62 protein-coding genes are annotated in these 55,924 nt (G+C 50.1%); 34 read left to right on the top strand and 28 right to left on the bottom strand.

The window, feature by feature from the left end:
* Positions 1 to 3 precede the first annotated feature (3 nt).
* Both BLV87_RS13160 and BLV87_RS13155 read right to left on the bottom strand, forming a co-directional pair.
* Entirely contained in the window at positions 4 to 1,929 is a 1,926-nt protein-coding gene (locus tag BLV87_RS13160; protein WP_093069390.1) for a sodium:solute symporter family protein, read from the bottom strand.
* 12 nt (positions 1,930 to 1,941) lie between these two features.
* Entirely contained in the window at positions 1,942 to 2,196 is a 255-nt protein-coding gene (locus BLV87_RS13155) for a DUF4212 domain-containing protein (protein WP_093069389.1), read from the bottom strand.
* A gap of 43 nt (positions 2,197 to 2,239) precedes the next feature.
* Here BLV87_RS13155 and BLV87_RS19105 point away from each other — a divergent pair, with 43 nt between their 5' ends.
* The 3 genes from BLV87_RS19105 to ntrC all read left to right on the top strand — a co-directional run bounded on the left by BLV87_RS19105 (position 2,240) and on the right by ntrC (position 5,058).
* Positions 2,240 to 2,440, top strand: a complete 201-nt coding sequence (locus BLV87_RS19105; protein WP_139282184.1) for a hypothetical protein — start codon at positions 2,240 to 2,242, stop codon at positions 2,438 to 2,440.
* A gap of 142 nt (positions 2,441 to 2,582) precedes the next feature.
* Complete coding sequence (glnL, locus tag BLV87_RS13150; protein ID WP_093069387.1) at positions 2,583 to 3,653, top strand: nitrogen regulation protein NR(II); 1,071 nt, start codon at positions 2,583 to 2,585, stop codon at positions 3,651 to 3,653.
* On the top strand, positions 3,640 to 5,058 hold the full coding sequence (gene ntrC, locus BLV87_RS13145) for a nitrogen regulation protein NR(I) (RefSeq protein WP_093069385.1): 1,419 nt from the start codon (positions 3,640 to 3,642) through the stop codon (positions 5,056 to 5,058). Before glnL ends, ntrC begins: the two co-directional genes overlap by 14 nt.
* Positions 5,059 to 5,066: 8 nt before the next feature.
* Here ntrC and BLV87_RS13140 read toward each other — a convergent pair whose 3' ends face one another.
* From BLV87_RS13140 to BLV87_RS13105, 8 genes are all read right to left on the bottom strand, one after another.
* On the bottom strand, positions 5,067 to 5,846 hold the full coding sequence (locus BLV87_RS13140; protein ID WP_093069384.1) for a WecB/TagA/CpsF family glycosyltransferase: 780 nt from the start codon (positions 5,844 to 5,846) through the stop codon (positions 5,067 to 5,069).
* Between the two features lie 301 nt (positions 5,847 to 6,147).
* Positions 6,148 to 7,557, bottom strand: coding sequence for a glutamate--ammonia ligase (gene glnA, locus BLV87_RS13135; RefSeq protein ID WP_093069382.1), 1,410 nt, complete (start codon positions 7,555 to 7,557; stop codon positions 6,148 to 6,150).
* A gap of 129 nt (positions 7,558 to 7,686) precedes the next feature.
* On the bottom strand, positions 7,687 to 9,861 hold the full coding sequence (locus BLV87_RS13130; RefSeq protein WP_093069380.1) for a glutamine synthetase III family protein: 2,175 nt from the start codon (positions 9,859 to 9,861) through the stop codon (positions 7,687 to 7,689).
* Positions 9,862 to 10,001: 140 nt separating this feature from the next.
* A complete protein-coding gene (locus tag BLV87_RS13125; protein WP_093069379.1) occupies positions 10,002 to 11,165 on the bottom strand; it encodes a cation diffusion facilitator family transporter in 1,164 nt (387 codons plus the stop codon).
* The gene (locus tag BLV87_RS13120; RefSeq protein ID WP_175517940.1) at positions 11,162 to 12,313 is read right to left on the bottom strand and encodes a homoserine kinase; all 1,152 of its coding nucleotides are present in this window, start codon (positions 12,311 to 12,313) and stop codon (positions 11,162 to 11,164) included. The genes BLV87_RS13125 and BLV87_RS13120 overlap by 4 nt, the downstream gene beginning before the upstream one ends.
* Positions 12,314 to 12,317: 4 nt before the next feature.
* Complete coding sequence (locus BLV87_RS13115) at positions 12,318 to 12,626, bottom strand: hypothetical protein (protein ID WP_093069377.1); 309 nt, start codon at positions 12,624 to 12,626, stop codon at positions 12,318 to 12,320.
* Positions 12,627 to 12,631: 5 nt separating this feature from the next.
* On the bottom strand, positions 12,632 to 13,357 hold the full coding sequence (locus BLV87_RS13110) for an LOG family protein (RefSeq protein WP_093069375.1): 726 nt from the start codon (positions 13,355 to 13,357) through the stop codon (positions 12,632 to 12,634).
* Entirely contained in the window at positions 13,357 to 13,593 is a 237-nt protein-coding gene (locus BLV87_RS13105; RefSeq protein ID WP_093069373.1) for a BolA family protein, read from the bottom strand. The genes BLV87_RS13110 and BLV87_RS13105 overlap by 1 nt, the downstream gene beginning before the upstream one ends.
* Positions 13,594 to 13,702: 109 nt before the next feature.
* Between BLV87_RS13105 and BLV87_RS13100 the strand changes: the two genes are divergently transcribed.
* The 3 genes from BLV87_RS13100 to sctL all read left to right on the top strand — a co-directional run bounded on the left by BLV87_RS13100 (position 13,703) and on the right by sctL (position 15,580).
* On the top strand, positions 13,703 to 14,197 hold the full coding sequence (locus tag BLV87_RS13100; protein ID WP_093069371.1) for a Crp/Fnr family transcriptional regulator: 495 nt from the start codon (positions 13,703 to 13,705) through the stop codon (positions 14,195 to 14,197).
* 92 nt (positions 14,198 to 14,289) lie between these two features.
* Entirely contained in the window at positions 14,290 to 14,985 is a 696-nt protein-coding gene (locus BLV87_RS13095; protein WP_093069370.1) for a SctK family type III secretion system sorting platform protein, read from the top strand.
* Complete coding sequence (gene sctL / locus BLV87_RS13090; protein ID WP_093069368.1) at positions 14,963 to 15,580, top strand: type III secretion system stator protein SctL; 618 nt, start codon at positions 14,963 to 14,965, stop codon at positions 15,578 to 15,580. Before BLV87_RS13095 ends, sctL begins: the two co-directional genes overlap by 23 nt.
* On the opposite strand, the gene sctO is transcribed toward sctL, so the two are convergent.
* The 10 genes from sctO to BLV87_RS13040 all read right to left on the bottom strand — a co-directional run bounded on the left by sctO (position 15,534) and on the right by BLV87_RS13040 (position 25,178).
* A complete protein-coding gene (gene sctO, locus BLV87_RS13085) occupies positions 15,534 to 15,956 on the bottom strand; it encodes a type III secretion system stalk subunit SctO (protein WP_093069366.1) in 423 nt (140 codons plus the stop codon). The genes sctL and sctO overlap by 47 nt on opposite strands.
* 5 nt (positions 15,957 to 15,961) lie before the next feature.
* Positions 15,962 to 17,296, bottom strand: a complete 1,335-nt coding sequence (sctN, locus tag BLV87_RS13080; protein WP_093069365.1) for a type III secretion system ATPase SctN — start codon at positions 17,294 to 17,296, stop codon at positions 15,962 to 15,964.
* Entirely contained in the window at positions 17,293 to 19,341 is a 2,049-nt protein-coding gene (locus BLV87_RS13075; RefSeq protein ID WP_093069363.1) for an FHIPEP family type III secretion protein, read from the bottom strand. Before BLV87_RS13075 ends, sctN begins: the two co-directional genes overlap by 4 nt.
* A 30-nt stretch (positions 19,342 to 19,371) precedes the next feature.
* Entirely contained in the window at positions 19,372 to 19,899 is a 528-nt protein-coding gene (locus BLV87_RS13070; RefSeq protein WP_093069361.1) for an NfeD family protein, read from the bottom strand.
* A gap of 91 nt (positions 19,900 to 19,990) precedes the next feature.
* A complete protein-coding gene (locus BLV87_RS13065) occupies positions 19,991 to 21,049 on the bottom strand; it encodes an EscU/YscU/HrcU family type III secretion system export apparatus switch protein (protein ID WP_093069360.1) in 1,059 nt (352 codons plus the stop codon).
* Entirely contained in the window at positions 21,046 to 21,828 is a 783-nt protein-coding gene (gene sctT, locus BLV87_RS13060; protein WP_093069358.1) for a type III secretion system export apparatus subunit SctT, read from the bottom strand. Before sctT ends, BLV87_RS13065 begins: the two co-directional genes overlap by 4 nt.
* Entirely contained in the window at positions 21,828 to 22,100 is a 273-nt protein-coding gene (gene sctS, locus BLV87_RS13055) for a type III secretion system export apparatus subunit SctS (RefSeq protein ID WP_093069356.1), read from the bottom strand. The genes sctT and sctS overlap by 1 nt, the downstream gene beginning before the upstream one ends.
* A gap of 4 nt (positions 22,101 to 22,104) precedes the next feature.
* Positions 22,105 to 22,758, bottom strand: a complete 654-nt coding sequence (gene sctR, locus BLV87_RS13050; protein ID WP_093069355.1) for a type III secretion system export apparatus subunit SctR — start codon at positions 22,756 to 22,758, stop codon at positions 22,105 to 22,107.
* 2 nt (positions 22,759 to 22,760) lie between these two features.
* Positions 22,761 to 23,819, bottom strand: a complete 1,059-nt coding sequence (gene sctQ / locus BLV87_RS13045) for a type III secretion system cytoplasmic ring protein SctQ (protein ID WP_093069353.1) — start codon at positions 23,817 to 23,819, stop codon at positions 22,761 to 22,763.
* Between the two features lie 132 nt (positions 23,820 to 23,951).
* Positions 23,952 to 25,178: a hypothetical protein gene (locus BLV87_RS13040; RefSeq protein ID WP_245707030.1), complete on the bottom strand. Its 1,227-nt coding sequence runs from the start codon at positions 25,176 to 25,178 to the stop codon at positions 23,952 to 23,954.
* Between the two features lie 296 nt (positions 25,179 to 25,474).
* Between BLV87_RS13040 and BLV87_RS13035 the strand changes: the two genes are divergently transcribed.
* From BLV87_RS13035 to sctJ, 7 genes are all read left to right on the top strand, one after another.
* A complete protein-coding gene (locus BLV87_RS13035; RefSeq protein WP_245707036.1) occupies positions 25,475 to 26,107 on the top strand; it encodes a hypothetical protein in 633 nt (210 codons plus the stop codon).
* Positions 26,108 to 27,484, top strand: coding sequence for a type III secretion system inner membrane ring subunit SctD (gene sctD, locus BLV87_RS13030; protein ID WP_093069349.1), 1,377 nt, complete (start codon positions 26,108 to 26,110; stop codon positions 27,482 to 27,484).
* Positions 27,450 to 27,665: an EscE/YscE/SsaE family type III secretion system needle protein co-chaperone gene (locus tag BLV87_RS13025; protein WP_175517939.1), complete on the top strand. Its 216-nt coding sequence runs from the start codon at positions 27,450 to 27,452 to the stop codon at positions 27,663 to 27,665. The genes sctD and BLV87_RS13025 overlap by 35 nt, the downstream gene beginning before the upstream one ends.
* Before the next feature lie 121 nt (positions 27,666 to 27,786).
* Positions 27,787 to 27,993: a hypothetical protein gene (locus BLV87_RS13020; protein ID WP_093069347.1), complete on the top strand. Its 207-nt coding sequence runs from the start codon at positions 27,787 to 27,789 to the stop codon at positions 27,991 to 27,993.
* A gap of 116 nt (positions 27,994 to 28,109) precedes the next feature.
* The gene (locus BLV87_RS13015; protein ID WP_093069346.1) at positions 28,110 to 28,475 is read left to right on the top strand and encodes a tetratricopeptide repeat protein; all 366 of its coding nucleotides are present in this window, start codon (positions 28,110 to 28,112) and stop codon (positions 28,473 to 28,475) included.
* Between the two features lie 12 nt (positions 28,476 to 28,487).
* Positions 28,488 to 29,039 carry a hypothetical protein gene (locus BLV87_RS13010; RefSeq protein ID WP_093069344.1) on the top strand — a complete coding sequence of 184 codons (552 nt, stop codon included), beginning with the start codon at positions 28,488 to 28,490 and terminating at the stop codon, positions 29,037 to 29,039.
* Positions 29,040 to 29,081: 42 nt separating this feature from the next.
* The gene (sctJ, locus tag BLV87_RS13005; RefSeq protein WP_093069342.1) at positions 29,082 to 29,678 is read left to right on the top strand and encodes a type III secretion system inner membrane ring lipoprotein SctJ; all 597 of its coding nucleotides are present in this window, start codon (positions 29,082 to 29,084) and stop codon (positions 29,676 to 29,678) included.
* Here the strand turns inward: sctJ and BLV87_RS13000 are convergent.
* From BLV87_RS13000 to BLV87_RS12985, 4 genes are read right to left on the bottom strand one after another with little or no spacing between them, the layout of a single operon-like run.
* Positions 29,675 to 30,586, bottom strand: a complete 912-nt coding sequence (locus tag BLV87_RS13000; protein ID WP_093069341.1) for an LpxL/LpxP family acyltransferase — start codon at positions 30,584 to 30,586, stop codon at positions 29,675 to 29,677. The two genes, sctJ and BLV87_RS13000, sit on opposite strands and share 4 nt — an antisense overlap.
* Positions 30,583 to 31,323 carry a competence/damage-inducible protein A gene (locus BLV87_RS12995; protein ID WP_093069339.1) on the bottom strand — a complete coding sequence of 247 codons (741 nt, stop codon included), beginning with the start codon at positions 31,321 to 31,323 and terminating at the stop codon, positions 30,583 to 30,585. Before BLV87_RS12995 ends, BLV87_RS13000 begins: the two co-directional genes overlap by 4 nt.
* Entirely contained in the window at positions 31,320 to 32,432 is a 1,113-nt protein-coding gene (hemH, locus tag BLV87_RS12990; RefSeq protein ID WP_093069337.1) for a ferrochelatase, read from the bottom strand. Before hemH ends, BLV87_RS12995 begins: the two co-directional genes overlap by 4 nt.
* Positions 32,429 to 32,842, bottom strand: a complete 414-nt coding sequence (locus tag BLV87_RS12985) for a phosphate-starvation-inducible protein PsiE (RefSeq protein ID WP_093069336.1) — start codon at positions 32,840 to 32,842, stop codon at positions 32,429 to 32,431. The genes hemH and BLV87_RS12985 overlap by 4 nt, the downstream gene beginning before the upstream one ends.
* A 50-nt stretch (positions 32,843 to 32,892) precedes the next feature.
* Here BLV87_RS12985 and BLV87_RS12980 point away from each other — a divergent pair, with 50 nt between their 5' ends.
* Both BLV87_RS12980 and murI read left to right on the top strand, forming a co-directional pair.
* The gene (locus BLV87_RS12980; protein WP_245707029.1) at positions 32,893 to 33,687 is read left to right on the top strand and encodes an inositol monophosphatase family protein; all 795 of its coding nucleotides are present in this window, start codon (positions 32,893 to 32,895) and stop codon (positions 33,685 to 33,687) included.
* Positions 33,684 to 34,496: a glutamate racemase gene (gene murI, locus BLV87_RS12975; RefSeq protein ID WP_245707028.1), complete on the top strand. Its 813-nt coding sequence runs from the start codon at positions 33,684 to 33,686 to the stop codon at positions 34,494 to 34,496. Before BLV87_RS12980 ends, murI begins: the two co-directional genes overlap by 4 nt.
* 6 nt (positions 34,497 to 34,502) lie before the next feature.
* On the opposite strand, the gene BLV87_RS12970 is transcribed toward murI, so the two are convergent.
* Together BLV87_RS12970 and lpxL are read right to left on the bottom strand one after the other, a co-directional pair.
* On the bottom strand, positions 34,503 to 34,994 hold the full coding sequence (locus BLV87_RS12970) for an FKBP-type peptidyl-prolyl cis-trans isomerase (protein ID WP_093069334.1): 492 nt from the start codon (positions 34,992 to 34,994) through the stop codon (positions 34,503 to 34,505).
* Complete coding sequence (lpxL, locus tag BLV87_RS12965; protein ID WP_093069332.1) at positions 34,961 to 35,914, bottom strand: LpxL/LpxP family Kdo(2)-lipid IV(A) lauroyl/palmitoleoyl acyltransferase; 954 nt, start codon at positions 35,912 to 35,914, stop codon at positions 34,961 to 34,963. The genes BLV87_RS12970 and lpxL overlap by 34 nt, the downstream gene beginning before the upstream one ends.
* 78 nt (positions 35,915 to 35,992) lie before the next feature.
* Between lpxL and hldE the strand changes: the two genes are divergently transcribed.
* From hldE to BLV87_RS12935, 6 genes are all read left to right on the top strand, one after another.
* The gene (gene hldE, locus BLV87_RS12960) at positions 35,993 to 37,429 is read left to right on the top strand and encodes a bifunctional D-glycero-beta-D-manno-heptose-7-phosphate kinase/D-glycero-beta-D-manno-heptose 1-phosphate adenylyltransferase HldE (protein WP_093069330.1); all 1,437 of its coding nucleotides are present in this window, start codon (positions 35,993 to 35,995) and stop codon (positions 37,427 to 37,429) included.
* Positions 37,429 to 38,613: an FAD-dependent oxidoreductase gene (locus tag BLV87_RS12955; protein WP_093069329.1), complete on the top strand. Its 1,185-nt coding sequence runs from the start codon at positions 37,429 to 37,431 to the stop codon at positions 38,611 to 38,613. The genes hldE and BLV87_RS12955 overlap by 1 nt, the downstream gene beginning before the upstream one ends.
* Before the next feature lie 22 nt (positions 38,614 to 38,635).
* Positions 38,636 to 39,550: a CPBP family intramembrane glutamic endopeptidase gene (locus tag BLV87_RS12950; protein WP_093069327.1), complete on the top strand. Its 915-nt coding sequence runs from the start codon at positions 38,636 to 38,638 to the stop codon at positions 39,548 to 39,550.
* Between the two features lie 149 nt (positions 39,551 to 39,699).
* Complete coding sequence (locus BLV87_RS12945; protein WP_093069326.1) at positions 39,700 to 40,338, top strand: hypothetical protein; 639 nt, start codon at positions 39,700 to 39,702, stop codon at positions 40,336 to 40,338.
* Positions 40,335 to 42,008: a vWA domain-containing protein gene (locus tag BLV87_RS12940; RefSeq protein WP_093069324.1), complete on the top strand. Its 1,674-nt coding sequence runs from the start codon at positions 40,335 to 40,337 to the stop codon at positions 42,006 to 42,008. The genes BLV87_RS12945 and BLV87_RS12940 overlap by 4 nt, the downstream gene beginning before the upstream one ends.
* 18 nt (positions 42,009 to 42,026) lie before the next feature.
* Complete coding sequence (locus tag BLV87_RS12935) at positions 42,027 to 42,416, top strand: hypothetical protein (RefSeq protein ID WP_093069323.1); 390 nt, start codon at positions 42,027 to 42,029, stop codon at positions 42,414 to 42,416.
* Here the strand turns inward: BLV87_RS12935 and BLV87_RS12930 are convergent.
* Positions 42,379 to 43,296 (bottom strand): DMT family transporter, encoded by a 918-nt coding sequence (locus BLV87_RS12930; RefSeq protein WP_217629990.1) that lies wholly within the window; start codon positions 43,294 to 43,296, stop codon positions 42,379 to 42,381. The two genes, BLV87_RS12935 and BLV87_RS12930, sit on opposite strands and share 38 nt — an antisense overlap.
* Positions 43,293 to 44,126 (bottom strand): CvfB family protein, encoded by an 834-nt coding sequence (locus tag BLV87_RS12925; protein ID WP_093069321.1) that lies wholly within the window; start codon positions 44,124 to 44,126, stop codon positions 43,293 to 43,295. The genes BLV87_RS12930 and BLV87_RS12925 overlap by 4 nt, the downstream gene beginning before the upstream one ends.
* A 94-nt stretch (positions 44,127 to 44,220) precedes the next feature.
* Here BLV87_RS12925 and BLV87_RS12920 point away from each other — a divergent pair, with 94 nt between their 5' ends.
* The 13 genes from BLV87_RS12920 (at position 44,221) to BLV87_RS19415 (ending at position 55,845) form a co-directional block, all read left to right on the top strand.
* The gene (locus tag BLV87_RS12920; RefSeq protein WP_093069319.1) at positions 44,221 to 44,910 is read left to right on the top strand and encodes a BPSS1780 family membrane protein; all 690 of its coding nucleotides are present in this window, start codon (positions 44,221 to 44,223) and stop codon (positions 44,908 to 44,910) included.
* The gene (locus tag BLV87_RS12915; protein WP_245707027.1) at positions 44,907 to 45,701 is read left to right on the top strand and encodes an aldo/keto reductase; all 795 of its coding nucleotides are present in this window, start codon (positions 44,907 to 44,909) and stop codon (positions 45,699 to 45,701) included. The genes BLV87_RS12920 and BLV87_RS12915 overlap by 4 nt, the downstream gene beginning before the upstream one ends.
* Complete coding sequence (waaA, locus tag BLV87_RS12910) at positions 45,698 to 46,984, top strand: lipid IV(A) 3-deoxy-D-manno-octulosonic acid transferase (protein WP_175517938.1); 1,287 nt, start codon at positions 45,698 to 45,700, stop codon at positions 46,982 to 46,984. Before BLV87_RS12915 ends, waaA begins: the two co-directional genes overlap by 4 nt.
* Positions 46,981 to 47,361, top strand: a complete 381-nt coding sequence (locus BLV87_RS12905; RefSeq protein WP_093069316.1) for a hypothetical protein — start codon at positions 46,981 to 46,983, stop codon at positions 47,359 to 47,361. Before waaA ends, BLV87_RS12905 begins: the two co-directional genes overlap by 4 nt.
* Positions 47,362 to 47,367: 6 nt before the next feature.
* Complete coding sequence (locus BLV87_RS12900; protein ID WP_093069314.1) at positions 47,368 to 47,655, top strand: 2Fe-2S iron-sulfur cluster-binding protein; 288 nt, start codon at positions 47,368 to 47,370, stop codon at positions 47,653 to 47,655.
* A gap of 4 nt (positions 47,656 to 47,659) precedes the next feature.
* Positions 47,660 to 48,787 (top strand): CRISPR-associated ring nuclease Csm6, encoded by a 1,128-nt coding sequence (gene csm6, locus BLV87_RS12895; protein WP_093069312.1) that lies wholly within the window; start codon positions 47,660 to 47,662, stop codon positions 48,785 to 48,787.
* Positions 48,788 to 48,891: 104 nt separating this feature from the next.
* Positions 48,892 to 49,221, top strand: a complete 330-nt coding sequence (locus BLV87_RS12890; RefSeq protein WP_093069310.1) for a hypothetical protein — start codon at positions 48,892 to 48,894, stop codon at positions 49,219 to 49,221.
* 104 nt (positions 49,222 to 49,325) lie between these two features.
* Positions 49,326 to 50,387 (top strand): RAMP superfamily CRISPR-associated protein, encoded by a 1,062-nt coding sequence (locus BLV87_RS12885; RefSeq protein ID WP_093069308.1) that lies wholly within the window; start codon positions 49,326 to 49,328, stop codon positions 50,385 to 50,387.
* Between the two features lie 11 nt (positions 50,388 to 50,398).
* A complete protein-coding gene (gene cas10, locus BLV87_RS12880) occupies positions 50,399 to 53,272 on the top strand; it encodes a type III-B CRISPR-associated protein Cas10/Cmr2 (RefSeq protein ID WP_093069307.1) in 2,874 nt (957 codons plus the stop codon).
* Complete coding sequence (locus BLV87_RS12875; protein ID WP_093069305.1) at positions 53,269 to 54,399, top strand: type III-B CRISPR module-associated Cmr3 family protein; 1,131 nt, start codon at positions 53,269 to 53,271, stop codon at positions 54,397 to 54,399. The genes cas10 and BLV87_RS12875 overlap by 4 nt, the downstream gene beginning before the upstream one ends.
* A 19-nt stretch (positions 54,400 to 54,418) precedes the next feature.
* Positions 54,419 to 55,333: a type III-B CRISPR module RAMP protein Cmr4 gene (cmr4, locus tag BLV87_RS12870; protein ID WP_093069303.1), complete on the top strand. Its 915-nt coding sequence runs from the start codon at positions 54,419 to 54,421 to the stop codon at positions 55,331 to 55,333.
* A complete protein-coding gene (gene cmr5, locus BLV87_RS12865) occupies positions 55,330 to 55,611 on the top strand; it encodes a type III-B CRISPR module-associated protein Cmr5 (protein WP_093069301.1) in 282 nt (93 codons plus the stop codon). The genes cmr4 and cmr5 overlap by 4 nt, the downstream gene beginning before the upstream one ends.
* 75 nt (positions 55,612 to 55,686) lie before the next feature.
* Positions 55,687 to 55,845: a hypothetical protein gene (locus BLV87_RS19415; RefSeq protein ID WP_175517813.1), complete on the top strand. Its 159-nt coding sequence runs from the start codon at positions 55,687 to 55,689 to the stop codon at positions 55,843 to 55,845.
* Positions 55,846 to 55,924 lie beyond the last annotated feature (79 nt).

Here is a 55,924-nt window from a genome sequence, read left to right as displayed (position 1 = left end):
GGTTTAGTGAGTAGCAGCACCCGCACCACGTGGTACGCGAACGTCTTCAACCAAGTGTTGAATATGCTCTGGTGGCGCTGGCGTGAAGCGAGAAACAACAAACGCAACCACGAAGTTCGCAATCGCACCGACTGTACCAAACGCTTCAGGGGAGATACCCAAGAACCAGTTAGCTGCAACGTTAGGTGCCATTTCTGTACCTTTGATGAAGAACCAGCCTTTGAACCAGAAGATGTACAACAGGGTCAAGCCGATACCCGCCAACATCCCGGAGATAGCACCTGCGGTGTTCATGCGCTTAGAGAAGATACCCATCATCAACACAGGGAAGATGGAGGATGCCGCCAAACCAAACGCCAAAGCCACCACCTCTGCCGCAAAGCCCGGTGGATTCATCCCCATGTAGCCCGCCAAGATGATAGCGACAGTGATCGCAACCCGTGATGCCATCAATTCGGTCTTTTCAGAGATGTTAGGCATGAAAATACCTTTCATCAAGTCATGAGAAACGGAAGATGCGATAGCCAACAACAAGCCTGCTGCTGTAGACAGTGCCGCTGCGATACCACCGGCTGCTACCAGAGCGATAACCCAGTTAGGCAGGTTAGCAATTTCTGGGTTAGCCAGTACCATGATGTCATTGTCGACCTTAGTGACTTCGTTACCTTTCCAACCGAGATCAGCAAACTTTTTGGTTTTCTCGTCCGTCATGTACTTGGTCATGGCTTCGTCAGCGGCAGTCTTAGCAGCGTCAACCTTAGCTTGAGCGGCTGCGGTATCACCGGCTTTGTCCTGTGCTTCTTTCAACGCTTTCTCAGCAGCGCCCAAGTCAGCTTGTGCTTTGCTTAATGCGCCATCGTTGTAGTACTGGATTTTGCCGTCGCCGTTCTTGTCTTGGAATGAGATTAAGCCGGTTTTTTCCCAGTTTGCCATCCATTGTGGACGTGCATCCATTGCCAAGTTGCTATCAGCCGCACCGATTTCACCGGTTTGGATGGTGTTCACCAAGTTCAAACGTGCCATTGCACCGACTGCCGGAGCCGTGGTGTACAACAACGCGATGAAGATCAATGCCCAACCCGCAGAAGAACGTGCATCCTTAACAGTGGCTACCGTGAAGAAACGGATAATAACGTGTGGCAGACCCGCAGTACCGATCATTAGCGTCATGGTTAACATGAAGACGTTGATGGTAGTGTCGTTTTGGGTGGTATATGCCTTAAAGCCTAGGTCAGTGACGACTTGATCCAGTTTATCCAACATGAAAATGCCACTGCCATCCGCCATTGTCGAGCCTAAGCCCAGTTGTGGGATGGGGTTGCCAGTCAGGTTAAGGGAGATGAAGATGGCAGGAATGGTGTAAGCCAAGATCAAAACAACGTATTGCGCAATTTGGGTGTAGGTAATGCCTTTCATACCGCCGAAAGCAGCATAGAAGAACACGATAATCATACCGACAACCAGACCCATTTCCATGGAAACACCCAGGAAGCGAGAGAAAGTAACGCCTACGCCTTTCATCTGACCGATTACATACGTCAGGGAGATAACGATCAAGCAGATAACCGCCACGATACGCGCCGTCTTGGAGTAGTAACGGTCGCCAACGAACTCAGGTACGGTAAATTTACCGAATTTACGCAGATACGGTGCTAACAGCATCGCCATCAGTACGTAACCACCCGTCCAACCCATCAGGTAAGCCGAAGCGTCATAGCCTTTGAAAGCAATGATACCCGCCATCGAGATGAAGGAAGCCGCTGACATCCAGTCCGCTGCTGTCGCCATACCGTTTTGGATAGGGCCGATACCACCACCCGCTACGTAGAAGTCACTGGTAGAGCCAGCACGCGCCCACCATGCAATACCGAAGTACAGGGCAAAGCTCAAGCCGACGAGGGCATAAGTCCAGATTTGAAGTTCAGTCATGTATTTCTCCCCTTATTCGTGAACATCAAATTTGCGGTCGATCTGCCCCATGCGCCATGCATAGAAGAAAATCAAAGCCACGAATACGTAAATTGAACCTTGCTGGGCGAACCAGAAGCCAAGTTTATAACCGCCAAGTTGGATGGTATTGAGTTGATCAAGCAACAAAATACCAAAGCCAAACGACACCACGAACCAAATAACAAGGCAAATAGAAAGCAAGCGAACGTTCGCTGCCCAATATGCCTTTGCAGATCTATCCAACATATATAAGACTCCTCCGTTGTTGTACAAACGCGAAGAGTTTAGCGTGAATGCAAATCATCAAGCAATCACAAAACAAAGATTTTTGGTGATTGCACAACATTTTGTAGATTCTTGTGCGGTGTTTTGGGGGGTGAGCGGCATATTTTGCGGTGCTTTACTTTGTTATTGTCGACAATCTGAAGATTTGCGTGATGTGCAAGTGTTGGGTCAGGTTGTTGCATTTATACCTACAAAGCAGCTATGACGTGCACTTAACGGTTAAAACTGAATGCATTATTTTGGTGCATTATCGTTGTTGGTGTATGTGTGGTGAACCCTATGTCATATATAATTAATTGAAATAAATAGATAAATTTACATGGCATTGAATTTGCATTGGTTTCATTATGGATAATACAAGTCTGAAGAAAAGTGATCTGCTGGATACCCTGACATGCTCCATTGTGGTGCTTGATGCAGGGCTTGCTGTTGTGTACATGAATCAGTCGGCTGAAATATTATTTGGGCAAAGCCAACAGCGTGCAGTGGGGGAGCCGGTAGCATTATTGTTGCGCAGCAAAGAAGTCTTAGAGCACTTAGAGCTGGCCTTGAGTTTAAGTGACCCACAATCCATTCGTGAATGCATCATTGAGCTGGCAACAGGTGAAGCAATCACTATTGACTGTGTGATCACCCCCATTACGTTACGTGACTGGAAAAATCACCTGCTATTGGAAGTGCATCGTATTGATCGCAAACTGCGCATTGTGCGTGAAGAGCAAGTGATCCACCAACAAAAAGCGGTGCATGAGTTGGTACGCGGTATCGCGCATGAAATTAAAAACCCACTGGGTGGCTTGCGTGGGGCGGCGCAACTGTTGGAAAGTGAGCTGGATAACCCAGAACTGAAAGAATACACCCAGATTATTATTTCCGAAGCGGATCGTTTGAAACATTTGGTGGATGGCATGTTAGGGCCAAGTCGCTTGCCTCACCCGGAAAGCGTTAATATTCATGAGGTGTTAGAGCATGTACGCCATTTGGTGAGTGCAGAAGTACCTGCTGATGTGCAGTTTATACGTGACTACGATCCTAGTCTGCCTGAGTTTCAGGGCGACCGTAACCAGCTCGTACAAGTGGTATTGAATATTGTCAATAATGCAACTCGCGTGTTAGCAGGCAGTGGTCTGATCATGTTGCGTACTCGCATTCTGCGACAATTTACGATCCAGCAAACACGTTATCGCCATGTACTGAAAGTCGAAATTTGTGATAACGGTCCAGGGGTGCCGGAACATTTGCAGGATAAGTTATTCTTGCCAATGGTAAGTGGGCATCCTGAAGGTAGTGGTTTGGGGTTGGCGATTGCCCAAACACTGATGCGCCGTCATAACGGTTTGATTCATTGTGAGTCCGTTCCGGGACATACCTGTTTTTCTATTCTGATCCCGTTGGAGGAAGACCATGCCGCACACTGAAAATGTCTGGGTTGCTGATGACGACCGTTCGATCCGTTGGGTGTTGGAACGGACATTACAAAAAGCAGGCATTGCAGCACGCAGTTTTGAAACAGCGGATCAGGTCATTGCTGCCCTGCGTAGTGAGCAACCGGATGCTTTGATGACCGACATTAGAATGCCAGGCACAGATGGCTTAATTTTGTTGGAACGGATGCAGCGTGAATACCCATCGATCCCGGTCATTATTATGACAGCACACTCCGATTTGGAAAGTGCGGTATCCGCGTATCAGGGGGGGGCGTTTGAATACTTGCCCAAACCGTTCGATGTCAATGAAGCCTTGGAGCTGGTACGCCGTGCTTGCAAAATGCGCCGTGAACGTGAGGGTGAAAAAGCGCCTGATCAGGTCTTAGAATTGCTCGGTGGGCGCGATATTATTGGTCATGCACCCGCAATGCAGGAGGTGTTTAGGGCGATTGGCCGACTGTCCAAATCCAGTATCACAGCACTCATTACGGGCGAGTCGGGTACAGGGAAGGAATTGGTTGCTAAAGCCTTGCATACACATAGCCCGCGTTCGAGTAAGCCATTTATTGCACTCAATACCGCCGCGATTCCGCGTGAATTATTGGAGTCAGAATTATTCGGGCACGAAAAAGGTGCATTTACGGGGGCATACGCACAACGCAAGGGACGTTTCGAGCAAGCTGACGGTGGCGCACTGTTTTTGGATGAAATCGGTGATATGCCTGCCGAATTGCAAACGCGCTTATTGCGGGTGTTAGCGGAAGGTACGTTCTACCGTGTGGGTGGGCATACCCCGGTGAAGGTGGATGTGCGCATCATTGCAGCGACGCACCAAAATTTAGAGGAGTTGGTGCACAAAGGGCAGTTCCGTGAAGACTTGTTCCATCGTCTGAACGTGATCCGTATCCACAATCCACCGTTGCGGGAGCGGCGTGAAGATATTCCGTTGCTGCTCAATCATTTCTTACACCGTGCGGCGGAAGAGTTACAAGTGGAATCGAAAACACTGTCAAGCCGGGTGACGGAGCACTTGCAAACCTTACCCTGGCCTGGAAACGTGCGCCAGTTGGAAAATACCTGCCGTTGGCTCACTGTCATGGCTTCCGGGCGTGAAATCGTGATGGATGATTTGCCTGCTGAGTTACTGGATAGTGACCCCGGCAAAACCGAAATCCCGGATAACTGGGAAAAAGCGTTAGCACAGTTTGCCGATTACAAACTCAATAAAGGCGACATGAACTTGCTAACAGAGCTAAACCCCATTTTTGAGCGCATTTTGCTGCAAGCAGCCTTGAAAAAAACCGGTGGTCGTAAGATTGAGGCGGCTGATTTATTGGGGTGGGGGCGTAATACCCTCACCCGTAAGCTCAAGGAACTCGAAGTGGAAGATGTGTAACGCTATTTTTAGAAGCGATTTTTGCGGATGAGTCCGTTGTGACGTCCGCCTAGTGCAAGATGGTGGTTATACAGTACACCAAAGAATCGGGTACTTTCTAAGAGTCGTCGAAACCGCAGCCGAAATAGACGTGGTTCTGCTAATAGACGCCAGACACCTTCAAATCCAGCTTTTTGCATGAAACGCGGTGCACGTTTGACTTGGCCTGAAACAAAGTCAAAGGTACCGCCGCAACCAACCACCAAACGTACTTTATGTTGTTTGAGAAAATCGAGATGGTCATGGATCCAATATTCTTGTTTGATAGCACCGAAGGCAACAAATAAAAAATCAGGTTTGAATTCGGTAATTTTATTAAGAATCTCTTGGCTGTTTTTTGCGCTAAATGGGTAGTTTTCGTAGGGAGGGGAATATCCATCTACCCGTAAGCCATAGGTTGCCCTAATTTTTTCTACTGATAGCTTATTCGCTTTGGTTTCGCCGCCTAGTAAAAAAATGCTTTTGTTATTTTTTTGCGCGTTTGCGCAGGCATCATAAATAAGATCAGAACCACTGATCTTGTCAAAATGCTGCTGTGAGTTCAGCAAGCGTGCAAAAAAATACGGAATCTGACCATCAAACGTGGCGTAGTTATCATTGATAATGTTTAGAAAAGTAGGGTTGTGATTCGCCTTCACAATAAACTCAGCATTTACTGTGACAACAAAACGTGTCTCGTCATCTTCCCTGAATAGTTGCTCTTGTTCTAAACAACTAAAATTGATGCCGCAAAAATTAACAGCCTCCATCTACTATTCCTCACCTTGAACTAAAAACAATAACCCTTAACAGCCGCGCATCCTGCGTCATTATATGTTTTAAGCCACTAGTTGCTATTTTACACTTAACTTCTCTTTGAGAGGGTGTAGTGAGCAATAACAATTCGATGATTAAGTCTACAGTAATTTATGCTCAGAATTGTGTGATCCTCATCAATAAATTATTCATTATTTTGATTTAAGTATTTTCAATAAATGATTATTATTGGTAGTTGACACAGAAAAGAATGCCCCTTAACGGGGCATTCTTTTCACGAGCCTAAAAGAACACTTACAGTGAGTAGTACATATCAAACTCAACCGGATGCGTGGTCATGCGGAAGCGCGTGACTTCTTCCATTTTCAGGTCGATGTAAGCGTCGATCATGTCGTTGCTGAAGACACCACCTGCGGTCAGGAATTCACGGTCTTTGTCGAGTGCATCCAGCGCCATATCCAAAGAGTGGCAAACCCGTGGGATGAGTTTGTCTTCTTCTGGCGGCAGGTCATACAGGTCTTTATCCATCGCTTCGCCGGGGTGAATCTTATTCTTGATACCATCCAAGCCTGCCATCATCAGGGCAGCGAATGCCAGGTAGGGGTTAGCAGACGGGTCAGGGAAGCGCACTTCGATACGGCGGCCTTTAGGGCTTGCCACGAACGGGATACGGATAGACGCAGAGCGGTTACGTGCAGAGTATGCCAACATAACGGGTGCTTCAAAGCCTGGAACCAAACGCTTGTAAGAGTTGGTGCCAGGGTTGGTAATCGCATTCAGTGCTTTGGCGTGCTTGATGACACCGCCGATATAGTAAAGCGCCGTTTCAGACAGACCCGCATAGCCGTCACCTGCGAAGGTGTTCACCCCGTCTTTTGCCAACGACATGTGGACGTGCATCCCGGAACCGTTGTCGCCCACGATAGGCTTAGGCATGAAGGTAACAGTTTTGCCGTATTGGTGCGCAACATTGTGGATGACGTATTTTTGACGTTGCACCCAATCTGCACGGGTAGTCAGGGTTGCAAAACGTGTGCCGATTTCGCACTGACCAGCGGTAGCCACTTCGTGGTGGTGTACTTCAACCGGAACGCCAACTTCTTCCAGAATGTTACACATAGTGGAGCGAATGTCTTGGAAAGAGTCTACTGGTGGAACCGGGAAGTAGCCGCCTTTGGTGGTCGGGCGATGCCCCATGTTGCCGTCAGCGTAGACTTTCTCAGAGTTCCAGCCTGCTTCTTGGGAGTCGATTTTGACGAAAGAGCCGCTCATGTCAGAACCCCAGCGCACATCATCAAAGATGAAGAATTCAGGCTCTGGACCAAAGAATGCGGTATCGGCAATGCCTGTGGACTTCAGGTAAGCTTCAGCCCGCATCGCGATAGAGCGTGGGTCACGCTCGTAGCCTTCCATCGTGGTAGGGTCGACGATGCCGCAAGAAATGTTCACGGTAACGTCTTGGAAAAACGGATCAACGAACGCAGTCGCTGGGTCTGGCATCAGGATCATGTCGGATTCGTTGATGCCTTTCCAGCCTGCGATGGAAGAGCCATCGAACATTTTACCTTCAGTAAAAGTGTCTTCTTCTACGGTGTAGGCTGGAACAGTGACGTGGTGTTCTTTACCACGAGTGTCGGTGAAGCGGAAATCGACGTATTTGGCGTCGTTGTCTTTGATCATGTTGAGAACGTCTTGTGCAGACATTACTGGCCTCCTGATGATTGTAAGGACTAAAAATAGGCGTTTTAGGGTCGATGCAGCATGGTACGCAGAGTCACATAATCTGTAAATGGTCATGTAGGGGCGAACTATTTTTCGCCCCTACAATCGGCATTACTTAATGAACAACATTTCGCTGTATTTAGGTAATGGCCAAATCTCGTCAGCAATCAGCGTTTCGAGTGTGTCGGCATGAGCACGAACTTCTGTCATTAAGCCACGCACAGTGCCAGCTAGGAACGTCATGTGGTCTTGTATGCTGTCGAAGTCGTGTTTCGCACGGGCTTCACTCAGTTTACCAACGGCAACCATCAGTGCATTGGCTTCAGTGGCAACGCTTGTTGCAACACTGTTATCCAGCGTGATGCCCAGTTCTTGCAAGTTGCCAGCAGTAGCCGCTAGCTCTGATAGGTAAGTGACTGCCGCAGGGTAGATCATGGTGGTCGCCATATTGACCATCAGCTTGGCTTCTACATCAATGCTGTTGATGTATTGTTCAGCATACACCTCAAAGCGGCTGTGCAGTTCGGTGGGCGTCAATACACCCGTGCGCTCAAACAAGCCGGAAACTTCTTGGCTTAACAGCTCAGGCAGTGCATCCGCAGAGGTGGGCAGGTTTTTCAGGCCGCGTTCTGCAACGGCTGCTTTGTGCCATTCTGGGGAGTAGCCGTTGCCGCCGAAGACCACATTACCGTGTTGTTCCATCACGACTTTCAGTACCGTCAGTGTCGCTGAGGTAACATCTTTGCCGCTGCTGAGTTCGGTTTCCAGCTTGTCGGCTATCCAGTTTAGGGAGTCAGCCAGCATGGTGTTCATGGCAACCAAAGGACCGGAGACAGATTGGGAAGATCCGACAGCACGGAATTCAAAGCGATTGCCAGTGAAAGCGAATGGGGAGGTACGGTTACGGTCGCCAGGATCACGCTCGAAGTGCAGAATCTGGGACAGACCCAAATCCATGTTGCCGCCTTTTTCGGTTTTGAGGATTTTTCCAGCTTTGATGTCGTTGAAAACTTGTTCCAGTTGGTCGCCGAGATAAACCGATAAAATTGCCGGAGGTGCTTCGTTTGCACCTAAACGGTGGTCATTAGAAGCCGAGGCAATAACTGCCCGCAGCAATGGGCCATATAAATGCACGCCTCGGATAACCGCGCCGCAGAATGCTAAAAAGTGCAGATTTTCTTCAGGGGTATGCCCTGGATCAAGCAGATTGCCTTGAGTGCTGTTACCGACAGACCAGTTGACGTGCTTGCCTGAACCATTCACTCCAGCGAACGGCTTTTCGTGTAGCAGGCACATGAAACCGTGGTTTTTGGCAGTCATTTTCATGACAGTCATCAGCAATTGCTGGTGATCGGCTGCCACGTTTGCGGCTTCAAAGTATGGGGCAATTTCAAACTGACCCGGTGCTACTTCATTGTGGTGTGTTTTGGCAGGGATACCGAGGCGGTAGAGTTTGTCTTCGATGTCCTGCATAAATACTTGCACGCGTTCTGGGATTGCACCGAAGTAATGGTCATCGAATTGCTGACCTTTTGCGGGTGCAGCGCCGAACAGTGTGCGGCCTGATAGCATGATGTCAGGGCGGGCAACTGCGTAGGCTTCGTCGATAAGGAAGTATTCTTGTTCTGCACCACAGCTTGAGTTCAGGGTGGCAATGTCGGTTTCACCCATTAGTTTCAGCACGCGTTGTGCAGCGGAGTTCATCGCTGTATTAGAACGCAGCAAGGGAATTTTTTTATCGAGTGATTCACCAGTCCACGACAGAAACACGCACGGAATCATCAGGGTCGCGCCGTTTGGTGTGTGCATGATGTACGCGGGGCTAGTCGGATCCCATGCCGTATAACCGCGTGCGGAGTTAGTGGCACGGATGCTACCGTTTGGGAAGGAGGAGCCGTCCGGCTCACCTTTGATCAGCAAACTGCCGCTGAAATCGGTGATGGCATTGCCTTCTGGGCTGGTGATAATGAAGCCGTCATGTTTTTCAGCGGTGGCATTGGTCATCGGGTAGAAAATGTGCGAGAAAAATTTTGCGCCTTTAGACATCGCCCATTCTTTCATCGCAGCAGCAACAACATCCGCCGTCGCAGGGTCAAGTGGTGCGCCGGTTTGGAAGGTTTTTTTCATGGCCTTAAATGCATTTTTGGAGAGTGATTCTTCCATGCGTGCCAGATTGAAAACGTCACATGCCCAAATCTTGCTTAATGGTTCAGTCTTACCCAGATCCATCGGGGCGCGTTGACTGATGGTTTGAAGTGCTTGGGTACGTGCTAAGTTGCTGCTCATCTATTAACCTCGTTCAATGCGATAAATCAGAAATAATAGGCTTCAAATGCAATTTTTGTGCCATGAAAAAAATCCTTACAACGCCATCCTTTGTAAAAAGAGAGCAGAACTTATGCGACAATTTGGTGCTTTCAGTGATATTAATGCACTAATTTAGTGAAAAATTGAATTTCTTCAATCGTCGGGATGCTGGTGCTGGCTTGTTTAAAGGCGTTAAGTGCATCAACACTGGGGGTTTCCGTTAACACGATTTCCAGTTGCAGTTTTCCGCCGTTGTAGTGCAAGGTGAGGGCGTCAATGCTGGGGAGTAATGCCGTAGCCGCTGGCAGTGCTTGCAATTGCACCAGTAAGTCCGCCCGTGAAGGTAGGTTTTTGCAAGGGTGTGCGGTCTCGTCATCTTCAGGGTCAATATGAATAATGACATCACTGATAATTGGAAACTGGCGGCGTAGACGGTACATCACCGTTTCACCGATATGATGCCCTTCAGATACGCTGATGCGCCCATCGACTTGCAAATGCACATCGGCTAATACGCGCCCACCCATGCGGCGGGTACGTAATAGGTGAACATTTTCCACACCGTTGATGGTATAGATGAAGTCACGGATCTCTTGTACTTCTTGTGTGTCGAGTCCGGTATCTACCAATTCGCTGGTACTTTCCAGAATCAGTTGGATTGCCATGTAAAAAATCATCGCCGCAACCACTATAGCTGCCGCTGAATCCAACCAAGGGTAGCCTAGTTGTGCTCCACCAATTGCCAATAGTACTAAGACAGATGAAATCGCATCCGAGCGGTGATGCCAGGCACTGGCTTTGAGCATTGGCGAGCTGATGCGCTTAGCAATATGCACGGTGTAATGGTATAAGCCTTCCTTGCCGATAATAGCGAGTGCCGCGATAGCCATCGCCCATGGCTCAGGTGTGATTAACGGTGAATGACCTGTTAAACGATCCCATGCTTGCAGGAAAATGACCGCAGCGACACCACCCAGCAATAAACCGAGAATAACCGTTGCCAGCGTTTCGATGCGCCCATGCCCGTAAGGGTGATTGGCATCGGCGGCTTTGCCTGCATGGTGGGCGGCAACTAGCACAACCACATCGCCGATCAAATCGGAAAGCGTGTGCATAGCATCGGCAACCAATGCTTGGGAGTGGGTGAGGATACCGCCAATGATTTGCGTAATTACCAGAAACAGATTCACGCCCATGCCGACGAATGCGACGCGCTGGGTGACGGCTTTGCGGCTGTTGTCCTCGGTGGGCGTATCGGCCAAGGTGTGATGGTGTCCGCTCATATTGCCTGCCCCGTTTGTAGCACGATAGTGTATTCACGCCCTTCACTGCGGGTGTCAAGTACCGTATGCCCGTGAATACGCGCCCATGCAGGAATATCATGCAAAGCACCAGGATCGGTGCAAATGGCGGTAATGCTGACACCCGCAGGCAGATTTTCACAGGCTTCCTGTACGCGAATAACCGGCAATGGGCAAAGTAGTCGTCGTGCATCAACGCTTACTGAGGCAGCAGCAATACGGTGCAGCAGTTTGTTGCGAAATTCCGCAGGGTCTTTCTGCAAAATCATATCACCTGTCCGTGGGTTTAAGGTTGCATCCAAGCGTGAGAGCCAGAAACGCAAAGTAGCAGCACGTAATAAGCCAAGCCAGTAACGTTGCTCAAGGGGTTCCCAAGGGCGCACGCTTTGATAAGCGCTAATACAAGCGAGTGCCCGTGCGTTATCCAATGAGCCATCGGCATGGCAACACCAGTCATTCATCACGATGGCTAAGTCATATAACCAGCTATCGTAGCAAGCAAAGTACACATCCAGAATCCCACTCACCTGTCCGTCATGGAACAATACATTGTCGCGGAATAGATCGGCGTGCACGGTTCCGCTGGGTAGTTGTGCAAACGGGATGGTTTGTTGAAAAGTGATTTCCGCTTGTAGCAGGGTTGCATTTTCGGTATCCAAGCGTGGTAATAAGCGGGAGGCTGTTTGTACTCGCCATTCATGCCCTCGGTCTGGGGAGCGTTGTTGTAGGAACGTTTGCCCGGCGATATGCATGTGAGCCAGCCATGTACCGAGTTCGGCACATTGCGCAGGCGTTGGCTCGTCAATGTGTTGACCATTTAAGCGTACTACCAGCGCGGCAGGTTTGCCCTTTAGTTGGCTGAGTAATTGTCCGCTATGGTTAGGTATAGGGCGGGCAACAGGAATGCCCGCATCTGCCCAGTGCCGCATCAATGCCAGAAAGTAACCAAGTTCTGTCGGTGTATGATGCTCAAACAGGGTAAGCACAAACTCTCCCAGCGTCGTGGTGACGAAGAAGTTGGTATTTTCGACACCAGCACTGATACCCGCATAATCCGTCAATGCTCCGACAGGGTATTCATTCAGAAAGGTTTCCAACTCAGAGCGGCTGACGGGGGTATAAACTGACATGCATTTACCAAGAGAATAGGTTCCAACTTGGAATCATCATATCCCGATTTTGGTGCGCATTCTGGCTTTTGCCTTGAGAGCTAACGGAATCGACTAGGTTATAACCACCTTCACCATCAGTTGGCACATAGCGGATTTCAGTACGCATGGCTTGCACGCGCTCTTCTTCAATCGTGCCGAAATTATCGGTGACACGGATCGTTTCCATCTTTAATTTGTTGGCAACGTCAGCATCAGTGGTGGCTTCATCTGCATGAGCTGTCGCCGTCAATAACGCGATGAGTGGCAGTGTTAGCCAGTATTTTGTTGTCATTGTTTTTATAACTCCATGAATTTAGCGCGTTCTTCTGCGGATGGCCCCGATATCGCGCGTTCGTAATAACCGAAAATATGATCGACGATAGCATCTGCGTCATCCAGCAGGACAAACAGATCCAAATCTTCCGCTGAAATTGTACCTTGTTTTACCAAGGTGTGCTTGAACCATCCGACCAAGCCTTCCCAAAAGGACGTATGTACCAGCACGATGGGTATTTTACGGGTTTTAGCGGTTTGTACCAAGGTCAGGATTTCCGCCAATTCATCCAGCGTCCCAAAACCACCGGGCATCACCACATAGGCAGAGGCATGTTTTACGAACATCACTTTGCGTGAAAAGAAATGCCGGAAATACAAGGAAATATCCTGATAAGGATTGGAGTGTTGTTCGTGCGGAAGCTGAATATTCAAACCAATGCTAGGGGATTTACCTTGCTGCGCACCTTTATTGGCTGCTTCCATCAAACCGGGGCCACCACCACTGACGACGGCAAACCCTGCATCTGATAGTTTGTGAGCAATGGTTTCGGTTAAGTGATACAGCGGGTCAGCCGGTGGAGTACGTGCCGAGCCGAAGATGCTGACCGAAGGGCGTAAGTGGGCAAGGCGTTCAAACCCGTCCACAAATTCCCCCATGATCTGGAAAATTTTCCAGCTCTCGCGTGCCAGCTCCTTGTCACTGATGGGTTGCAGTACCGGGTGTTGGGTACGGGTTTTCGCATCCATTAGGCGACTTCCGCCGGTGTTTTCGCACGAATGGTGAGCGCATGGAGCTGGCCTGCGGTAATCGCATCATTAACCGCCGCGTAAACCAGTTGATGACGTTTGAGGGTATTCAAGCCTGCAAAAACGTCACTGATAACATCGGCTTCATACTTGTAGCCGTCACCCTGAATAGTGACTTGTGCATCGGGGATATGTGCTTGAATTAAGGCGGCAACTGCGTCATTAGTAATGCTCATAGAAGAGGCTCCTGTTAAGGGTAAATTGCGTGATTATACGCTGTACCTGCCGACAACGCTTATTTCTGCGCGTATAATACAGGCATTTAGTTTAAGCGGATCAATCCCCATGAATAATGCTAGTTCTCCCCTGCTGGAGCAGGTTAAAGATACCTGTCCTGAGTTTTGCGCTGCACTAACGGATGATGAGGTGCTCAAATTTATTCGTTACACCCGGCTGCGTGAGCTGGGGTCGCAAGAGATTGTCGCGGATATTGGCGAAATCAGTGACCGTTTTTATCTGGTGATCGGTGGCGCTGTTAAGTTGTTGCAAGTCGATGGTGAACGCGAGTTTGAAGTGGGTCAGTTAAATCCTGGCAGTTTGGTGGGAGAAATGTCTTTTTTCGATCGCCAGCCACGTACCGTGCGCCTGAAAGCTCGACGCAGTGGGGTGCGTTTGCTGGAAATTAACCGCCAGATGTATAACCGCATTCGTATCGAAGAACCTTACATTGCGACCAATTTATTAGAATTTGTGGTACGTAGCCTAGATTTCTTGGTGCGCCATTTGAGTGATGAAAATGCGAAGTTGCACAAGCAAGTAACGGGATTGGGCTACCGCTGATTCAGGCAAGTGAGTGGTTTTGTCAGGAAATGCCTGTTTAGTTGTATATGGGCAGGCAATAATGTCAGTATAGTTAAAAAAATGTTGGCATCATGAGTATTTCCAATCATTTCGATATTACTGACGAATTTTCACAGGCAGTGTGGCGGTTTAATTTTCGCCCTGATTCCTATATTCATCCGAGTTGGCTGGCGACCATGCCAGACGGCAAAGTCATGCAAGCACTCTTTGGTCAAGTTCGTGGAGAAAGTCGTTTATTGCGGCATATGATGCAGCGTCTTGGTTTGCATGACAGTGTGTTTTTTGATTTCAGTAAGCCCATCACACGCTTAGCTTTATGGCGCGGACAAGAGTTAGGGCAATTAATTTTGTATCTTGGTGCAGTCTTTCATTTTCAATTATTGCGTAGGATTGTCACTCGTGAAGATATTATCAAAACCCAACGTTTGCTTGGGGATGACCTTTACCGTTTTTTACAACAACGCGCCCCCCTGTTAACGCATAACATCAGCACATCTATTACGTTTCCTCAGCATATGGGCTTGAAAAAGCGTTTTGTATTGGCGGGCATGTTGTGTTTGCGTGCTGCCTTTGCGGGTTATCCTCCTGCTTTTTGGAAACGTTTGGTCTATAAGTTGGAGCGCGAATATTATGTGTTGTGGAAACGTTACGCGAAATGTGGTCAGGTATTAGAAACACAAGCTGCTGAATGTGCCGTTTTGGTACAAAAAGTGGCAATAGAAATCAAAATGGGGGTCAGCCGCGATGGCAAAATTCTTTTCAATTAAGCCAGTAGAGGCGCAACTGCGTGCCGGTCAGAAAGTACTAAAAGCTGAAGATTACGAAGAGTTGGTTGCGTATGAACGCTTGGCTTTTGATCTGGAGCACCGCCACCGTCAGCGTGAAGAAATCATGTCGGTAGCGTTGGGGCGTTCCATCAAGCGAGGATTAGAACAGGGGCGGGAGCGTGCCAACCAAGAAGCTGCCGAGAAAATGGTGTTATTTACTGGGCGGGTCAATGACACTCTGATGGCGCTGGAAGGCGAATTGGTGGAATTAGTAACAGGTGCTGTGCGTAAAGTGATTGCCGGTTTTGATCAGGAAGAGCGGGTTCGGCAAGCGGTATTGGGCGGTTTGGAGTTAGTACGGGGCAGTCATAAGCTGTTGGTTAGGGTTCACCCACAAATGCAGACAACAATTTCGGAGCAATTGGATGCGATTCCGCATCGCTTTACCAGTCTGGAAGTGGTCGGTGATGACCAAGTGGCGGTGGATGGCTGTATTCTGGAATCGGATCTGGGGATTGTGAATGCGAGTCTGGAACAGCAAATGCAGATTATTGAGCAGGCTCTTCGCGGGACTTTTTATCGTCCTGCATTTTAATGATTTCTTTAAGCTTTTCCAGTTTCAGGTTAGCCTCGCTGGACTGCTGCTGTGCCGTTTGGACCTGAGCGGCAGCCGTTTGCAAGCCTTGTTGGGCATCCGCAAGTTCAGCGCGTAGGCGTTCTTCTTCTTGACGTAAATCGTCCAGATTTTTCTGGTATTCAAACAGCATTTGGGGAGCAAATGGCTGATTTTTTAGGTTAGTAAACAAGGCTTCCTGATGTTCCAGCCGCCATTGTCCAAAGTTGACCAGTTGCTGCTCTTTTTCATGCAGTTGTTGTTCATGCGTTTGAAAAATACGGCGTTGTTCCTGTAATTCGATGAAACGTTGTTCCATACGGCGGGCACGAATGGTTTTTAACTGTTCTAAGCTCATGACGATTATCCTGCCAATTGTATTAGCCAGTTGATTGTTTCATCAAAACTGGAATATTCGTGGGAAGGTTGTTTGAGGAAGCGCAGAATTTCATCCATTTTGCGGATCGCTTCGTCTGCCAATGGGTCGGAACCGTGTTTGTATTCACCGACCCGCAACAAAAATTCGATTTCTTTGTATTTTGCCAGCAAAGTACGCAAATGTGCGGCAGCAGCGCGATGCTGGGGGCTAACCAGTTGCGGCATAATACGGCTCAGACTGGCGAGGATGTCGACTGCCGGGTAATGATTGCCAGCCGCTAGGTCGCGTGACAGCATAATGTGCCCATCCAGCAAGGAGCGTACCTCATCCGCAATCGGGTCGCTCATATCGTCGCCTTCCACCAACACGGTGTAAAAGGCAGTGATTGAGCCTTTGTCTGAGTTGCCTGCGCGTTCAACCAGTTTGGGCAGTTCGGAAAACACCGATGGTGGGAAACCGCGCCGGGCGGGTGCTTCCCCCGCAGCTAAGCCAATTTCGCGTTGCGCCCGTGCAAAACGGGTGAGCGAGTCCATTAGCAATAAGACGTTATTACCTTTGTCGCGGAAGTATTCAGCAACCGCAGTGGCAACATAGGCGGCTTTGAGGCGCTCAATCGCTGGGCGGTCAGAGGTGGCAACAATGAGGATGGTTTTTTGCATCCCCGCTTCGCCGAGGGCTTCTTCCATGAATTCACGGACTTCGCGCCCACGTTCGCCAATCAGTGCCACCACGTAAACATCGACATCGGCGTGTTGCACCAACATACTGAGTAAAGAGCTTTTGCCGACACCTGCACCGGCAAACACGCCAATACGTTGCCCGATACCACAGGTGATCAATGCATCCATCGAGCGAATCCCTAATGAAAGTGGCTCACTCACCCGGTCGCGAGAGAGTGGATCGGGGGGGGTGGCGTAAATGGGGTAATATTCGGTAAATGTGGGCATGGTGCGGTTTGGGTTTTCCTGAACGCGCCCAATACCATCCAGAACACAGCCTCTGAGGTGTTCGCCGACACCAACTTCCAGCATTTTGCCAGTGGTGATCACTTGTGTGTGTGCTGAAACGCCTTGCATATCACCAATCGGGGCAAGTAGCGCGATGTTTTGCTCAAAACCGATCACTTCCGCCGGAATCTCACGCGGATCACCGCTATTTTTTAACATACACAATTCACCGAGTTTGACACGCGGCACAATGGCACGGACTACCGTGCCGGTAACTTGCACAATGCGCCCGTGTAATACCAGTGGCGTACACTTTTCGAGATTATTGCGCAGGCGCTCGGTGACATGGCTGAGTGGGGTACGGGGTCTCATGTTAACCTGATCTCACCAATAGGGTTTAAGGAAATACTCGTGGTGAGTTCCTGCACAGAGATCACCGGCAATTCAGGGAAGCTGGTTTCAATATGGCGACGAATATGGCGGCGTAATTCCAAACTGGTAAGAATGACTGGGCGTACTTTGTCTTTTGCGTGTTCGGTTTCGAGTTCATGCAATACGTTGGTGAATTGTGAGGTGGCTTCTGGTGCAAGGGCGAAAAAGACGCCATTCGGGGTTTGTCGCAGGCTATTTTGCAGCAGCTTTTCGGTTTCGGGGGCGAACATGTAAACAGGTAAGACGCCTGTGCCATTGGTAAAGGTATAAGAAAGCTGGCGTTTGAGGCTGATACGTACCCGTTCTGCCAACATGCTGGTGTCTTTTTCCATTTCACCAAACTCAACCAATGTGCCCAAGATTTGGCGCAGGTCGCGGATGGAAATACCTTCGTTGAGTAGACGGCGGAACACATCGACCGTTTTCGGGGTATTCACTGCGCGTTGGACTTCCCGCACCAGTTCGGTGTAGCTGGATTGCTCCAGTTTGTTATAGAGGGTGTGCATTTCCTGAATACCAATGAATTCAGAAGCATGTTTGCGCAACACATACGCCAAATGGAAGCTGATTGCCTGGATGTTGTCGGGAGTTGGTCGGGCGTTATTAGTTACCAAATCAGCACTGGTTTTATCAGCAGGTGGTGTGGGTAAGGCAGTTACGGTGGGGCTTGCTGGTTTGAGATTGCCTTGCGCAACCGGCACACCTCGGATGGAAATCTGATACGTGTCACTGTTCAATTGAGCTGAAAGTCGCAGGCTAATTCCCGGTAGGGGTACACCCATGTCCTGATAGAAGTCACGACGGATACGCATGAAGTCTTGATTCAAGGTTTCCAGTGAAAAGAGATTTTTGGCTTGTGCAGGTAATTCCACCAAGGCAGGTGAGAGTGGTTGCATCTCTTCCAATGCTAATTTGGTATCACTGCCGCCGCCTGCCAGTTGAGCGGCTTTTCCTGCGTCTTGTTGACCGATAACAGTGGTGATTTCAGCATCAGCAAACTCCATTTGGGTTTGTACTTTGCGTAGTGCCATGCCGGTGAAGCCTAATAACACCGCGAGAAACAGGAAAACGACCGTGGGGAAGCCCGGAACAAGCCCCATTGCTCCCACAATACCTGCCGCTGCGAGTAAGGCGCTGGGCTGTGCGAGTATTTGTCCGCCAATATCAGAACCAAGGTTGGTGTCATCTTCGCCACGTACACGGGTGACAATAATGCCAGAGGTAATGGAAATGAACAGTGCTGGAATTTGTGATACCAGACCATCCCCAATGGTGAGGATTGAATACAACTCCAGTGCTTCACCCATTGGCATTCCGCGCTGCATGGTGCCGATAGCGATTCCCCCCAGAATATTGACTAAGATGATGATCAGACCAGCAATGGCATCGCCTTTGACGAATTTCATTGCACCGTCTAATGCGCCGTATAACTGACTTTCTTTTTCAAGGTTGGAGCGCCGATGACGAGCATCTGCCAAGGTAATCAGACCTGCACGCATGTCGCTGTCGATGCTCATTTGCTTACCGGGCATGGCATCTAATGAAAAGCGGGCGCTAACTTCTGCGATACGTTCGGAACCTTTGGTAATGACGATAAACTGGACAATCGTAATAATCAGGAACACGACCAAACCCACGATCAAGTTACCACCGACCACGAATTCGCCAAAGGTTTGAATGATGTGTCCGGCATCCGCTTCCAGCAAGATCAACCGAGTCGTGGCAATGCTGAGGGAAAGCCGAAATAGTGTTGTTAACAATAGAATGGAGGGGAACGATGAAATAGCCAACGGATGTGGAATATAAATTCCTAACATCATTAATAGGATGGCAATGCTCATATTTAAGGCGATCAGCATATCCATGACCAAGGTAGGCATGGGGAGGATCATCATGGCAATAATAGCGACCAGCAACAGTGCCAGCGCTACGTCACTGCGACGGGTCAGTGACGTAAGGAAATCTTGTGAGGCGCTGGATTGCATGGAAACGGTGCTCCTGATCCTTATAATGAGTTATGACGTTTGGTTTAGGGGAGTTATGTATAGCGTTCGGTCATTGATGGCAATAATTCTGGCTTGAGTACCGGCAAGGCAATCAACGCCTGCCAATTGCCACTCCAGATTATCTAAGCGAATAGTGCCAGTGCCTTCCACGATGGGTTGCTCTAGCGTGATCACTTGCCCGATAAGCTGTTTACCCGGATATTCGGTAAAGACTTTTTTTAGTGAATGAAAAAGGTTGGCTAACAACGGTGCTAATAAAACGCTAATTAATACCAGTACAAACTGCCAGCGCCACAAGCTGTCTGGGTTGAGCAACATTAGTAAACCGGTAATGCCAGCACCAACACCTAGCCATTTCTCCCACCCTGCTATAAAACGTTGTTGGTATTGTTTAACCAATCCGTTCTTATTTTTTATGTGTTGGGTGGTGCGAAAAACGGCATAGTGCGCTTGAGCTCGCAAGTTGGTTTGTCTTAGGTCGGCCCAGCTTTTCTGTAAACGTTGAGCCAATGTCATTTGCTGTTTTTCTTGTTCCATAATACGTCCATTGTACGAGGAAGCGGGCTAAATGTGGGTTATGTCCATCGTGAATTCGCACGCGCCTGTCTTAATTGTGCGAGGCGACTGGTCATTGTTTGACTTTTCCTTGGGTCTGACGCAATAAATTAGCGACCCTATCAATAGTTTTTTCGGGTATGTATTGGTCTAATTTGCCCTCGCTAAGCAAATCCTGCACTAACCCTGGGTCACTGACTAACGGTACATTTTCAATGGTGGCAATTTCCGCCATTTTGCGCGACATATTATTTTTACCGATAGCTACTATAATGGGCAGAGGCGTAGTACCTGCTTCGTATTGCAACGCAATGGCAATCCCCATGTCGAGAATCACCAGCCGAGCGGTACTAATACGCTTCTTGATGTCTTGCTCAGAGAGTTCGCGCCGAATTCCCTGACGCGCCGAACGCACATGCGGATCGCCAAAGATGTCTTTCATTTCTTTTTTGACTTCTTCTTTGGTCATGCGCTGATCTTTAATGAATTGTTGGCTTTGAAACAAAAAGTCGAGTATGGCGATAAAAATGAGTATGGGCAAAATGTACAGCATGAGTTGACGGGTTAGGTCTTCGACGACGGTTTGCTGGCATTCAACGTTGCATTGTTTGATGGCGTGCAACAACTCGCCAAGCCCGATACGCAATACAATCAGTAGGATTGCCCCGATAATGATGGTTTTCAACAGCGATAGTAATGTGGTAACGAATTGCTTGGCAGAAAAAATCCGCTTAAAACCACTGGATAAGCTAACTTTTTCCGGTTTCGGAATGATCGGGTCGAAGGAAAACACAAAACCAAACTGAACAATGTTGCCTAAAATACCTGCAACCACAGTGATCATTGCAAAAGGGAGTGCGATGCCGTACAAGGCACTTTCCAGCATGGTTTTAAAACCAATTTCCACAGCTTGGGGAAATGGCATGGTGTATAAACGGGGTACAATACTAAACATTTCCTTGAACTGATCCAAGATCCAGTTCCATGCCAGCATAAAATACAGCACGGTAAACAGCATGATTAATGCTGAAGCAACGTCATTACTGCGAGCTACTTGGCCTTGTTCACGGGCTTTTTGCAGTTTACGTGAACTGGGTTGCTCGGTTTTTTCTTGGCTGCTATCACCGCTCATCGCAATAATGCATCCAATATTGTGAGATTATTGCCCATGCGGAAAAAGCCGTCTTTGAGGTATTCCGCTAAAAAGCCAATGTATAATGCCAGCATGAAGAAGACTAAACCACTTTTGACCGGCATCGCTGCCAGGAAGACGTTAAGTTGCGGTAGGAAGCGCCCTACCATGCCCAAGCCAAAATCGACAAGAAACATCATCCCAATAAAGGGTCCGGCAATCAGTACGCTGGTATACAACAGCAGGTCCAGTTGTTGCAGGAAGAATGAGGCAACTTCCAGCGTAAACTGCGGGAAAAACTGATCTATCGGCCAAGTTTGGTAGCTGAAATAGAGTGTTTGTAACAAGATTAAAAAGCCGCCCGATACCAATAATAAGGTAGTAAGCAATAGGTTAAATAATCCACCCAGCGGTGACACCATATTCGCAGTGACAGGTGAGAAAAATAAGGCACTCATGACCCCGCGCTGCATGTCGATCAAAAAGCCAGCCGCTTTCACTGCCCAGAATGGCACACTCAGGGTGTAACCCAATAAAAGCCCTAACAACGCTTCTTTCACTAGAATGCCAAGCATCGTTAGCATGTTTAGCTCAATATTGAGAAACTGCTCGTGGGTGAGTGGCAAAATAAACAGGCTCATGGTCATAATGACCCCATTGCGCAAAGTGCGGGGGACAATGGGTTCAGTCATTATCGGCAATAATGCAAACGCAACCAAAACCCTGGGCGCGGTAAATGCCCAAGCCAATAGCCATGATTGCAGTGCATCGGTTTCCATCAGCGATGCCGTATCAGCGCAATTTGATCAAAGGCATTTTCGGTAAAGGTGAGCAGATCAGGTCCTAGCCAGCGCACGGTTGCTACGAGCGCCAGCATGGTTACGACTAGCTTAAAACCATGCGGAAGTGTTTGTTCCTGAATAGACGTTAAGGCTTGCAATAATCCAATCAGCAGCCCCACAACAGTTGCGGCAATAATGGCGGGCAGCGATAGATACAAGATAAGTTCCATCGCTAAGGAGGTTTTGTGGATGATGTCGGTTTCATTCATGGTGTCAATAACTCAGTATCAAGCCGTGGATCAAGCGTGACCATCCATCCACTAGTACAAAGAGCAGCAGCTTGAAGGGTAGGGAAATGGTCATGGGTGATAGCATCATCATACCCATTGACATCAATAAGTTAGATATAACCAAGTCAATCACCACAAACGGGAGAAATATCAGGAAACCGACCTGAAATGCGGTGGTTAATTCGCTAACCATGAAGGAGGGAATCAACACCAAAAGATGGTTTGTGGTTATTTCTGCTGAATATTTTTCGGGCCAAAGTTTTTGCGTGGTTTGAGTGAAAAATTCACGTTCACTTTCGCTGGAGTGCTTGATAAGAAATTGTCGCAACGGTTCAGTGCTGCCTTCTAAGGCATTAATCAGCAACGGATTGCGAATATCTTCGATAGCAACCCCAAAACTATTAAATTGTTCATAGGTTTCCATGAACACGGGCGCCATGATGTAAATAGATAGAATGATGGCGATACCGCTAATCGCAATATTGGGTGGCTCTTGTTGCAAACCTAGGGCGCTGCGGAGGATATGCATCACAATCACTAGCTTGACGAAAGAGCTAACCATAATCGCAATAAACGGCGCTAACCCCAAGATGGTGAGGGCTGCCAGTAATATGACCGGATTAGGGAAGCTTTCCATGCTTAAGCGCTCTTCGCTTTTCTGTTGAACAGGTTGATGATGCGTACTGCAATGCGCCCGTTGATTTCGACCAACTCCCCCGTGCCAATTAGCCGATGCTGTGAACGTATTTGAATGATTTCAGGCAGAGATTTTCCCAATTCGAGAATATAACCGGGGCGTAACTGCCGTACTTCATTGAATGACAGGGTTTTTTCTCCTACATCGAAGGAGAGTTGTACCGGTATCTGGCTAATGTGTTCTATGTTTTGTTTTTGTTCATTATCGGACATGGGCATCCACTCAGTATTAATGGTCAGGGTTGAGGGTGTTGTTTGGCTGAGCGTCGCTTCGCAATAGTAACCGGAGTCGAGGCATAACCTGAGTAAACCTTCGTCTTCAAAGCGAGTATCTTCCAATAAAATCAGGTCAGACGGTTGCAGTTGGTTGATCTCTTGCATGGAAAACACTACGCGGCTGATTTCAAGCCACAATGGTGTGTCGTGTTCTTCCCAATCCGGATTGGTGTCAGAAGGCCAGTGGCGCAGGCGTTCTTGTATATGCATGTAAAGGTGCGGGTCGAGCATCAATACCCCAAATACTTCTTGCAGCATCTGCCGGTTTTCTTGCTCAAGTATTTGAATGGTAAAACCTAATGGCATGGTGTATTGGGTGCTGAGTGGATCGGCTGACATGGATTGCAGGGTTAACTGCAATCCTAAGCCTGTTTCCGCCTGACGCAATAAGGAAGCCAGCGCACTTTCGATAATGCTGATAGCCAGATTTTCGGGTAATTGATGCAGCAAACCATCCGGTAAAAATTGCTTGATGCGTTCTGCGAGTGGCCATGCTGATAGCCATAAACCCGCCATCGTACCACCCAATTCCAGCGTTATGCTAATGGGACAGAGATGTTGAGTGTCTGTGTTCCCCTGCCGCATCTGAAAATTAGCCAGATGCTTATCGTCCACTGGGAAATTAAAATTTGTTGTTTTATTAAGCAATATATTGTTCAGGCGCATATTAAGTGCTGCCTGACTGGGAAAGTTGATCGGGGTAAACAGGGTCTGCCGGTTTCTCATTATGGTTATTATCCTGATTGCTGTTCGCAAGCACAGCAGGGCGTAGTTTATGACTGAAAACGTGCAATATTCACATCAGTCTGCGGCTATACCTTGTGAAGTTCAACTTTCTTTAGCCATACGGTCTTAATCTCAGACTGAACGGCTTACATCCCAGTTTTGCAGACGAGCAACATTCGGGTTGGCATTGACTGCACCCAAGTAATAACCTTTGAAACTATCTTGAGCGAACCAGTTGTTTTCGCCAAAGCTAACATCTACATTGCCGATACTGGAACTCCAGAAACGGTAAGAGCCGTTATCATTGCGCCCTAAATAAACCGCATTCCAGCCTTGGGATGAAGATTTATTGTCCCCTGGTAAGTCAAAGTAATAAGCAGAACCGGGAATCAGTGCGTCACCTTTGTTAGGATCGAATAAAGCGGTTTCGCCTTTCAGGTTGCTAACCCCATCGACATTGATTTCACCTGCCTGAGCGGTGCGTACTTTGGTTGAGAAGCCACCATCAAAGCCTGAACTGTCATGCTGGTCGTACCAAGAGGATATTTGTAAGCGCCCAGCTTTGTTGTCGAAATCGTCAGCACCGATAGTGTCCAAGGTGGCTTTCAGATTGAGCAGGCGCATGGGGCTGGCGCAGTCAAATGCATAATTCTGCCGGTTATTGAAAACATCATTAATAGCCTCAGAAGGTTTGACTGGCTGACCTGTAGGGCCTGTTTCGCGCATCAGTAAATAGCGGTTGGAGCCACGCTGTACCACCTCCCAGTAATTATTGCGCTCCAACACCGTTTCAGTGGATGCACTACCATTACTGGCAGTGTAGGTGCGGGTTTCTGGTCTGGTTAATTCGCCACCTTGGATATGCACGAGGTTTTCGTTGAATGCCCAGCCTTCTCTCAAGGAATTGGCTGTTTTGACCATGTTTTCACGAAAACGTAAGTCATAAAGATCATTAGTTGTTAAGGTTTTGCGCGATAGTTCATTACCTGCGGCGTTGCTGATAACTAATGTATCACCTGCGCTGAGGCGTTGGTCTGCATTAGTCCCATCCAACACCGAAAGTGTTTGTCCGGTAGGTATATTGCCTTTGCTATCCGCTATATGCGTGCCTTGAAGAATGTGCGTTTCACCATCACTTAAATTGATCTGTGCGTTAGCGGTGCTTTCTTGCTGTTGCTGAGGCATTTGTTGCAGCAAAGCAGTGACTAGGGGTAACAGTTGTGTGAGTACGTTGCCGCTAACAGGACTAAAAACCCCTGTTCTGGATGACATTTGCTGACCAGTGTTACCTGTTTGTGACGACGAAAGGCTGTTCCAACTTCCTGTCAGTTGGTCGGGCAGAAATGTAGTGGTGGTCATCCTGAAGTCTCCGACTAAAAATGTTGCGTGTGGTAATCACTGAAAAGGTTACTTTAGTGTAACCATTAAGATGGTTTTGCTCATGGAGGTGAAAGGATAAATGGGGTGTTTTGACAGATAATCCGATGTCGGCCATGACGTATTTTTCCATTGAGTAGGGTTTCTGGTACGGTTTATCTCCTTTGGCGTGAATGTTAGTGGGCTAAAGCCTACAGTAGACTCGTTTATATTTGCCGGGGGATTGCTTGGCTATGCATAAGATATTATTCAGATTCCGATGGGCTGTTTTGCTACTAATGCTGTATGTGGGAACGGCAGTTGCCGCGCCTGTGCCATGGAAAGAGGATAATTATTCGCACTTTTCTGATCAGGAGCCATTACCGGAGCTGTTGAAAACCTTGGCATCATTACAGGATTTACCCATCGTCGTTAGCCCTAAGGTCAAAGAGGTGGTGAGTTTGCATCTCCAGAATCGGAAGCCTCAGGAGATTTTTAATGAACTGGTTAAAAATTATGGCTTGATTTGGTACTACGACAAAGAGGCGCTGTTTGTTTACAAGGAAGAAGAAGTGCAGTCAGCGAGTGTGAGCATGAAAAAAATGTCGCCACAAGAATTCACCAATGCCTTAAAGCGGCTGGAGGTGTTGGAAGAGCGGTTTCAGTGGCAGATTTCCGAAGTCGATAACATTATTTACCTGACAGGCCCCGAACGTTTTGTCAGCGCAGTGCTGGATATGGCCAAGGTCATGGATACGCAGGATCTTTCCAGGCGGCAGGTGTACCGTTGGAAAGATAAAAAGGGTGTGATGAATTACAGTTCAGAAGACCCCGTGGGTGGGATGGGTGCTGAATTTGATGTTAAGACGGATGAGAAATTTCCGGGTTTTGATGTAGTGGATGTCGTTAAAAACAAAAAACAGGCTGAATAAATGGCAACTCAACACACTTCCTTTATTCTCAAGGTCTTGAGTGGAATTAATAGCGGTGCATCCGTCAGGCTAAGAACCGGAAGCTTGGTTATCGGGCGTTCTATGACCAGCGATATTATTCTGCATGATGACGATATTGCTGATCAGCACATCCAATTCTTGATTACGCCAGATTCTATTACGCTGCAACCGCTCGCTCACCCAGTGTTTATTGAAGCTAAGGAGGTGACGGCAGACAGTATGGATTTGCTACCTTATCAGACGATCCGGCTGGGTAATGTGGATCTTCTCGTGGCAGATAGCAGAGTTGGCAGTAGTCAAATAGCGGGCAAGCAGCGAGCAGCTAAGGCTGCTTCTGGCGGTGAAAGTGCTCATTTTCATGGCAAGCATAACGCGCAGTCAGTAACTTCAGTCAAACCGAATAAAGTTTCATCTAAAAAAAGCGGGAATGGCAAAAGTTGGTTATTTGCCGGTTTGGGTTTGTTGTTGCTGGCAAACTTGATTTATTGGGCTCCTCAGTTTAACCATTTCCTGGAAACCCTCGGCGTGCGCGATTCGGGGGAGCAGCAGGCAGCCTTGTTGTTGAGGGATTTGGGACAGCAGGATTTCAACTTGGTGAATGAGGTTGATGGTTCAGTTAGCTTACGTGGGTATACCAGTACGACGGTAGAGCGCAATGAACTCATGAGCAGGCTTCAAGATGCCGGTATTAAGGCCAATGTGCATATTTGGGCACAAGATGAGATGGCGAATAGTGCAGGAATGATTGCCCGTGCAATGGGGCAGCCCGGCATTAGCTTTAAGCCGGGAGATACAGACGGTGTGCTGGTCGCTGAGGGGTTCGCCAGTAAGAATGCGGATTGGGAGCGCGTCAAAGTCAGCATTCTCAATGATGTTGGGGGTGTTCGCTCTATCGGTGAGAGTGAATTTCAAACATTGGACGGTTATCTAGCGTCTTTTGTGCAGTTCATCGAGAAAAAAGGACTGTCTAGCCGCATCACAGCCACAACCGACGGCAAGAGCGTTATAGTTAAGGGCGAGTTAACGCAGTCGGAAATCGAAAAATTAAAAGATTTGCGGCAGGAGTTCATTAGCATACAAGGCGACGGTTCCGCGATTGTGCTCAATGTCACTGATATACGTGATCGCATCACATTAGCGATACGCAGCGTAAGTGTTGGCAAGATACCTTTTCTTGTCGCAAAAGATGGTAAGAAGTACATGGAAGGCTCAGCGCTTGGTGGAAAATATTTTATTAAGAGCATCAAGTCCGACCATGTGGTGTTAACGAATAATGGGATGGATATTCCTTTTTATTACGGTATAGACAAGGGGAGACTAGATGATGCTGCAAATCGAGCAGAACCTCAAAAATGATGTGTCAGGTATGTATAAAAATGAGCTTCTGGATAAGTTCAACCAAGCAGCTTCGGATGTTCGCTCTGAACTGAACCAAGGGGTTTCACCTGATGAATACGAAAAACTAAATAGTTTTTTGCTGGCATTAGAAGCCAGTTGCGAGGTCGTTGACCAGTTTTGGACGCAAACCCACCAGTAGGGTTGGTTCAAAAGTAAGCATGGAACGCAATGTGTAACAGGAAGTTAGGAATTCCCTGCGTTTGGTGGTATTTCACCGGGGATTTATTTTTATGGACGATTAATTTTTAGGAGATATGACAATGGATGCAACTACAGCAGCCGCTTCGATTCAAACTGCAACTCAAGAGAGTGTTAATTTATTAAATACTCAAATGCAGAGCAATCGCCAATTGACTAATGCCGGTGTTGCCGCACAGTCAGCGCGTATGCAAGATCAGATGAACTCTGATGCAATGGCTGGTCTGAAGACGATGGCACAAACAATTGGTCAATCAATTGCCCGTTAATTAATTGGGTATTATTCATTTAAATGGTAGTAATCTGATTATTATCAAAAAGTGATTTTCCAATAAATGATCAGTGACATCACATTTTTGTGGTGGCACTGTAAGGATAAAAAAATATGCAAGCTAGTGTCGAATTACTTCAAATGATTTCTCAAGTTGGTTACATGGCCTGTTTTGGTGGCGATGTGCAGCGTTCCCAAACGATTATGGAAGGTGTTAATGCTATTGGTGTTGAGCAGACTCCCATAAAAATGGGCGTGGCTATTGCTAAAATTTACGCAGGTCACTACGATCAGGCTATTCATATACTGCGAGATGATGTATTGCTGAAAGAAGTTGATCACATGAGTGCGAAGTGTTTCTTAGGTATTGCCTTAAGCCAAAAAGGTGAGAAAGCAGAAGCGAGAGAGCTATTTGAAGAGGTAGTGCGAAAAGGCAATAAAGATGAAAGCAGTATTGCAGCCGCTTACCTTAATACTTAAAGGTTTAGGATCATGTTTGATGCGAGTACGTTAGTTAATCCAGTGATGCAGACGGGGAATTTGCAACAGCAGTTACCCGCTCCACCCGCGAATGATGTGATGCGTTTAGAGAATATTCTAACTCGAAGTCATAATGAGATCGGTTCGGCTTCTATGCGAGATACGCCTATCTTACAGATTCGAGAGCCGGTTACGACTGACTCGTTTGATTTCAAGCGTGTTATGCTGAATAAAATGGGTGAAATTGATCAGTCTTATCATGGCATGATGTCACAAATGTCGACGATGCCTAAATTTTCAGATTATCTTGCTGAAAAACAAGCAATTAGTGGCAATAATGAGACACGTAGTTATCCTGAAGTCGGTAAAAGTGACAATCTTATTAAGCAAATTGAGGAGTCCACAAAAGCATCAGCAGAAAGCCTTTTGGCTTCTAGCGAATATAACCATGTTCTAAGCCAGTGGGGAATTAAGTCGCAGATGTGGATGGGTAAAATGAATATTGTGATTTCTGCTGTGGGACAAGTTTCTCAAGGTTTTAAAACATTATTCCAAGCAGGTTGATACATATCAATATTGATTGCTATAAGTCGGGAATATACGATAATGATAAATAAAAAGCTTCGACGTATTGCTATTGTCGTGACACTACTGCTCCTCACCGGTTGCAAAACGGAACTGTACAGTAATTTGGCAGAAAATGATGCTAATTCAATGTTATCAATTCTGTTAAATAACAAAATAGACTCCGAAAAGATCTTCGATAAGAAAGCAGGCACTTACTTTTTACACGTGGAAAAGTCGAGAATTCCTCAAGCAGTTCAGCTTCTTAAACAACATGGCTACCCCAAAGAAAAAATTGCGACAGTCGGCGAATTATTCAAAAAAGAAGGTTTGATTTCTTCCCCACTGGAAGAACGTACCCGTTTTATTTTTGCCTTATCGCAAAGTGTGCAAGAAACCTTATCGCAAATTGACGGTGTGTTAGTTGCACGAGTGCACGTGGTATTGCCTGAAAACAATCCGATTGATAAGGAGGTCAAGCCATCCTCCGCCTCGGTTTTCATCAAATACAATCCAGCCTACCGTTTGGAAGACATGAAGTCAGACATTAAGCTGATCGTTGAGAAAAGTATTGAGGGTCTGACTTACGATAAAGTATCAGTGGTAATGGTTCCGGCACAGTTTTCGGCTGCCAATTAGTAGATTGGCGGTTCATCTGCTGGGCGAGTGCGGAACAGTTTTAGTACCCACATGTATTGTTCAGGATATTGGCTAATCAGTGTTTGCAGCCCTGTATTCAGAATCTGCGCATTCTGAGCTTCATCTTTACCGGGAAAATCGGCTAAGGAATTGCCGATGACAATCTCATAACCACCTTGTGCGGGATTAAAAAATGCCATGATCGGCAAGGCAACCGCCTTACCCAATTTTGTCAGCCGTGCCGGTGTAGTAAGCGTGGCTTTGGGAACGCCGAAAAACGGCGCGAACACCGAATGTTTGCTGCCATGATCTTCATCCGGCAAAAAGAACATTAAGCGTCCCGGTTCTAGCGCTTTTACCAATTTCATCATGCCTTCTTCACGCGCCACCACGAATTCCACATCTTGCAGGCGACTGCGGGCAATCAGCCAATTGATCACGGGATTGTGGAATGGTTTGTACGAGCCGTAGGCGCGGTAATATTGCCCGATAGCAACCGGTGCAAATTCTAGCCACACCGAATGCCCTAACATGAGGATGACATTCTGGCCAGCAGCAATGGCTTGTTCCACGTGTTCACGCCCGCTAATGCGGGTACGTTGATATATGTGGCGGCGGGTGCGGAAAAACAACAGGCTGTAGTCCAGCATCGCGCTGGCATATTCCTGTAAATGGCTTTGCACCATTTGCTCATGTTGGGTGTCAGTCAATGTGGGGAAGCATAAGCGTAAATTGCTCAACACGACTGCGCGGCGCTTGTGATTGTGACGGTAAATCCAGTTGCCCAAGTGTTTGCCGAGCCAGCGGCGGGTTTGCCAAGGCAGCCAAGCGAGTCCGGCAAATGCGCCAACGCTAGCCCACGTGAGCCAGTGTCGCGGTGCCAGTAAATCGTGGGGGAATGTGGTCACGCTTGCGGTACGCAATCGACGTTTTCAGCCTGCATTCGTGCCGTAAACCACGCGGCGGCGGGTGCTACGTCGGCGGCGCGACCTTTGATACCGAAGTCGATTTTACGGCGTTCAACCGTGCTGGGGAGACTGGAAATGCGCACGGCGGGAAAGGTTCTGAGCAGTTCTTCCATCATCGGGATCAGCTCGCTTTCTTGCACCGAATGCAGCGTCCAACGTTGTTCAATCGGCGGGGTGGTGTCGAAATACTGTGCGTAGTAAGTATCCAGCGCCCACTCGACCATTGGCCATGCCATATTAGGAAAACCGGGGACAAAATGGTGATGTTGCAGTTTGAAACCGGGGATTTGGTTGATGGGGTTGGGAATCAAACTGGCACCATCCGGCAATTCACTCATGCGAATGCGGTTAGGGTAAGCCTCCGCCCCGAAGCGCCCTTCGATCAACGCGACGGCTTGTGGATGGCGTAGCAATTTTACGCCAGCCGCCGCCGCTGCCGCCTGACGCGTCAGATCGTCGGGGGTTGCACCAATGCCGCCGAAACTGAATACAATGTCGTCAGTTTGCAGCGTTTCACGCAAGGTTTGCAGCAATAAATCCCAATCGTCGCCGATCATGCGTACCCACGCCAGCGCTAAGCCGCGTGCTTTGAGGAAGCTCATGACTTGTGGCAGGTGTTTGTCTTGGCGCAAACCGCTGAGCAGTTCGTCGCCGATGAGGATTAGCCCGACTTTCATTTTTTTGCTCCTTTGGCGGTAGCGTTTTGTAAGGTGTGTTCGGCTTGTTTTTGTTGTACAGCCTCTGACCAGTTGGGTGAGGTTTCTGCCCAGCCAGCGGTATGCTGTTGGATGATGTCAGCAAGTGCCTGAATGTGGTCAAGGTTGGTGTTTAGAGCGGGAATGTAGTGGTAAGTTTCTCCGCCCGCGTGTTGGAAGTATTCGCGGTTTTCTTCGCGGATTTCTTCCAGCGTTTCGAGGCAGTCGGCGGCAAAACCGGGGCAAATCACGTCAACGTGTTTGATGCCTTCACCCGGTAACGCTTGCATGGTTTTGTCGGTGTAAGGTTGCAGCCATTCCGCTTTGCCGAAGCGCGATTGGAAGGTGACGCGCCATTCGTTGGGGCGTAGGTTGAGTTCTGCTGCCAGCAACCGCGCGGTTTTATGGCATTCGCAATGGTAGGGGTCGCCAAGCATCAGGTTGCGTTTGGGAATGCCGTGGAAGGACATGACCAGTAATTGCCCGCGTGGGTGGTTTTCCCAGTGGGTCAGTACGCTGTTGGCGAGTGCTTTGATGTAGCCGGGGTGGTCGTGGTAATGATTCACGAGGCGCAGTTCCGGCATCCAGCGCCAGCGTTTGAGTTCGTCGAATACTTTGTCGAAAGTGGTGGCGTTGGTCGCGGCGCAATATTGGGGGTAAAGTGGGAGTACCAGCACGCGTCGTGCTCCGGCTTCCTTGAGTTTTAGCAAGGTGTCAGGGATGGAGGGGTTGCCGTAGCGCATCGCTAAGGCGATTTTTACCGGCCCTTTGAAGCGGATTTCCATTTCTTTCTGGAGCGCTTTTTGTTGTTGCAGCGAAATACTCATCAGTGGAGAACCGTCTTCTGTCCATACGGTTTGGTATTTTTCGGCACTTTTGGCGGGGCGGGTGTTGAGGATAATGCCGTGCAGGATGACGTTCCAAATAATGCGCGGAATTTCCACGACACGCGGGTCAGAGAGAAATTCTTTCAAATAGCGCCGCAACCCGGCTTTGTCGGGGCTGTCGGGTGTGCCTAGGTTGGTGATCAAAATGCCGGTGCATTCGGATTTGCCGTGGAAATAATCCTGTTCGTTGATAAAACGGCTCATGGGTGGGGCGTTCCTCTGCGGTTCTTTTCATAAGGGTATTTCACATGACCAAAGCGCACGATGAGTACCGCCAGTGAAATCAATAAGATGGAGGCAGCAATTGCTAACATTTGCCATTCGGTCATTGCTTTCATGTCGAGGATGAGGTAGCGGGCAAGGGCGACCATGCCGATGTACAAGGGCATTCGTACCGGCACCTCCCCGGATTGCAGGTAAACGACGACCATGGTGATGATTTCTAAATAAATAAACAGTAGCAATAGGTCGGCAATCTGCACTTTGAGATGGACGAAAATGGTATAAATTTCCTGTCCCACGGCAATAATGGTGGCGAGGGTAATAATGCCGAGGAGTAGGTATTCGATCCCATGCAACAATTTCTGGCTGGCAGAAACGTTCGGTTTGTCCATGTGTGGGTATCCTTGTATTGTTAGCGTTTTGGTAACGCTGGGTAGGTTAAATGATGCAGCCTGATTTGCAAGTATTGGTGCAGGAAATACGTCAAATTGCACGCGAGGAAATTTTACCGCGTTTCGAGCATATCGGCTTTGCGGTAAAACAAGACGGCAGTTTGCTGACCGAGGCGGATTTGGCGACGAATCAGCGCATTGCGACGTTTTTGCTGCAACAGTGGCCTGACATTGCGTTTCTGAGTGAGGAGATGGAGCGCGAGGAACAGGCGCGTTTATTGCGGGAGGCGGAGGCGTTGTGGTGCCTTGACCCATTGGATGGTACGAGCAATTTTGCGGCTGGTATCCCGTTGTTTGCGGTGTCGCTGGCGTTGTTTCAGCGCGGTGAAGTGGTGCTGGCGCTGACTTACGATCCCGTGCGTGATGAAATGTTTACCGCACAGCGGGGGCGGGGAGCGTGGTTGAATGGTCAGTCCTTGCGTTGTCAGCCCAGTGAGTTTCAGTTGTGCAATGCGGTGGCAATCGTGGATTTCAAGCGCTTATCGCCTGCCTTGAAGCAAGCGTTGATGACGAACCCACCTTACGGTTCGCAGCGTAATTTGGGCAGTTGTGTGCTGGAATGGGCGTGGATGGCGGCGAACCGTGGCAATTTGTATTTGCATGGTGGCATGAAGTTGTGGGATTTGGCGGCGGGGTCGCTGATTTTGGCGGAAGCGGGGGGCTATGCCGCGACGTTGCAGGGTGAACCGGTGTTTGTCGCAGCGTTAGCGCCGCGTTCGGTGGTGATCTCCCCCGATCCGGTATTGTTTGCAGCGTGGTTGGGTTATTTGCAGGCGCAGCAGTGAACGCAGCACGGCACACACAGCCCATTGGGGTATTTGATTCGGGGTTAGGGGGGATTTCAGTCTTGCGTGAAATTCACCGCCTGTTGCCTGCGGAACACCTGATTTACGTGGCGGATTCGGCTCATGCGCCTTACGGGGCAAAAACCTCGGATTATATTCGGGCGCGTAGCAAACGGGTGGCGGATTTCTTGCTGGAACAAGATGTTAAAGTGTTGGTGGTGGCGTGTAATACGGCGACGGTTCATGCCGTGGCGTATTTACGCGAAACCTTGCCGATTCCGGTGGTGGGGATTGAGCCTGCGGTGAAACCTGCTGCCCGCTTGACGCAAACTGGGGTGATTGGGGTGTTAGCCACGCAACAAACGGTGAATAGCCCGCGTTTGCAGCAGTTGATTCGTGATCATGCGGCGGGGGTGCAGGTGATTACACAAGCCTGCCCCGGTTTGGTGGAGCATGTGGAGGCGGGGGATTTTAGTAGCGCGTCGGTACGTCAATTGCTTAAAGTTTATACCTTGCCCTTGTTGGATGCGGGGGTGGATACCTTGGTGTTGGGGTGTACGCATTACCCGTTTCTGGCGGACGCACTGGTGGATGTGACCCACGGCAAAATGACGATTTTGGAAACCAGTACGCCGGTGACTCACCAGTTGATGCGGGTGTTGGAACAAGAAGATCTGCGCCGCCCGCAAACAGGGCAGGGCAGCGTGCAATTTTTTTCCAGTAAAGCCGATCAGCAGCACGTGAACAGTATCCAAACCTTGTGGCAACACTGGGTTGCGGTGGGGTTGCTGCCGGATGCTTATCGCTGAACAGGCTTAGTGGTGGTGATGACCACCTTCACCGTGAGCGTGACCATGGGCAACTTCTTCCGCAGAAGCCGCGCGTACATTGAGGATGGTGACATCAAACGTCAAGGCTACGCCTGCGAGTGGATGATTGGCGTCGATGGTTACGCTGTTGTCATCGACGGCGGCAATGCGAATGGTTTGATTGCCAGCGCCTGTTTGCGCGTGGAACTCCGCACCGGCAACGATTTGTTCAGCCGGAATACCTTCAAACATGCTGCGCGGTACTTGCTGGGTCATGCGTTCGTCGTATTCGCCGTAGGCTTCGGCGGGCGCAACAGTGACTACTAAGCTGTCGTTGGCTTGTTTGCCTGCTAACTGTTTTTCCAGCCCCGGAATAATATTGTCAGCACCGTGCAGGTAGGCGAATGGTTGGTCAGCATCCGCTTGATCGAGTACTTGGCCTTGATCGTCAGTCAGGGTGTAGGTCATGGTGACCACGGTGTGTTGTGCGATTTGCATCGGTTTTCCTTAGAGTAGAGAGAATATCGGTTGCCGCCGGTTGGGTCGTCTTTGTAGCGGCGGTGTGTCCATAAATATTGGGCGGGGAACTCGCGTACCTGCTGCTCAATGAGTTGATTTATCCGTGTTGTGTCGTCAAGTATGGCTTGGCTGGGGAAATTTTCAAGTGCAGGCAGGAAACGTAGCCGATAGCCGGTAGCGGTTCGCAGCGTAAAGAACGGTACAACCTGTGCTTTGCCTAATTTGGCAAGGCGGCTGGTAGCGGTATTGGTGGCAGCTTCCACCCCAAAAAATGGCGCAAAGACGGCATTTTTGTGCCCGAAATTCTGGTCTTGTGCGTACCAAACCACGTGGCCTTGTTGCAGGCTGCGGATCATGTCGCGGATATTGTCACGTGAAATGGCTTTGCCGTAACGTTTAGAGCGCAGGCGAGCCACACGCCATTCGATCAGCGGATTTTGGTGCGGGCGGTAGATGACGTGTAAGGGGGCGTATTGCGCGAGAATGCGTCCGCCGAGTTCGAGGCTGGTGAAATGGGCGCTGAGTAACACCACGCCACCTTGTTGCATGGCGGCTTGCAGGTGTTCCAGCCCTTCGATTTGGGTTTGTTTGGCAAGTTTGGTATCAGCGCCCCACCAACTCAGTGCCGTTTCCAATAAGCCGCGCCCTAGTGAAATAAAGTGTTCACGGTTGAGTTGGAAGCGTTCGGCTGGCGTGAATTCGGGAAATGCCAGTCCCAGATTGATGCAGCAAATCTGGCGGCGTTTGGGGAGCAGGAAAAACATCAGCAAACCGAGCTGCTTGCCTAGCCACATTTGCATTCCCCACGGTAATTTTACCAACAGCCATAAAAACCCCAGCCCTAGCCATGTCAGCCAGTAGCGCGGGTGTAAAAACTGTTTGCCTGAAATTCTTTCCACACGATGTCCAAGACCTGAATCAGCGCCTTATGGTAAACTTTCCAACTTGTTTTTTCTTGTTTTATGTAAAAAATAACGATGAGCTTACAAATTCCTCTTTTTGAACGGGCGCGGGTATTGGTCGTTGGCGATGTGATGTTGGATCGCTATTGGTCGGGTCAAACCTCGCGCATTTCCCCCGAAGCCCCTGTGCCAGTAGTGCATGTTAAAGCCAATGAAGAGCGCCCTGGCGGTGCGGCAAACGTGGCGTTGAACGTTGCCAGCCTTGGCGGGCAGGCGGTGTTGCTGGGTTACGTGGGCAATGATGAGGCGGGTAGGTCGCTGGCGAATACCTTGCAAGCGCGTGGGGTGCAAACCCATTTTGTGGTGCTGGATACTGCCCCGACGATTACCAAGTTACGGGTGCTGAGTCGTCATCAGCAATTGATTCGCTTGGATTTTGAAGAGGGGTTTGCGGGGCAAGATCATGCGCCACTCTTCAGCCAATTCAAGGCGTTGTTAGCAGCGGCTGATGTGGTGGTGCTGTCCGATTACCGCAAAGGGACGCTGGAGCGGGCGCGGGAATTGATTGCCTTGGCGCAAGCAGTTGGTAAGCCGGTGGTGGTTGACCCCAAAGCGCAGGATTTTGCCACGTATCAGGGGGCAACGGTGATTACGCCGAATCTGGCAGAATTCCGTGAAGCCGTGGGCGAGTGGGTGGATGAGGCAGATTTGGTGCAACGTGGGCAGGCATTGCTGGCGCGTTGTGAGTTGGGGAATCTGTTGCTCACTCGCAGTGAACAGGGCATGACGTTGTTGCGGCATGAGTTTGCGCCGTACAACTTGCCGACCCGTGCGCGTGAAGTGTTTGATGTGACCGGGGCAGGGGATACCGTGGTGGCGGTGTTAGCGGCGGGTATGGCGGCGGGTTTGCCGCTGGAACAGGCGATGGGGTTGGCAAATCTTGCGGCGGGAATTGTGGTGGGCAAGGTGGGGACGGCAACAGTGAGTGTCCCTGAATTGCACAAAGCCTTGCAGCAACACCATGCGCAGGTGAAAGGCGTGGTCAGTGAGGCGCAATTGCTGGCGGCGGTGCAAGAGGCGCGTATCCACGGCGAACGCATTGTGATGACCAACGGTTGTTTCGACATTTTGCACATTGGGCATGTGACGTATCTGGAAGAAGCCCGCAAGCTCGGCGACCGTTTGATTGTGGCGGTGAATACGGATGAATCGGTGCGAGCGCTTAAAGGCCCGACGCGCCCGGTGAATACCATGGCAAACCGAATGCGGATGTTGGCGGCGTTGGCGTGTGTCGATTGGGTAGTGGATTTCAGCGAATACACGCCCGAACGCCTGATTTGCGCGGTTAAACCGGATTTGCTGGTGAAAGGTGGGGATAACGATCCGCAGAAAATCCCCGGCAACCGTTGCGTGTGGGATAACGGCGGCGACGTGGTGGTGCTGAGTTTTGTGGATGGGGTGTCGACTACCAGCACGATTGCACGGATTCAGGCGATGGAGAAAGAAGCGTAATGCAGGTTGATGTTCTGATCGTTGGTGGCGGTATTGCCGGGTTGTGGTTGCTGGCAGAATTGCGGGCGCAAGGCGTTAATGCGCTGTTAGCCACCGATGAGTTGGGCAAGGGGCAAACTATTGCATCGCAAGGCATTATTCACGGTGGCACCAAATACGCGCTGACTGGCAAGGTGACGGGGGCAACGTTAGCGATTGGCGATATGCCGCGTTTGTGGCGGGCGGCACTCAATGGCGAAGGTGCGGTCGATTTGCGTCAGGTTAAGGTATTGGCGGAATCGCAATTGTTGTGGACATCGGGTGGACTCGGTTCACGCATGACGGGCTTTTTTGCCAGCAAAGCGATGCAAAGCCGGATGGAGGCTGTGCCACGCGACGCTTACCCTGACTTGTTCCGGCATCCTGAATTTCACGGCAGTTTGTATCGCTTGGATGAGCCGGTGTTGGATGTGCCGTCATTGCTGGAAACGTTGCGTGAACAATTGGCGGATGCGTTGGTGCAGGTGGATGTGCAGCGTTCCGGTTTACAGCCCGCACACAATGGTTATGGTTATCAGGCAGTGTTACCTGACGGTCAGGTGCTGGCAGTCACCGCGCAGCAAATCATTCTGACCGCAGGAGCAGGTAACGAGGCACTATTGACCCGTATTGCCTGCCTTTGTCAGCCGCCGCTGCCTATTCCGAAAATGCAGCGCCGCCCGTTGCAAATGGTGATGGTGCGCGGCAATTTGCCGCTGCTGTACGCCCATGCGCTGGGGATGAGTGATAAACCACGCGCCACAATTACGTCACATCGGGATAAGCACGGCAAGACAGTGTGGTATATCGGCGGGCAACCGGCAGAGCAGGGTGTGGGCAAACCTGCTGCTGAGGTGATTGCAGCTACTCAGCATGAACTGGCGCAACTGTTACCGTGGGTCGATTTCACGGGTATGGCATGGTCGACTTGGCATGTGGATCGTGCCGAAGGTTGCCAGCCGGATGGCGGTCGCCCTGATCAGCCGATGGTGCAACGCTTTGCGAATGTGACGGTGGCGTGGCCGACTAAGCTAGCGTTTGCGCCGATGTTGGCAGCCCGTTTACAAGCAGACTTAGGTATTCGGGTATCCGATACCGTATCAATAATACCTCCTCTTGAGCAGTTGCCAACGCCGCCGATTGCGTCCAGTATTTGGAATTTTTAAGCAACGTCAAGCAGGATGCACAATGGCTTATCTGGATCTGGTCAAATTAGGCAAAAATCATTGGTGGCGTTATGTTCTTGGGGTTCTTCTCATTGTGCTGATGTGGCAGGGCTTGGGGTTATTGCCTACCGTTGCGTTGGCTATTTGGGTGGAGCTGGATCAGAATGATACGACTCTGTTCAATACGGAGACTTTGCTATTTGAGGGTTTGCCTATGGAAGTCATTTTTGCGGACTTCATGGGGATGTTTCTCTTTCTGTGGCTAGGGGTGTTTCTGGTAGTGTGTTTCTTGCACAATCGCCCATTCTGGTCATTATTCACACCTTTGCAGCGCCTTAGTTGGCGACGTGTATTGCACGGAGCCGTGGTCTTTGCTGCCATTTACCTGGCAGTGGGGGTGATAATGGAGTGGCTTTTTCCTACCCCAGCTAAGGATATTGAGTATGTGCTGCAACCCGGTAAGTTTCTGGCGTTTTTGCCGCTGGCACTGTTACTGATCCCTATCCAAACCTCGGCGGAGGAGTTGTTATTTCGGGGGTATTTCATGCAAGGGCTGGGGTTGATCATGAACCGCTGGGGTGTTGCGCTCGTGAGCAGTGTGTTATTCGCCTTGCCGCATTTATTGAACCCGGAGGTGTCGGACGCTAATCTGTGGATTGCATTCCTGCCCTACTGGATCATTGGATTGTTATTAGCGTTGATCACGTTGCGGGATGGTACGCTGGAACTGGCACTAGGGGTTCATGCAAGTAATAACCTGATGGCTTTTTTGTTAGTCACTGTGCCGCCGTATGACATGTTTCCCTCAGTATTTGTCTATCACGGTGAGTTATTTACCTGGGCGACTGTTGTGAATGGTGCTGTCGTGGCAGTACTGTTTTATTGGGTAATTTTTCGATTTTTTGCGCGATCTGTACCGATTACTGAGGTAAGTTAACCCTATTAGCCGCAGTTTATCGTACTGTTAACACAAAGAGGCGATATGCCTCTACAATAACTGTTAGCAAAGGCTGTGCGAGGAGAACGCTTATTTCTACCACAACTCCCTACAACACCATCAAAATATACACCCTAAGTGCAGCCATATTGTCGGCGGCATTAGTTGGTTTGTTTGCATGGTGGTTTCAATCGCCTTGGTGGCTGCTCGGTGTTTACAGCGTGGCAGCGGTTCTAATAACGCTAAGTGTTCCGCTGCTGTACCGTCTGCTTGGTTACAAAACCGCAGATGAGGCCGTGTGGTTGCATGAACGCAATTTGCGCGAACATGCAACCCTGATGCAACGCTTGGAAAGCGCCCGCCAGTCATTAGCGGAATTGAATATCACCGCTGGGGTGAAACAAGCCAATATGCTCACCGCTATTCTCGATGATTACCGTTCAGTGGTCGAAACCCGCTTTGTGGGCAAGACGTTTGCCCCGATCACTTACCTCAATGCGGCTCGCAGTGTGCAAGAACACGTCATACAAAACCTGACCGATATGGTCGCGGTGGGTCATAGCCTTGCGGGGTTAAACCGTCAGGCGGATGCGTCGGCTTTGCATCAGGAACAACAACAGCGCATCACGGCATTGCTGGCCGAAAACGATAAGTTTTTTACCGCATTGAATGAAACCGCCGTAGAAGTCGCCAATATTCGCAGTGTCAGTCAGTTTGAGCGGCTGGATACGCTGGCACGTTTGGTTAGTCTGGCACAAACTGCCAACCACACAGGAACACGCGCATGAAACCTTTCAACACCCTAGTAAGCACCGCCTTCGCCTTATGGCTAACAACCGGTTTAAGCGCGTGTGGTGAGGCTGTCGACACCAAAGAACAAGCGGAAGCTAAGATTGCTGAACTGGTACAAAACACCATTCGCCCCACTCAACACGAAAACCAGTACCGTGCCAATATTCAGCTTACCCGCACGAATTTATTAGCCATGCTGCCCGATTTAGCGGAATACCCACTGCTGCTTAATGTGACGGACAATAGCGATACCGAAGTGGCGGAGATTTTCACTTCCGCCGATAAAGCAGGCAAAGGCTTGGACGGTGTGTATCTGGAATTAGCCGAAAATTTCAACCAACAACGCCAAACTCTCAGCAATGGCAAAAAAGCAGCTATCACCATCCGCAAGCTGGATTCTGGGCTGGGGGCGCAATTCATTATGACCGGGCAGTACATTGCCGAAGCGTATTCCCCCGCCAATGCCTTGTGGGGCAGTCTGGTGAATAGCAGCAGCAATAAACTCACGACCATTGCCGACGTAACCGCTTCCAGCGTCGGCGGTGTGATTGCACGCAAATCCAAACTCGACCTGATCACCACCGATGGCAAACTCGACGTTGCCAAGTTGCTGACCAATGTCAGCAGTGGCGCGTTTGCGATGGGTTATACCAACCCTTACCAATCTGCCACGGGCTTGAACTTCCTGATCACGATCCTCGATGCCTTTGCCAAAGGTGATCACACACAAATGTTATCGCCGGACGTTGCCAGTGCGTTTGAAGCGTTCCAGCTCGGTGTGCCGTTTGTGGCGCAAAATACCCTGCAAATGCGTGATGCGGCGATGGGCAGCGGTGTGTTGGATGGGTTTGTCGGCAGCGAACAAACCTGGTTGAGCACCACTGGCATGGACGATTATCAGTTTGTGCCTTTCGGGGTGCGTCACGATAACCCGCTCTATGCGACCAGTGAAGCCGACCCTGCCGAGCAGGAAGTGTTGAAACTGTTTGCACGTTACATCAGCACGCAAACAGCCCTGTTGAAAAAATACGGGTTTGAAACCAGCCTTGACTACAAGGATGCGTACAAAATCCCCGATGGCAATACCATTGCCCAGGCACAAAAGCTGTGGAAACAGAAAAAGTCCGGCGGTAAACCGATTGCAGCGGTATTCGTGACGGATATTTCCGGTTCGATGGAAGGTGAACGCATCAAAAACCTGAAAAAAGCCTTGATCGAATCGTCTGATTTGATTAGCGCCAATAACGCGATTGGTTTGGTGTCTTACAACGATGCAGTGAATGTGGATTTGCCCATCAACCCCTTCAACGTACAGCAAAAATCGTTGTTTAACGGTGCGGTGGAACAGCTTTCGGTAGGCGGCAAAACCGCTACCTACAGCGCTACCTTAGTGGCGGCGCATTTGTTAAATGAATTCAAAAAGACCCACCCCGATTACAAAACGGTGATTTTCGTGCTGTCGGATGGCGAAACCAACACCGGTGTCGATTTCGAGCAAACCAAAGCGTTGTTGGAAGTGCAAGGTACACCGATTCACACCATTGCGTATGAACTCAGCTCGCCGGAACTCAAGGAAATGGCGAGTTTGGCGGAAGGCGCTTATACCGAATCCAGCGCGGGTTCAGCCTCGTTCCGTATCGGCAATTTGTTGAACTCGGAAATGTAAGCAACAGAAGGGGATCGCGTGAAACGCTTAACGGTTTTTGGTTTGTTTCTGGTGCTGCACCTCGCGGCTTGGGCGGGTACGCATGTTTACCTGAAGCAACATCAGCCCGATATTTTGGTGGTGGTGGATACCTCTTATGCGTTGAAACCGCAGTTTGCGGCGATGGAGCGCTGGATTGCACACCGCGAAGCCAATACCCGTTACCAGCGCATTATCGTGGGAACCGATAAAGCCTTGCTCGGTGAATTGGCGACGCTCAAATCCAGAGATGCGATTTTTCGTACAGCGTTCGGGCGCATGAGTGCCGACAATTTACAGCGTTATGAGGCGACCATTGCGCGTGAGAAGATTCTGCTATCGGATGGTAGTATCAGGCCGCAGGGTTGGACGGTAGTGACCTTTCCTTAGGCTCAGCGTGTATTTTTCCTGAAAACAGGCTGGAAGCAAGGATCATGCAGGAGCCAAGCCATTCTTGCCAATCCATGCGTTCTTGCGTCAAAAAATACGCGGCAAGCGCGGCGACCACCAATTCAAATAAAAAAATGATGTTGGATTGGTTGGCAGGCACACGGGTAATGCCGTATTGCACCGCATAGGTAACGCTGCCAATCGCAACTGCTAAGCCAAATAGCAAGCCAATAGCCGTGGGTGTCAGTGTGGTTAAGCCCGCTTGAGGTGGCACAAACAGCAAGCCGACGCCGGTCAATACCGCCACACCGAGCCACACCGTTAAGGTTTTGACGCCATTGCTGATGTCAGTGCCTAAATACCGCCCTGCCACAATGCTCAGTGCAAAGGTAATGCCTGCCGATAAGCCGAACCATTCTGCTTGATTGGCGGGTAGGGGTAGTCTGCCATCGGGTTGCCAGAGCATGACCAAGGCACCGCCCAGTGACAGGGTAATCACCACCCAGCCAAGGCTGTTTAAGCGCTCTTGCAAAAACAGGCGGGCGAAGACAACAGTCCACAGCGGTGAAAGGTAAAACAGCAGCAGCACCCGCATGATTTCACCTTCCAGTGCACCGAGGACGTAGCCCACATTGCTCCACCCCGACGTTAATCCCAGAATCACCAGCCATACCCAATAGGATCGGGCTTTCCACAACGCACTTGCATAGCGCCAGCCGATCAAGAGGGTGGGCAATAGGTAGGCAATGCAGGTGGCGGTCAGCCCATCCACCCCCATGCCGTTCAGCAGCCGAAACGGATACCAAAACAGCCCCCATAAGGTGGCAGAGTAAAACAGGGTGAATAAGGCAAGCTGGTGTTGCCAACGGGGTGTCATCATGGTTGGAGTTGAATACGGTCTTTGCTCAGCAGAATCTTTTGCTGCTTGTACAACAAGCCAATAGCGCGTTTGTAATGGGCTTTGCTGACCTGAAATTCGCGGTAAATGTCTTCTGGCGAACTTTTGTCAGTAAAGGTGGAGCTGCCCCCGTGCGCTTGCAGGTGATCGAGGATTTTTTGTGCCAAGGCATCCTGTACCACCGGGCTGGGCAATTGCAGGATCAAATCAATCTTCTGATCCGGGCGGATGGCTTTGATATAACCTTGGACACGTTGCCCAATCGCCAGCGGTTGAAAGACTTCGTTGGCATACAGCAGGCCAAGGTGTGTGCCATTAATCACCGCTTTAAACCCGAGATCGGTGCGTTCGGCGATCAGCAAATCCACGGCTTGACGCGGGCTAAACTGCCCGCCGAATTCGTTAAGGAACAAATCCAGACGCGACGAGCCGACGATGGTTTCTGTTTGGTCATCCAGATACACACACACGACGTAGGACTGGCCTTCCTGCATCAGTTGCGCCTGTTCTTTGCGGGGGACAAGTAAATCCTTGGGCAAGCCCCAATCTAAAAATGCCCCGAAACGGTTCACCGCGACCACTTTCAGGCAAGCAACTTCGCCGACTGTGGTCAAGGGTGTTGCGGTGGTGGCAATTAAACGGTCTTCTGAGTCCAAGTAAATGAAGACTTTCAACCAGCTATCGGGTTGGCAGTCTTTGGGGACATAGCGTTTAGGCAACAAGATTTCGCCGTAAGTACCGCCATCCAGATACACGCCGAAGCTGGTGATTTTCGTGACCCGCAGCAGGTTGTGTTTACCGATTTTTAACATGAAAGCATCCTTTCTGGGGTGAGCGAAACCGCTATTGTACGCAATAGTCTATACTAACGGCACATTATACCATCCTCAATCAAGGAGTTTTTCGATGCTTAAGGTTAAGACGGTCGACCCCCTGCAATCCATTGAATGGTTTAAACAGGGGTGGCGTATGTTCATGACCAATCCGGTGAATTGGGCCTTGATGGGGCTGCTGTTTGGCGTGATTGTGTTGGTGTTGAGTATGTTGCCCTTCATCGGGGCGTTGGTGTTGAACTTGGTGATGCCGATTCTCACCGGGGGAATGCTGCTGGCAGTGAAAAATACGCAGGCGGGGGCTGCTGTGGAAATCACGGATTTATTCCGTGTCTTTAAAGATGAGCCGAAGCGGAATCAGTTGTTAGTGGTGGGAGCCTTGATGTTAGGCGCTGGTTTAGTGGCGGCGGTGCTGAGTACCTTGTTTGTTGGGAATGCGATTCGGATTGATGAACTGACCGGGATGCCCAGTTTTAATTTGGGCTTGAGTGCGCTGCTGTTCATGTTTGTGGTGGTGATCTTTTTGGGCATGTTATTCACGTATGCGCCTGCGTTGGTGGTGTTTGAGGGCATGAGTGCGGTGGACGCGGTGAAAGGCAGTTTGCAAGGGGCATGGGCGAATGTGTTGCCGTTCATTGTGTTTGTGTTGCTGTACGCGGCACTAGCTTTTGTGGCGTCGATTCCCTTTATGCTGGGATTTGTGGTATTAATTCCGGTGATGATGGGGGCGGTGTACGCGGGTTACAAGGATATTTTTAGATGATGGAAAAGCGTCCGGTAGCCAATACCGGGATAGCCATTAGCCCTTTGGGGCTGGGTACGGTCAAATTAGGTCGCAATCAAGGGGTGAAGTACCCGCAGGGGTTTGAGTTGCCTTCTGACCGGGAAGTGCGGGAGTTACTCGCCTTAGCCTTTGATCTGGGGATTAATCTGCTGGATACCGCCCCCGCGTATGGCTTAAGTGAAGCCCGTATCGGCAAGCTGTTGCCCAATTCGCGCCATGAGTGGGTGATTGAAACCAAGGTGGGTGAGCAGTTTGCCGACGGAGTTTCCCGTTTTGATTTTAGTGAGCAGGGGACACGCCGCAGCGTGGAAAATAGCCTGCGTTTGTTGAAAACCGATTACCTTGACATGGTATTGATTCACTCCGATGGTGATGATGTCCGCATTTTGCAGCAAGAGGCGGTGTTGGATACGCTGTTACAGATGCAGCAACACGGTTGGATACGCGCAGTGGGCATTTCCTCAAAAACGGTTGAGGGGGCGTTATTGGCGTATGCCTTGGGTTGTGAGGTGGTGATGGCGGCGTATAACCCGGTGTACACCGATGAGTTACCCGTGTTGGAAGCGGCTGCGGCGCAAAACAAGGCGGTATTGGTGAAAAAAGCCTTTGCCAGTGGGCACTTGGATCAATTTGCAGCAAAAAATCCGGTGGAACAGGCGCTGAGTTTCATTTTGGCGCAAGCCGGGGCAACCAGCGTGATGTTGGGAACGCTGAACCCAAAACATTTACGTGAAAACGTGGCGGTGGCCTCAGCGGTGTTAGGCGCGTGAGCGTGCGGCGGTGGCTGTATAGCGGTTTGCTGTATGGTTTAGTGCCGTTATTCTTGTTGCGGTTGTTGTGGCGCAGCCGCACGAATCCGGCGTATCGGCAGCGTTTGGGTGAGCGTTTTGGCTTTAGCGCGGTGCGTGAGTCGGCGATTTGGTTACACGCCGTATCGGTGGGGGAGACGATGGCGGCTCGCCCGTTGATCGAGCGCTTGTTGCGTGATTATCCGCACGAACGGTTGCTGCTAACGACGACCACACTCACGGGGTCAGATACCGTGAAGCGCTTGTTTGGGGAGCGGGTGGAGCATTGTTACCTGCCGTATGATTTGCCGGGAGCCTTGGCGCGGTTGTTGCAGCGGGTGCAGCCGCGCCTCCTGGTGGTGATGGAAACGGAAATTTGGCCAAACCTTTACGCGGCGTGTGCGCAACGCCAGATACCGTTAATGGTGGCGAATGCCCGCTTGTCAGCACGTTCGGTGCGGGGGTATACGCGGGTGGGGGCATTGGTGCGGGAAACCTTGGCCGATGCTGGGTTGATTGCGACGCGCAGTGTGCAGGATGCGCAGTATTTCCAGCAACTGGGGGCGCAGGCTGAGCAGGTGGTGGTCTGTGGCAATATTAAGTTTGATTTACAGATTCCGGCGGGTGTGGCGGAGCATGGTAAGCAATTGCGCCAGCAATGGGGGGAGAATCGTTTGGTGTGGGTGGCAGCCAGTACGCATGAGGGGGAAGATGCGGTGATTCTGCGGGTGTTTGCGCAATTACGTGAAACATTGCCGGGATTATTGCTGATTATTGTGCCACGTCACCCGGAGCGTTTTGAGGCGGTGGTGCAGTTGTGTGCGGAAAGTGGCTTGCTGTACGCCCGCCGCAGCAGGGTGGGGATGGCGATTGCGCCGGATACCGCGATCCTTGTGGGTGATAGCATGGGGGAAATGTTGTTGTGGTATGCTTGCGCTGATGTGGTCTTTATCGGCGGCAGTTTGGTGACGCATGGCGGGCATAATCCACTGGAGGCGGCGGCATTCGCCGTACCGGTATTGAGTGGCGAGCATGTGCATAATTTTGCTGACATCTTTCCGCCCTTGTGTGAGGCAGGTGGGGCGGTGTTGGTGAGTGATGAGGTGGCGTTGCAGGCGTATTTACAGGTATGGTTGCAAGATACAACGACGCGCTTACAGGCCGGTGAGGCTGCTAAAGTTTTTTTCCAACAGAATCAGGGGGCGCTGGCTTGCTTGGTTCGGCATATCCATACCATGTTACCTATAACGAGAGACGAGCAATGAAACGATTAACTTCTTTGACATTGGTGCTTGCCATGACTGCCTTGGCGGGGTGTGGTGAGAAACAGGCTGACACGGCTGCTGCGCCTGCAACCGCGAAAACCGCAGACACGGCAACGACACCGAATGCGCCACCACAGGCGACTGAGCAGGTGGCGGCGAATAGCGGGCATCCGGGGCAGGCGATCCACGATGCGAATTGCATCAGTTGCCACGATTCCGGGGTGTATACCCGCGCTGACCGCAAGATGACTAGCCTTGATATGTTGGCAGGGCAGGTGCGCCGTTGTGATGCGAATCTGGGGACTAAATTATTCGATGAGGATCTGGATAATGTGACGGCGTTCCTGAATGAAACCTACTACAAATTCCCGAAGTAACCGCGCATGAGTTATACCGTCACCATTTTGGATACGCCGTTTCAGTTTCAGGTGAATGCGGGGGAAACCGTGTTGCAGGCGGCTTTGCGGCAAGAAATACCTGTGCCGTGGGGCTGTGGTGGCGGTATTTGCGGGGTTTGCATGACTAAAGTGGTGTCGGGGGAAATGGTTTACCCCGATGGTGACCCGCTGGCCTTGTTTGAGGAAGATGCAGAAGCGGGGATGGGGTTATTTTGTGTGGGGGAGCCGCGTTCTGATTTGGTGCTGGCAGTGCCGGAGATGAATACTGAATGACGGCATGACAATCCCCGACCCTACCCAACCGCACACTTACCCGCGCCGCATCTTGCTGGCGGTGGCGGCGAATTCCCCGCAAATTGTCACCGAAACCGTTTACGCCCTCACCCAACACACCCGCCCCGCGTGTATGCCCACCGAAGTACACATTATCACCACCCGCCAAGGTGAACCGTTTGTGCGCCAATTGGTGTGCGGCACACAACCCGGCTGGCTGGCGAAACTGTGCGCGGATTATGCCCTGCCCGCCCCCGCTTGCGACCCCGCGCACATCCACCTGATCACGGATGCGGCGGGGCAAGCGCTCGACGACATTCGCACCCACCGCGACAATACCCACGCCGCCGATTGCATCACCCGTATCGTGCAACAACTGACCGCCGACCCGCACAGCCAACTCACCGTGTCGCTTTCCGGCGGGCGACGCACCATGACGTTTTACGCTGGCTACGCCCTCTCGCTATTGGGCAGGGCGCAAGACCGCCTCACCCATGTGCTGGTTGATGAGGAGTATTTTTTTCACCAAGAATTCTTCTACCCACCGCCGCGCAGTGTCTGGGTAGTGCGCGAAGACGGCTCCGGTTTTGATGCCAGCAAGGTGGAAGTGACGCTTGCCGACATCCCGTTTGTGCGCCTGCGGGAAGGTTTGCCGCAAGACTTGTTGCAAGGCAGCAGCAGTTTCAGTGACACCATTGCCGCCGCACAACGCCGTTTCGACCCCGCGCAAGTGCGCCTCGACTGGCAACGCGCCAGCCTCACTTGCGGCGGAATTCCCATCACCATGCCCCCGGTGCAACTCGCGTTTTATGCGTGGATGTTGCAACGCCGCGTCAACGATTTACCCCCCATCCACTGGACTAGCGCCGAAACCCCCGACCTCGCCAGCCAATTCCTCAGCGTTTACGCCCGCCTGCACGGGCAAACCGGCAGCTACGAACAGGTGGCGCTGGCGTTGCGCGATGGCATCACCAAAGCGTGGTTTGAGGAACGTAAATCGAATACCCACAAGGCATTGAAAAAGGCGCTGGGGAACATGGGGGCGGAAACGTATTTGCTCCAGCCACACGGGGCGAAGCCGCGCACCCTGTTTGGGTTGACATTGCCGCTGGATGCGGTGGTCTTCAGTTAGGCATCAGCCTGCCTTGTCAAGTGTGACGGTCATCACCGTATCCGATACATTGTTCAGTAATAATTCAAGGATGTCTTGCGTCGGGCAAACTTCGGGGGCTGGTCATGGATATTCTCACTTCCTTATTTTTCCTGTTACTGGGGGCAGCGGTAGGGTCGTGGTTTGGGCATAAAAGTGGCTATAAAGACGGGCTGAGCAAGGGCAAAGCCGATGGTGTCAAAGAGGGTATGAAAGAATACCTGCGCAAGGAACTGATCGAATCCAAGATATTGGGTGGCACTTATAACGCCGACGCACTGGGCAAAGCCCGTGAAGAACTCCATAAAGCCCTGATACCCCAAGCCAGTAAAAAAAAGGAAAAATCGTCGTGGCTGGCATTTTTCATTGTGGCTGTGGTGCTGGTGTGGGCAGTGGGAACTGTGCTGAAGGGCTGATTCGGCACGGGTGGATTTGACAAGCTTGTCAGTGATGACAGGTGGGGCTGTTTAGTTAATACTCAGAAGCATAAATTTATTGCATCAACGGCAAAGGGCTTATCATGCAGGAACTATCCTATACCGTATCGTTTACGACACCCGCTTTCCTCGGCAATGCCGAACAGCAAGCGCAGTGGCGTACTCCACCATTCAAGGCACTACTCCGCCAGTGGTGGCGGGTTGCTGCTGCTCCACAATTCAACTACGACCATCGGGCACTACGTGAAGCTGAAGGCAAGCTGTTCGGGCAAGCACACGAAGGTGATAACCGCAAAAGTCTGGTGCGTTTCCGGCTCAGTCAGTGGGATTCGGGAAAACTTAATCAATGGAATGGTGATGAGTCTGTCCCGCACCCAGAGGTCAAAAATCGGGAAGGCAAATTACGTCCTGTAGGCTCCCAGCTTTATTTGGGCTATGATCCATTGGGATTTCAAAATGGTCAAACCTCATTAGGGACAGTCAGGGAAACCGGAATTAGACGCACGGCAATCGAACCAGAAAAACAAGTGGCTGACCTCTGGATTGGCTTTCCCGATGGAGATGCTGGCAAACTGCAACAAGCCGTAAAACTGATGGGGTGGTTTGGTACATTAGGCTCGCGTTCTCGTAACGGCTGGGGTTCGTTACAGATGGATAGTATTCAATCCCCTAAAGCAGCCGACTTAACCCCTTTTTCCCGACCATTAAGTCAATGCCTGCAACTGGATTGGCCTCATGCCATTGGAAAAGATGGCAGCGGTAAAATTTTGATATGGAAAACCAGCCCACAAAGCTCGTGGCGCGAAGCAATGCGCGAATTGGCAAAAGCCAAAATTGCCTTTCGCACTCACTTCAAATTTTCAACAGGCAATAACAGCCCCAAAGCAGAAGACCGTCATTTGTTGGCATATCCTGTGACAAACCACAGTGTCAGACTATGGGGCAATCAAGGCAGGCTGGGAAATCAAGTACGCTTTAAAGTGGTGAAAGAAGCTGGCAAATATATCGGGTTAATCGTCCATTTACCCTGCAAGCTCCCTATTGAATTGGCAGACAAACTAGCAAGTAAACCTAATGAGCTGAGCATTTGGCAACAAGTACATCAAGTTCTCGATAACCATAATGGCCTCTCCCGCCTGCAATAAGGAATAACACCATGAGCAATAACAATCTCTGGAAAACCAAGCTGGCGGCATGGCTGCACGACCCTGCCGAAAAAGCACTGATTCTGTTACGGGATAAAACCGGGCATGAATGGGGAACGGTCAAACGCTTGCGGGATGAATTGGGCATTGATTACGGCGATATGCTGAAACAAGCCGATTGGTACGCCTCTGCTGCTGACCGCCCACAATTTCCATTAGAGAAAGATGGCAAGCGTTACGCTGCCTGGACACAAGTGGATTTTGCTGACAAGCCAGTGTTGAAGCATCCGCTGACAGGTACAGCATTCAATCTTGGCAAATTGGACAACATTCAGCCGGAACACTTGAAAAAAGTCAGTGAAGATCACTTTCGCTCGCTGATCATTAAAGGCGAAGGCGGCACACCCGACTGGAAAAAAACGCTGCTGAATTACTGGCGTTTTGGTTCGGACTCACCCGCCCCGGAATTGAATCACCTTTGGCAAAACCTGCCAGCAGACACCCGCATTCCCGACCATTCCATCTGGGCGCATCTGGATATTGTCTCCGCGTTTGCGGGGGCAATGACTGCGGACAAGGACAACACACCCTCGCTGCTTTCCGTTAGTTTCGGCCCGGTACAAGGATTCATTGCCGAAGCCCGTAGCACCTCCGACCTGTGGGCTGGTTCCCACCTGTTGGCACGGATTGCATGGGAAGGCATGAAAGTGGTATGCGAAGAGTTCGGGGCAGATGCCGTGCTGTTCCCCAACCTGCGTGGTGTACCGCTAGTGGATGTCTGGTTGTATGACCAACTAAAAACGGACAAGGACGCCAAAGTACGCTTTGAGGCAATGGACTGGTTCAAACAAAAGACTGACACCAACCCACTGTTTGCAGCAGCCTTACCCAATCGTTTTGTGGCGTTAGTACCTGCTGACCAAGCCAAAGACATTGCGGAACGCATTGAGCGCAAAGTGCGGATGTTCGTAAAAGAACTGGGTGATGCGAGCTTGCGGCGTATTCTGAAAGAGATCGGTCTGGATGAAACCGATGATTCCCCTTACTGCTTCACTCAACTCAAAGCCCAATTGGCAGGTTTCCCCGAAGTGTATTGGGCGGCTGTGCCGTGGTCATTGGCAATCAAAGGCAAACAGGCAGATACCACCCAACTACACCCCATTCTCAGTAGTTTCTACGAAGACTCGAAAAAGGTCGGCTTCCTCGATAGCGATGCTTGGAAAGTGCTGCAAAAAGATATTGAGCTGGATGGCGCGAAGTTCTATACCCCCAATCCGGGCGTACTGTACCCAGCGTTGTATGATTTGCTCGACCGGGTAGCAGCAGCGGCAAAATCTGCCCGCCCATTCGAGCAACTCAAGCAAAAGGGATTCCGCTCCAGCCTAAACGGGGAACGTGAATGGCTCACGCTTGACCGTGATCACTTAGGATGGAATGCCGAGAGGCGCAAAAAAGAAGGCACACTTTGGACAAAGCTTGCCGCAAAACGCAAAAGCTGGGTAAAGGGTGGTGAACATCTGGATGCACTCAATGCTATCAAGCGGGTGTGGCCTTCACTGTTTGCGGGAGAAGTAGAGGCAATCATTGGGGCGAAAATCAACAGGTACGTGGTTTCTACTCATACACTGGCTTTGGCGGTAACGCTCGATAAACTGGCAGAAGTTATCGGCAATGAGCCAAAAATATTGCACAAACTGGCTGAACTTAGCCGTAAAGAAGATTTGCTCAGTCAGGAGGCAGTAGCACTGCCACTCGCGTTAAATCGTAAAGTAAGCGTGAATGGTAATTTTGAAGCGATTGCCAAACGCCTACCCTCTGCACTGGATGCGGATGAAGACGGAAGACTGGCTGCTAAGTTGAAAAACATCTTGGGTACTGCCCCCGAAGCCTATTACGGCATGATTTTGCTGGATGGTGACAAAATGGGCGCATGGGTATCCGGTGATGAAAAGACACAAATTCCTTATCAGGATTGCTGGCATCCCCAAATTATCAATAGTGGCGATTTTAAAAAGCTGGTTGATAAAAACACGAGCCTGAAAAACTACTTACAGGAAAAACACCAAACCTCCCCTGCGCGGCATCGCGCCATTTCCGAAGCCTTAAACCAGTTTTCCATCAAAGTGGCGCGGTTTGTGGTGGAAGATTGCTTCAAGGGCAAGTTGATTTATTCCGGTGGGGATGACGTGCTGGCATTCGTTTGTGTGGATGATTTGCTACCCGCCATGACGATGCTGCGCTATCTGTATTCCGGTAAACCTGTGCCTGCATGGATTGCCACCAAGTTGGATGATCGGACAAGTAAGCGTTTCGATAGCAAAAATGGCTACCTGCTGTTGGATGGAAAACTGCTGCTAACGATGGGCGAAAAAGCCGAAGCCTCTTGTGGTGCAGTAGTTGCTCACCATCAAGCTCCACTTGGTTATGTACTCCGCCAGTTACGCGCTGCCGAATCCAAAGCCAAAAATGCAGGCGGGCGTAATGCTTTCTCCTTGCATGTTTTCAAACGCGCTGGCGGTGAAATCAGCGTAACCGACAAATGGGAACGCAGTGATGCGACGGACAAAAACGCACCTGAACTGCTTGCCAAACTCATGGCAATGCTGGCGCGTAACGATGTTTCCCGCCGTGCGGCTTATCACTCGCTGACATGGCTAAAACAACTGCCACCACAACCCGATCCTGACATGCTGAAAATCAATCTGGCTCACCAGTTTGGCAAACAGGGCAGTAAAAATGACCGTGATCTGGCTTACGAATTGGCGGCGTATGTATCGGATCATTGCAAGGAAAATCCTGCTGGGGTACTGGAAAATATGCTGATGGTGGCTGAATTCCTCGCCCGTGAAACTCGCCATGCACAACAAGAAGGAGTTCCTGCATGAACATGACATACCGTTTTGTCAACGCGGTGGATACCATTTCCATCCGTGGCAACAAGTTATTTGGAGATGCGGGTTCACACGGTGAAAGCACCTTTCCGCCCAAACCGTCGGTGTTATCCGGTGCTTTTCGTTCGGTGTTGTGGGTCAACAATGGCGGCGATGCGAATGCTATCCAGCAAAGCCCGTTCAGTATCACTGGCGTATTTCCGGCACGTCAGGATCAGCACGGTAAGGTTGAGCTGTTTCTACCCTTGCCTGCCGATTTGCTGGTGACAGACGAGGGTAAAACGGTACGCAAATTAGAGCCTCAATTACTGAACGAGGCTATCCAGCACAGCCAAATTTCACAATTGCCGATGATGCCTATTTTGCGTCAGGGCAAACCCGCGAAACCAGAAAATGGCTGGCTGTTGAATCAATCCGGCATGGCTGCTTATTTGCGCGGAGAAAAGCTGAATGAAACGCACCTTACCAAGCAAGCCGAATTATGGAGCAAGGAATCACGTATCGGTATTGGTTTGAACCGCAACTCCCGCACGGCTGACGATGGAAAACTGTTCACGGTTGAGCATACCGTACCCAAGCATTCCGAAAACTGGGATGAACCAAAACACAAAGTTGCCAATGAAAAAATGTCGGGGTTAGTGGTTGGTATTGCCAATAGTGGCGGCTTGCCAGCATCCGGTTTCATCCGCTTGGGTGGTGATGGTCGTGCTGCCGAGTTTTCGCCAATAGATGCGCCAGACATCCAACGCGCTCCCAAAACCGACAAGTTCAAGCTGGTGTTATTGACTCCCGGTTTGTTTGCCAATGGCTGGCTACCTGATGGCATTGTTGAAGAAAACGGCGCGTATTGGCTCAAGCTGGATGGCTTCAAAGCCCGCCTTGCCTGTGCCGCTGTTTCCCGTGCGGAAGTGGTATCCGGCTGGGATTTGGAGTGCTGGAAACCCAAAGATGCCGAACGTACTGCCCCATCTGGCCGTGTCTATTGGTTCGACCAAGCTGAAGGCGACTTTGCGACACTTGACAAGCTTGTGACACAAGGCTTGTGGGCTAAAACACCGGATAATGAACTGAACTCACGCCGAGCAGAGGGCTATAACCGCGTTCTGTTAGCTGCTTGGTAACTCTTGAAAGGAAAAACTCATGTTTGAACAATCCCGTTTACTGTTTTTGTATGCTGTTACTCCCGTCCACATGGGGGCTGGGCAAGCCATCGGCGTGATCGACAACCCGATCCAGCGTGAACGCCACACCAACCACCCTAATATGGCGGGTTCAGGTTTGAAAGGGGCAATCCGTCATCACCTTGACACAAGCTGGGAAAAACCATTGGTTAATCGTATTTTCGGGCCAGAAACCGACTCATCCGATTATGCGGGTGCTGTCAGCTTCGGCGATGCCCAACTGGTCGCGTTTCCGGTGCGCAGCCTCAAGCAAGCCTTTGTGTATGCAGTTTCTCCTGTCACTTTGGCAAGATTGAAACGCTTGGCAACACTGGCTAAGGTCAACGCCGATTGGAATGTTCCCTCTGTCGAATCAGACAAATGCTGTGTCACTGACAAGCGCGTATTGAGTAATGGCAAGCTGGTGCTGGAAGCGTTTGAATATGACGTAGAGGATTCAGCGTCAACGGTCTTGAAAACCGTTGCTGCATGGCTAGCGGATAATGCATTACCCCAAGATGCAGCTCACCAATATTTCCGCGACAAAATCAAAACCGATCTGGTGTTGTTGCCGGATGATGCGTTTAGCCATTTTGTTGAGAATGCCACGGTGGTTGAGCCGCATGTTCGCATTGATGATGAATCTGGCACAGCAGCGGATGGCGGTTTGTTCTACACCGAAAACCTGCCACCAGAAAGCCTGTTGATCGCTCCGGTATTTGCCTCCATTGAGCGTTTTGCTAAAGATAAAAAACCAGAAGCACACATGGATGCTGAACAGGTGATGGGGAAATTAGCAGATTCACTGGATAAGCAACTGGTGCAAGTGGGCGGTGATGCAACCACAGGGCGCGGTCAGGTGGTTTTGCATTTTGCAGGGGAGGCTAAACAATGAGCCAACGACCTAAATTAACTTTAGACCAAGAACGCGCAAAATTTGCGTGGAGTAAGGCAGGTGAGTGCCAGAATTTTATTGGCGAATACACTAATGTTGCCAAGTCGACAGCTAGTTTGATCATGAACTCAGGACTTATGCAAACATTTGCGTTTTTAAGGGCAAAAGAAAGCGACGAGCATCGGGCATTGTTGGCTCATCTTTTAAAATGGTTGGGCATCCGTTTTATGAGTGTATACGCATCAACTTTAAGCCCTCCATTCCCTAACTTGCTGTAATCTCATCCAATTATTAGGTTTTTTCCTCCGTTTGTTTTGTCGGCAAGCGGTTGAAGAAGCGAAGAGTTTTGCCAGTTGCTTGAGGCATTTTATCAAGCTGCGTCGCTCAGCGATGCAGGCGGCAAGATGGGAAGCCTGTTCCTGAATGGCTTGAACACCTTTGGTGAGGCTGCGCTGGGGTATTTCCCACAATCCGGTGAGCATGATCCAGTGTTGGATGAGGATAATCAGTAATTTGACGTAGATTTCACACAAAATTCGCCATACGTTGGCACTTCTGGAAACCGCGAGGCGACTTTGACTTTTCCAGAGT

It is taken from the genome of Thiothrix caldifontis, from assembly GCF_900107695.1.
GTDB classification, from domain to species: domain Bacteria; phylum Pseudomonadota; class Gammaproteobacteria; order Thiotrichales; family Thiotrichaceae; genus Thiothrix; species Thiothrix caldifontis.
Note: the sequence above shows the minus strand (reverse complement) of the source record. Positions and strands in the feature narration are given on the sequence as shown.

Coding starts and splice junctions, on each gene's coding strand:
- sctQ (WP_093069353.1), bottom strand. CDS start 23,819: ATGAGAAACCGGCAGACCCTGTTTACCCCGATCAACTTTCCCAGTCAG.
- BLV87_RS13120 (WP_175517940.1), bottom strand. CDS start 12,313: ATGTCAGTTTATACCCCCGTCAGCCGCTCTGAGTTGGAAACCTTTCTG.
- BLV87_RS12995 (WP_093069339.1), bottom strand. CDS start 31,323: ATGAAAGTCGGGCTAATCCTCATCGGCGACGAACTGCTCAGCGGTTTG.
- BLV87_RS12970 (WP_093069334.1), bottom strand. CDS start 34,994: ATGCAAATCGCACAACACACCGTGGTCACCATGACCTACACCCTGACT.
- hemH (WP_093069337.1), bottom strand. CDS start 32,432: ATGAGCCGTTTTATCAACGAACAGGATTATTTCCACGGCAAATCCGAA.
- BLV87_RS13065 (WP_093069360.1), bottom strand. CDS start 21,049: ATGAGCGGTGATAGCAGCCAAGAAAAAACCGAGCAACCCAGTTCACGT.
- BLV87_RS13110 (WP_093069375.1), bottom strand. CDS start 13,357: ATGGATGCGAAAACCCGTACCCAACACCCGGTACTGCAACCCATCAGT.
- BLV87_RS13020 (WP_093069347.1), top strand. CDS start 27,787: ATGGATGCAACTACAGCAGCCGCTTCGATTCAAACTGCAACTCAAGAG.
- sctN (WP_093069365.1), bottom strand. CDS start 17,296: ATGAGACCCCGTACCCCACTCAGCCATGTCACCGAGCGCCTGCGCAAT.
- ntrC (WP_093069385.1), top strand. CDS start 3,640: ATGCCGCACACTGAAAATGTCTGGGTTGCTGATGACGACCGTTCGATC.
- BLV87_RS12915 (WP_245707027.1), top strand. CDS start 44,907: ATGATGGAAAAGCGTCCGGTAGCCAATACCGGGATAGCCATTAGCCCT.
- BLV87_RS13025 (WP_175517939.1), top strand. CDS start 27,450: ATGATGCTGCAAATCGAGCAGAACCTCAAAAATGATGTGTCAGGTATG.
- BLV87_RS13155 (WP_093069389.1), bottom strand. CDS start 2,196: ATGTTGGATAGATCTGCAAAGGCATATTGGGCAGCGAACGTTCGCTTG.
- BLV87_RS12875 (WP_093069305.1), top strand. CDS start 53,269: ATGAACATGACATACCGTTTTGTCAACGCGGTGGATACCATTTCCATC.
- BLV87_RS12950 (WP_093069327.1), top strand. CDS start 38,636: ATGGCTTATCTGGATCTGGTCAAATTAGGCAAAAATCATTGGTGGCGT.
- cmr4 (WP_093069303.1), top strand. CDS start 54,419: ATGTTTGAACAATCCCGTTTACTGTTTTTGTATGCTGTTACTCCCGTC.
- BLV87_RS13140 (WP_093069384.1), bottom strand. CDS start 5,846: ATGGAGGCTGTTAATTTTTGCGGCATCAATTTTAGTTGTTTAGAACAA.
- BLV87_RS13100 (WP_093069371.1), top strand. CDS start 13,703: ATGAATAATGCTAGTTCTCCCCTGCTGGAGCAGGTTAAAGATACCTGT.
- BLV87_RS12930 (WP_217629990.1), bottom strand. CDS start 43,296: ATGATGACACCCCGTTGGCAACACCAGCTTGCCTTATTCACCCTGTTT.
- BLV87_RS12890 (WP_093069310.1), top strand. CDS start 48,892: ATGGATATTCTCACTTCCTTATTTTTCCTGTTACTGGGGGCAGCGGTA.
- hldE (WP_093069330.1), top strand. CDS start 35,993: ATGAGCTTACAAATTCCTCTTTTTGAACGGGCGCGGGTATTGGTCGTT.
- cmr5 (WP_093069301.1), top strand. CDS start 55,330: ATGAGCCAACGACCTAAATTAACTTTAGACCAAGAACGCGCAAAATTT.
- sctR (WP_093069355.1), bottom strand. CDS start 22,758: ATGGAAAGCTTCCCTAATCCGGTCATATTACTGGCAGCCCTCACCATC.
- BLV87_RS12955 (WP_093069329.1), top strand. CDS start 37,429: ATGCAGGTTGATGTTCTGATCGTTGGTGGCGGTATTGCCGGGTTGTGG.
- BLV87_RS12925 (WP_093069321.1), bottom strand. CDS start 44,126: ATGTTAAAAATCGGTAAACACAACCTGCTGCGGGTCACGAAAATCACC.
- BLV87_RS12940 (WP_093069324.1), top strand. CDS start 40,335: ATGAAACCTTTCAACACCCTAGTAAGCACCGCCTTCGCCTTATGGCTA.
- BLV87_RS13115 (WP_093069377.1), bottom strand. CDS start 12,626: ATGACAACAAAATACTGGCTAACACTGCCACTCATCGCGTTATTGACG.
- BLV87_RS13125 (WP_093069379.1), bottom strand. CDS start 11,165: ATGAGCGGACACCATCACACCTTGGCCGATACGCCCACCGAGGACAAC.
- BLV87_RS13015 (WP_093069346.1), top strand. CDS start 28,110: ATGCAAGCTAGTGTCGAATTACTTCAAATGATTTCTCAAGTTGGTTAC.
- BLV87_RS12900 (WP_093069314.1), top strand. CDS start 47,368: ATGAGTTATACCGTCACCATTTTGGATACGCCGTTTCAGTTTCAGGTG.
- sctO (WP_093069366.1), bottom strand. CDS start 15,956: ATGAGCTTAGAACAGTTAAAAACCATTCGTGCCCGCCGTATGGAACAA.
- BLV87_RS12920 (WP_093069319.1), top strand. CDS start 44,221: ATGCTTAAGGTTAAGACGGTCGACCCCCTGCAATCCATTGAATGGTTT.
- glnA (WP_093069382.1), bottom strand. CDS start 7,557: ATGTCTGCACAAGACGTTCTCAACATGATCAAAGACAACGACGCCAAA.
- BLV87_RS13070 (WP_093069361.1), bottom strand. CDS start 19,899: ATGGAACAAGAAAAACAGCAAATGACATTGGCTCAACGTTTACAGAAA.
- BLV87_RS13095 (WP_093069370.1), top strand. CDS start 14,290: ATGAGTATTTCCAATCATTTCGATATTACTGACGAATTTTCACAGGCA.
- sctL (WP_093069368.1), top strand. CDS start 14,963: ATGGCAAAATTCTTTTCAATTAAGCCAGTAGAGGCGCAACTGCGTGCC.
- sctJ (WP_093069342.1), top strand. CDS start 29,082: ATGATAAATAAAAAGCTTCGACGTATTGCTATTGTCGTGACACTACTG.
- BLV87_RS12985 (WP_093069336.1), bottom strand. CDS start 32,842: ATGGACAAACCGAACGTTTCTGCCAGCCAGAAATTGTTGCATGGGATC.
- BLV87_RS13130 (WP_093069380.1), bottom strand. CDS start 9,861: ATGAGCAGCAACTTAGCACGTACCCAAGCACTTCAAACCATCAGTCAA.
- BLV87_RS12885 (WP_093069308.1), top strand. CDS start 49,326: ATGCAGGAACTATCCTATACCGTATCGTTTACGACACCCGCTTTCCTC.
- BLV87_RS12905 (WP_093069316.1), top strand. CDS start 46,981: ATGAAACGATTAACTTCTTTGACATTGGTGCTTGCCATGACTGCCTTG.
- BLV87_RS13105 (WP_093069373.1), bottom strand. CDS start 13,593: ATGAGCATTACTAATGACGCAGTTGCCGCCTTAATTCAAGCACATATC.
- sctS (WP_093069356.1), bottom strand. CDS start 22,100: ATGAATGAAACCGACATCATCCACAAAACCTCCTTAGCGATGGAACTT.
- BLV87_RS13035 (WP_245707036.1), top strand. CDS start 25,475: ATGCTGTATGTGGGAACGGCAGTTGCCGCGCCTGTGCCATGGAAAGAG.
- BLV87_RS12980 (WP_245707029.1), top strand. CDS start 32,893: ATGATGCAGCCTGATTTGCAAGTATTGGTGCAGGAAATACGTCAAATT.
- BLV87_RS13075 (WP_093069363.1), bottom strand. CDS start 19,341: ATGCAATCCAGCGCCTCACAAGATTTCCTTACGTCACTGACCCGTCGC.
- sctT (WP_093069358.1), bottom strand. CDS start 21,828: ATGGAAACCGATGCACTGCAATCATGGCTATTGGCTTGGGCATTTACC.
- glnL (WP_093069387.1), top strand. CDS start 2,583: ATGGATAATACAAGTCTGAAGAAAAGTGATCTGCTGGATACCCTGACA.
- csm6 (WP_093069312.1), top strand. CDS start 47,660: ATGACAATCCCCGACCCTACCCAACCGCACACTTACCCGCGCCGCATC.
- BLV87_RS13040 (WP_245707030.1), bottom strand. CDS start 25,178: ATGACCACCACTACATTTCTGCCCGACCAACTGACAGGAAGTTGGAAC.
- sctD (WP_093069349.1), top strand. CDS start 26,108: ATGGCAACTCAACACACTTCCTTTATTCTCAAGGTCTTGAGTGGAATT.
- cas10 (WP_093069307.1), top strand. CDS start 50,399: ATGAGCAATAACAATCTCTGGAAAACCAAGCTGGCGGCATGGCTGCAC.
- BLV87_RS13160 (WP_093069390.1), bottom strand. CDS start 1,929: ATGACTGAACTTCAAATCTGGACTTATGCCCTCGTCGGCTTGAGCTTT.
- BLV87_RS13010 (WP_093069344.1), top strand. CDS start 28,488: ATGTTTGATGCGAGTACGTTAGTTAATCCAGTGATGCAGACGGGGAAT.